Here is a 55885-nt window from a genome sequence, read left to right on the forward strand (position 1 = left end):
CGACGGCCGCCGCGCCCGGATGCGCATCGTTTCCGCAGGCGGTCAGGAGGGGGGCCGACGCGACGATCGCGGCGGACAGGAGGAGCGCGGTGCGACGGCGGCGGTGCAAGGAAACCTCCCGAGGAGATTGTGCGACGGTGCACAAAGTCTTGCGGTGATCGATGGTAGGCAGTGGTCCAGCTCTGGCCAACCCATTCGACCAACGATTCACCACGACTTCCGGCACCGCCGCGCCCGGCCCGCCCCAGCGCGGCGGTCAGCCGGTGATCGCCACCGGGCCGTCCCACGCGTCCCGGTCCACGGTGATCGTGTAGCCGCCCCGCGACTCCTTGCTGTTGACCAGGTACTGGTGGCCCCGGCTGTGATCGGTGAACTGGGTCGCCCCGAACGGCCAGTCCGCGGTGGTGGTGTTCTGCTTGTCCCACAGCGCGTACCAGAGGTTGCCCGGCAGGTCCGTCTTGTCGGTGGCGTTCGCGATCGCCTTCGCGCTGGAGCTGGTGAAGCCGTAGTAGCCGCTGCGGTACGTCTTGGCGCGCAGCCCCTTGTCGAACGCGCGCACGTACGTCAGGACGGCGTCGTTGCACGCCTTGTTCGTGATGTCGTACGACTCCATGTCGAGGTAGACCGGGCTGCCGGCCTTGATGCCGAGGGCCGCGGACTTGGCGACCGCGTCGGCGGCGTCGCTCGCGCCGAGGGAGGCGGCGGTGGAGGCGCTGATCTTCTCGGGGCTGGAGCCGGTCTGGCAGGGCGGCTGGGCGCCGACGTAGAGCGGGATGAGCTTCCAGCCGACGGTGCTGACCGACTTCACCCAGGAGGCGGTGAGGTTGGGCTGGGAGCAGCCGCGGTTCTTGCCGCCGACGTAGACGGCGGCGGCTCCGTAGAGGCCGCCGTGCCAGGCCTTCATCGCGGACAGGGAGGGCGCGGCGCAGGTGTCGAAGGCGCGACCGGTGTAGGTGCGCTGCGCGGGCCACGTGGTCGCCGCCATGGAGGTCTGCGCGGCGAGGCCCGCTCCGGCGACGACGGCCGCACCGGCGACGGCCCACGTGATGTATCTGCGCTTCTTCGACTGACGATGGCTGGACACGCCGAAACCCCACCCCTGGTTGTGCTGGCTGTTACGAAACGGATCGCAACCTAACCAGCACCTCCACCCGATTCGGCAAACTCTGTCCCCAGGGGCGCACAAGATTCCTTCATGGCACAGCAAAAACTCAGCCGCGCACCTGTCCCAGCCATTGCAGGGTGCGGCGAACCTCCGCCGCGAGCGGGTGTCCGGGGCCCTGCAGCCGCTCCACGTCGTGCAGCAGCCGGGCCAGCGTGTCGTGGGCGGCGGCACGGTCGCCGAGGGCGAGCAGCAGATGGCCGATGCGGCGGCGCACGTCGAGGGCGAGTTCGGGGTCGCCGGCGACGTACTGGTTCTCGTAGTACGGCAGCAGCGCGCGGTACTCGGCGAGCGCCGCCGCGGGTTCACCGAGCTGTTCGAGGCACTGGGCGGCGTCGAAGCGGAAGCGCAGGGACTGCGGGTCGGCCTGGCCGGCCTCGGCGGCGCGTTCGTCGGCGAGGCGGCGCAGTTCGGGCAGCGCGCGCCGGTACTGGCCGTCGTCCATGAGCGTGGCCGCGTACTGCTTGCGCAGGGTGCGTACGACCGGGGAGTGCTCGCCGTGCTGTTCGGCCGCGGCGGGCAGGATCGCGCCGAGGATGTCGACGGCCTGGGTGATGCGGCCCTCACCGAGCAGGCGCTTGACCTCGTCGACGGCGGCGGCGACGTCCGGTTTGTCGGCCGCGGGCGGCGCGGGGGCGGCCTGCGGCTGAGGCGCGGGCGTGCGGGCGCGGTCCGGCCAGGGGGCGTGCGGGCGGAGGAAGGGGCGCGTCGGGTCGAGGGGCGCCCCGGTGGGGGTCCCGCGCGCGGGCAGGAGCAGTTCCAGGTGCTCGTACACCTCCTGCGCCGAGGCGGGCCGGTGCTGCGGGTCCTTGGCGAGCAGGCGCAGCACCAGCGCTTCGAGCGCCTCGGGGACCTCGGGACGGGTCCGGCGCACCGGCAGCGGCGGCTCGTACAGGTGCCGATGCAGCACACCGAGCGCCGTGGAGCCGGAGAACGGCACGTCTCCACTGAGCAGTTCGTGCAGCAGCACACCGAGCGCGTAGAGGTCGGTGTACGGGCCGACCGCCCCGCCCATGGCCTGTTCGGGCGCCATGTAGGCGGGCGAGCCGATGGGCGAACCGGTGTGCGTGAGGCGGGTGGTGTCGGTGTCCATGACGGAGGCGACACCGAGGTCGAGGACGGTGACCGTGCCGTCCTGCTTCACCATCACGTTGCGCGGCTTGAGGTCGCGGTGGACGATCGGCACGGCGTGCACGGCGCTCAGCACGGCGCACAGTTGCGCGGCGACCGCGACCGCCCACTGCCAGGGGTACGGGTCGTGCTCGGCAAGGTGGTCGGAGAGGTCGGCGCCGTCGACGTACTGCATGACGAGGAACAGTTCCTCGCCCTCACTGCCGGCGTCGTGGACGGTCACCAGGCCGGGGTGGTCGACCTGGGCGGTCACCCGGCACTCGCGCACGAAGCGGCGGCGCAGCTCGTCGGCCTCCTGGCCGGCCACCTTGTCGGGGCGCAGCAGTTTCACCGCCACGCGCCGGTCGAGGCGCCGGTCGTAGGCCGTCCAGACCTGGCCCATGCCGCCCTGCCCGATGAGCGTGGCCAGTTCGTACCGGCCGGCGACGACGCGTCCTGTCGCCACGGTCACCTTCCGCCCTCGCTGTGGCCGCCCTGCCGTCCGTCCTGCTGGCGCAGATAGTCACTGAGCTCGTCGAGCTCCGCGCGCACCTGGTCGATCCGCGCGGGCGCGGGACGCTGGGGCGGGGCGGGGGCGGGTATCGGCGTCTGCTGCACCGGGGTGTGCTGCGGCGGTCGGGGTACCGGAGTGTGGTGCGGCTGCTGGGGCGCGGGCGTGCGGGGCGCCGGGGGCGGGGTGTGCGGGCTCGGCGCGGTGTACGGCGTCGTGGCCTGCGGGTAGCCGTACGCCGGCGGGCTCGGGGCGGCGTAGGGGCCGTAGCGGAGCTGGTGGAAGTGGCGGATCTCCGCGGCGAGGTAGTACGCGATCGCGGCCACGAGCGTGCCCAGGAGCAGCGCGATGCCCGTCCAGCCGCCCGCGGTGTGGACCTCCTCGCCGGGCTCCGTGCCCAGCAGCACCATGCTCAGCACGTCGATCGCCAGCACGGCCACGAACAGGCCCCAGTCGAGGGACTTGCGGGTCACGATGGCCAGCCGCAGCAGCATCGTCCAGGCCAGGAAACCGATGCTGAACACCGAGACCACCACGAACAGCACGCGCACGAAGACCAGCCACCCCGTGTGGGGCGGCTGCTTCACCGGCTGCGTGTAGCCGTGGCCATGCATGACAGCTCCTGATGCCTGAGAGGGACGTACGAGGCCGGCCGGCGTCCGACAACGCCGGTCCCATGATTGCCGCTTCGAGCGTATAGGCCGACACGGACAAGTGGTCCCGGGTTGTACCGAACCGTTGTCGTGCTGATCACTTCACGCGATGCGGCGGACCTGGCACCGAGGCGCGAGGGACCGGTGGGACGGCCCGGAGGGGGCTCAGTCCGGGGTGACCGTGCCGTCCGTCAGGCCGTCGTACATTCCGCGAACGAGCTGCTCGCCGAGGCGGCCCGCGTGGCGCAGCGCCCGCTCGAACTCGTCGAGGGCGCGGAAGCGGGCGCCGTAGCGGCGCTGTTCGTCCAGAGGGAGCCGGGGCAGTTGCAGGCGCCGCACGTCGAGACGGGTGGCGGTGGACGCGTAGCTGCTGGCCTGGCGGTTGTTGGCGGTGCCGCGCAGGAAACCGGCGAGGAACCACGGGTCGAGCGCCGCCGGATCGGGGCGTAGGAGCACGAGGTTGCGGCCGAGGGCGGCGCCCCCGGTCGCGTCGTCGATCACGCGCGCGACCGCGCCCCCGCCGAGCACCGGGAGGACGACGTCACCCGGCCCGGTGAGCACGGCCTCCTCGTCGCTCTCGGGCAGCGCCCCCGAGGGGGCCGTCCCGGCCAGGACGTCGTGGTCCGTCAGCACGGGCACGCGCGCGTGGCCGCCGTTTCCGCCGGTGCGCAGTACGAGGGCGCCTCCGCGCGCCAGTTCACCGACGGTGGTGAGCGGCCAGCGCGCGGCCTGGGCGGCCTCGGCGGGCGGCGGGGTGAGGTCGGCGGTCAGACGCAGCGTCTCACCGAGGCGCTCGCGCACCGCCGTGAGCGCCTCGGCGCCTTCGGCCGCCGCGGGAGGCGGCAGGTGACGGGCCGGTGCGAGGTCCACGTCGTCGTCGAGGAGCTCGATGACGGGCACGGAACGAGCCAGCCCCGGGCGCTCGTCGAGGGTCCCGGCCCGGTCGAAACCGCGCCAGGCGTCGAGTACGGCCTCCCGCACGGCCCGCCAGTCCGGCCCGCCGCGCCCTTCCGTCGCGAACTGCCCCACGTCCGCGAGCAGCACCTCCGGCTGCGCGGGCGCCCTGCCCGGCCTGCGCAGCACCCACAAGTGCAGCGGGATGTTGTACGGCGGCGCCGCCCCGACCGGCAACGCGACGACCGCGCGCAGCGCTCCCCGGCGCAGCAGGTCGGCGCGGATACGGCGGCCCGAGCGGCGGGAGGCGGAGGCGGGCGGCATGAGCAGGACGGCGGTGCCGCCGTCCTGGAGACGGGCGAGCGCGTGCTGCACCCAGGCCAGCTCGGACTCGTTGCGCGCCGGGAACCCGTACTCCCAGCGGGGGTCGTACGCGAGTTCGTCGTGGCCCCAGTTGCGTTCGTTGAACGGCGGATGGCACAGGACGGCCTCGGCGCGCAGCTCCGGGTAGGCGTCGGCGCGCAGGGTGTCACCGGCGGCGCCGTGCACGGTCGCCCGGGTGTGCAGGGCGAGCCGGAGCGCGGTGAGCGCGGCGAGGTCGGGCGCGCTGTCCTGCGCGTACAGCCTTTGGTCGGGACGGGTGGCGGCCGCCCGCAACAGGGCGCCGGTGCCGCATGCCGGGTCGAGGACGCTGTCGGCGGGTCCGGCGAGGTCTGCCATGAGGCGGGCCAGCTCGGTGGGCGTGAGTGTGTACTGGCGCGGGTTGGCGTCGAGGTGCCGGCCGATGAGGAATTCGAAGGTCTGCCGCGCGCCCATCTCCGCGGCCAGTTCCGCCACGCCACGCAAGAGGGGGGCGGAGGGCAGGAGTTCGGGGCCGGAGGGGGCGTGAACGGCCGGAGCGTGAACCGCCGGAGTGTGAACAGCGGGGGCGGCGCCGTTCGGGGGGTGAACCGCGGGCTTGGTGTTCACAGATGGTGAGGAGTTCACGGGGCCCAGGCGCGGCGCGGTCACCTGCTCGAGTGCGCCGGTGAGCATCGCGGCGAGGCGCTCGTCGGAGCCGGCGCTGACCTCCAGCCAGACGGTGGGGCGGTCGTGGATGAGCAGCAGGACGCAGCCGGCGTGCGCCAGCGCGGTGACAGGGCCCTCGGGGTGACCGGCGAGTTGCTGCCAGACGCGTTCACGGAGCGGCACCTCGGCGAGTTTGCCCTGGTGGCGCAGCCATGCTTCGACCTCGGCGAGGGCGAAGGAGGGGCTGGTCTCGGTGCCGCCGACCGGTTTCGGGAAGTCGGCGTGACGGCGACGCCAGTTGCTGACGGCGGCGCGGCCGACGCCGGCGAGCCGTGCGATCCCGGCGGCGGTCACCTCTGTCGCGTTGTCCTGCACCCGCCCCGCTCCCCTCGTCCGGTGTGTGGCGCCGAGCATACCGGTGAACGTGAGATCCACCCATTCACGACCGTGTACACATCCCCGTCTGTGAATCATGTTGACTCGGTTCACAGCACATGCTCTTATTGACCCAGCGAACGGGCGACTGCCGGACGGAGGCAGTTGCCACGCCTTGGGGGAGGGAACAGCCATGGGCATGAAGGGGAAGGTCGCGCTGGGGGCCGTCGTGGGGATTGTCGTCATCGGTGTCGTGTCGGCGAACGCCGGCGACGACGAGAAGAAGGCCGACGCCACCGACAAGGGCTCTTCGGCCTCCGCGCAGAAGACGCCCCGCACCAAGAAGGATTCGGGCAAGGCGGGGGCGGGCGAGAAGGCGAAGGCGGCCGAGAATAAGGCCGCGTTCGAGGGGGACGGCGACTTCCAGGTCGGTACCGACATCAAGCCCGGCACCTACCGCACCACCGGCAACACCGACGACATGTGCTATTGGGAGCGCGCCAAGAACGCCTCGGGCGAGCTGGACTCGCTGCTGGCCAACGACAACGTCAGCGGCACCAGCTACGTCACCGTCAAGGCCTCCGACAAAGTCTTCAAGTCGAACGGCTGCAACGACTGGGAGGCCGTCGACACCAAGGCGAAGGGCTCCCCCACGACCAAGATGGCCGGCAACGGCGGCATGTTCCGCGTCGGCGCCGACGTCACCCCCGGCACCTACAAGTCCACCGGCAACACCGACGACTCCTGCTACTGGGAGCGCGCCAAGAACGCCGAGCACGGACTGGAGTCGATCATCGCGAACAACAACGTGACCGGCACGGCCATCGTCACGATCAGCGCCTCGGACGGCTACTTCAAGACGACCGGCTGCAAGGACTGGCAGAAGACCGGCTGACCGTCCGGCATCCGACGGTCACCTCACCTCCGCATCACCACATCCCGCAACACCACATTTGCGCATCACCACACCGCGCATCACCTCACCTCAGTCTCACGCGTCTCACCAAGGAACTCCCATGCGTCGCACCGCACTCGCCGCCCTCTGCCTGACCGCCGTCGCCGCCACGGGGCTCACCGGCTGCTTCCCGGGTCAGGACAAGGCGGAAGACAAGCCGACCAACTCCAGCCAGTCCGGCAAGTCCGGCCAGTCCGGCCGGACCAGTGCGGCCGGCAAGTCGAAGGAACCGTTCGCCGGACTGAGCGCCGAGGAGATCGCCGAACGGGCCATGGACGCCACCACCGGTGCCTCGTCGCTGCGCTTCAAGGGCGACGTCCCCGACGACGAGACCAAGGGCACGATCCAGATCGACCTGGCCCTGAACAAGAAGGGCGAGTGCGCCGGCACGATGAGCATGAACGGCCAGGGCACGGCCGATCTGGTCAAGTCCGGGGACATCCTCTACATGAAGTACGACGAGGCGTTCCTGCGCGCCCAGAGCGACGGCGAGTCGAAGTCGGACACCGACGCGGTCGTGGCCATGCTCGCCGGCAAGTGGACCAAGATGTCCGCCACCGGCCAGGACGCCAAGGACATCGCGGGATTCTGCGACCTGGACTCGGTGCTGGAGGGCCCCGTGGGCGTGGACTCCGACGCGTCCCACGACAGCGGTGCCGACGCCACGGTGTCCAGGGGCAGGACGACCACGCTCGACGGCACGCCCGCGCTCGTCCTGAACGCCGTCGACGGCAAGGACCGTTACACCCTTTACGTCGCCAGTGAGGGCAAGCCGTATCTGCTGCGCATGGACAGCACCTCCGCGGACGACCCGGGCACCATCACCTTCAGCGAATTCGACCAGCCGGTCTCCGCACAGAAGCCCACGGGCGAGATCGTGGACCTCGACGCGCTCTCCGGCTGAGCCCGCCGCGCCGGCTGCACGGACCGACGACGGGCGCGACCGGCCCGGTCAGAGCGGGTGTCGCATCCACACGTTGGGCTCGACGTACACGGCATACCCGCGCTGCGGCTCGCACCGCACCGGCACCAGCGCGCCAGGCACTTCGACGTCGCCCTCGGTGTCGAAGGGCAGCCCCGTCCAGCGGCGCCACTCCTCCAGGGAGGCGGCGACCGTCATCGAAGCCGGTGCCACGCCCGCGATGGCCGCCCCGGCCCGCGCGTGGACGCGCAGCCACGGATCGTACGGCAGCCCGTCCTCCCGTGTCCGGTAGGCGTACTCCTCGATGGGGGTACAGGGTTCCAGGTGCTTGGCGTTGGGGCGGACGGGGCCACGACCTCACGGAAACCGTGGGCCCGGGCGTGGTCACGCCGCGCCGCTCAGTGGAACCGTGCCGGCGCCTCGGTCGGGTTTCCGCCGGAGGGGAGTTTCTGGCCGGGGCAGCCGGAGAGGACCTTCTCCATCGCGGACTTCTCGGCGGCGGTGACCCACAGCCCGTACTTCTTCTTCACGGCGACCTGGGCGGCGACGTACGTGCACCGGTACCCCTTGTTGGGCGGGAGCCAGGTCGCCGTGTCGCCGTCGCCCTTGGAGCGGTTGGTGCTCGCGTCGACGGCGAGCAGGTTGAGCGGGTCGTTGGCGAGAGCTATCCGCTTGCCGGCGTCCCAGTACTTGGCGCCCTTCTGCCAGGCGTCGGAGAGGGCGACGACATGGTCGATGTCCACCTTGCTGCGGCCGCGCCGGTACGTCACGTCCTTGCCCGAGTAGGGATCGGACTCCAATATGCCGTAGGCGACCTTGCAGGTGCCGCCGGTGAACTTCACCTCCTCCAGGTCCCGTTTGAGGATGTCGTCGCGGGTGTCGCAGTCGTTGGAGTCCGTGTCCGCCCAGGGGGTGCCGAACCTGTCGCGGTCGTAGCCCGTCTTGGGCGCCCGCCCCTTCACCATCAGCGACTCGGCGGCCGCCAGGGCGGCACCCCCGCCACCGCCGCCGGCGCCGGCGGACTGACCGGGGTCGGCGGACCCCGTGGTCTGTTCCTTGCAGCCCGTCACACTGAGCACCAGCACAGCGGCGACCACGGCCCCGCCCCTCAGACGCATCACGGCGCGCCCCTCCCCTTGCCTGCCGGTCCGCCCGGCCCCCGCACGGGCGGGGCGGTTTCTTCCCTGGTGCCCTCGTAAGGCCTGGGCACACCGTAGCGGCCGGGCGCACGGGGGCGTTGGGGTGGTCGGGGGCGCACCGGTCCCCGAGGCGCATTCTTCACATCTCGGGCGTATCGTCGGGTGTGAGTCACCTCCGGAAGGAGCTCTGCATGGGCATCTTCGACAGGTTCAAGAACCAGGCGCGGGACAAGGCCAAGTCCAAGGACATGTCCGACGCCGCGGAACGACGGGTCAACGAGAGGACGGGCGGGAAGTACGAGGACCAGGTCGACGCCGCGCAGCAGCGAGCTGAGGGCGCGCTCGGCATGGACCGCGACCGCGACCGACCCGACCAGCCGTAGGCCCCGACCAGCCGTAGGCCCCGACCAACCATGGGCCCGAGAACCAGCCGCCCGAGGGCCACCTCCCGTGGGCGGCTTCCCTCACGTCGTGGGCGGCTTTCCTCACGTCGGTCGCCGAGGCCGGCCTCGGCGACCGCTCACCTCGTGTCGGCTCGGCTCACACCTTCCCTATCCCCAGCGTCGATTCCGAAGGCAGCAGGCCGGAGCCGAGCACCGCGACCCAGTAGTCGCCGAGCAGTTCGTTGAGGCGGTCCAGGGCCTTCGGGTCGAGCGACTGCCAGGGACCGGCGGCCAGCTGGTCGGTGTGCTCTTCGACGCGGCGGCGCAACTCGCGGCCCGCCTCCGTGGCCGTACCGTCCTGGTGGACCAGGCCGCGGGCGGCGAGGCGATCTCGCGCGGCCGCCCATTCGTCCGCGCTCCAGCCGCGGCTTTCGAAGCGTTCGACGGAAGCGGCGCCTATCGCGGCGAAGGAGACGAGCGACTCGACGGGGTCCAGGCCGGCCACGAGGAGAGCGGCGAGGTGGCCGTCACCGCGGTGTTCCCGCAGGACGGTCGCCGCCTGCCACAGTTGCAGATGCGGTTCCTCGGGCCAGTCCAGCGCGGCATTGCCCGCGGCCAGCGGACGCCCCGCCGTGTCGGCCGCCTCCGCCACGCTGCGGGCCAGGGCGGCGGCCTCCGCCAACTCGGAGCTGTCGACACGGTCGCCGAACAGGGTGCGGTACGCGCGGTCCATGCCGCGAAGTCGTGCCTTCAGTACAGTCTCGGGGCCTGCCACCGACCACGCCGACTCCATGTACGCGGCGACCATGGCGGGCGAGAAGCTGTAGAAGGCGGAGGCCACCACCTTGCTGCCCACGGGGCCCAACGGCGCGGCGCGGAACGGGAAGTAGCTCGACCAGCGGTCCCCCGTGCCGTACCCGACTGCCGCCGCCTCCTCGAGAACCTCCGGGGCGAAGTACAGCACCGCGTGCAGGGGCTCCAGCAGGTGCCAGAGCTGACGCACCCGACCGGGCTCCACGACACCCGCCTCACCCGCGCCACCCGTCTCATCCACGCGTTCCGACATGACGTCTCCCCCTCGTCGCCCATCCGCTCAGCGCTGCGCAACGCCGCCCAGCACATAACTTGACACTGACAAGATTGCCCGAGCCATCCGAACTTGTCAATGCCTAGATTGCGCGTACGCTGAAGCCATGAGCCGCGCGCAGCCACAAGCCGAAGACCAGCCCGAAGACCAGCCCGAAACACCACGGATCCCTCGAAGCCCTCGAAGCCCCCAAGCCCCCCAAGGCCCCCAGCGCCCGTACCACCACGGCGACCTACGGCGCGCCATCCTGACCGCCGCGCTCGACGTCATCGCCGCCGACGGACCGTCCGCGCTGAGCCTGCGGGATCTCGCACGCCGCGCCGGTGTCTCGCACGCCGCGCCCGCGCACCACTTCAAGGACCGCACAGGGCTGCTGACGGCGATCGCGGCGGAGGGGTTCGGGCTGCTCGCGGCCACGATCGGCGGGGCGACGGAACTGAAGGACGCGGGTGTGCGCTACGTCCGCTTCGCGCGCGAGCACCCCGCGCACTTCCAGGTGATGTTCACGCCGGAACTACTGCGCGCCAACGACCTGGAGCTGACCACCGCCCGCACTCTCGCCGGCGACGCCCTGCGCGGAGCCGTCTCCGCCGTCCCCGCCGAGCGCCGGGGTGCCGACGCGCGCCTCGCCGGCATGGCCGCCTGGTCCCTGGCCCACGGCTTCGCCACGCTGCTCCTCAGCCACAACCTCGACGACCGGGTGGGCAGTCAGGACCCCGAGGAGGTCTTCCGCCACCTGGCGAGCCTGCTCTTCCGCTCGCCATGACAGCTCCGGCAGTCACCCCACGCCCCCAGCACCGACGCCGGGGTCAGCTCCCTGCGACCCCGACACCGGCCCTAAGAACCCCGCTCTCTGCGACCCTGACACCGGCCCCAAGAATCCCGCTCCCTACGACCCCGGCACCGACCCCACGAACCCCGCTCCCTACGACCCCAGCACCGACGCCAGGAACTCCCCCACCCAGCCCAGCAACTCCCGCCCGACCAGCGGCTTCCCGCCCACCTTCGCGGTCTTCGGGCGAGGCACCAGCACCTGGTGCGCGGCCGGCTTGATGACGGTCCCCGGGTACAGGCGCTTGAGGCGCAGTTCCTGGGACTCCCGCAACTCCACCGGTGCGAAGCGGATGTTGGTGCCCTGGAGGACGATCTCGCCGACGCCGCACGCGCGGGCGAGCATCCGCAGGCCGGCCACCAGCAGCAGGTTCTCCACCGGTTCGGGCAACTTGCCGTAGCGGTCGACGAGTTCCTCACGGACGGCCTTGATCTCCTCCTCCGAGTTGGCGGAGGCGATGGCGCGGTAGGCCTGGAGGCGCAGCCGCTCGCCGGGCGCGTAGTCGTGCGGGACGTGCGCGTCGACGGGCAGTTCGATCTTGACCTCGAGCGGCGGCTCCTCCTCGATCTCGCCGGTCTCCAGCTGGCGCCGGTAGTCCGCGACCGCCTCGCCGACCATCCGGACGTACAGGTCGAAGCCGACGCCCGCGATGTGGCCGGACTGCTCGCCGCCGAGCAGGTTGCCCGCGCCGCGGATCTCGAGGTCCTTCATCGCCACGTACATGCCCGCGCCCATCTCGGTGTGCTGGGCGATGGTCGCGAGCCGCTCGTGGGCGGTCTCCGTCAGCGGCTTCTCCGGCGGGTACAGGAAGTAGGAGTAGCCGCGCTCGCGGCCACGGCCGACACGGCCGCGCAGCTGGTGCAGCTGGGAGAGGCCGAAGGTGTCGCCGCGCTCCACGATGAGGGTGTTGGCGTTGGAGATGTCGATGCCGGACTCGACGATCGTCGTCGACACCAGCACGTCGAACTTCTTCTCCCAGAAGTCGACGACGACCTGTTCCAGCGCCGACTCCGACATCTGGCCGTGGGCCGTCGCGATCCGCGCCTCGGGGACGATCTCGCGCAGCCGGGCCGCCGCGCGGTCGATCGACTCGACCCGGTTGTGGATGTAGAAGACCTGGCCCTCTCGCAGCAGTTCGCGGCGGATGGCCGCGCCGATCTGCTTCTCCTCGTACGGTCCGACGAAGGTCAGCACCGGGTGGCGTTCCTCCGGCGGGGTGGTGATCGTGGACATCTCTCGGATGCCGGTCACCGCCATCTCCAGCGTCCGGGGGATCGGGGTCGCGGACATCGTCAGCACGTCGACGTTCGCGCGCAGCTTCTTCAGCTGCTCCTTGTGCTCGACGCCGAAGCGCTGTTCCTCGTCGACGATGACCAGGCCGAGGTCCTTGAACTTGGTCTCGGAGGAGAACAGGCGGTGCGTGCCGATGACGACGTCGACCGAACCTTCGCGCAGCCCCTCCAGGACGGCCTTCGCCTCGGTGTCGGTCTGGAAGCGGGACAGCGCCCGTACGTTGACCGGGAACTGCGAGTAGCGCTCCGAGAAGGTGCCGAAGTGCTGCTGCACCAGCAGCGTCGTCGGGACGAGGACGGCGACCTGCTTGCCGTCCTGGACGGCCTTGAAGGCGGCCCGCACGGCGATCTCGGTCTTGCCGTAGCCGACGTCGCCGCAGATCAGGCGGTCCATGGGGACCGACTTCTCCATGTCGTCCTTGACCTCGGCGATCGTGGTCAGCTGGTCGGGGGTCTCCGCGTACGGGAAGGCGTCCTCCAGTTCGCGCTGCCACGGGGTGTCCGTGCCGAAGGCGTGGCCGGGGGCGGCCATGCGCGCGCTGTACAGCTTGATGAGGTCGGCGGCGATCTCCTTGACCGCCTTCTTCGCGCGGGCCTTCGTCTTCGTCCAGTCGGCGCCGCCGAGCCGGTGCAGGGTCGGGGCCTCACCGCCGACGTACTTGGTGATCTGCTCCAGCTGGTCGGTGGGGATGTACAGGCGGTCGCCGGGCTGGCCGCGCTTGGCGGGGGCGTACTCCACCACCAGGTACTCGCGGGTGGCGCCCTGCACGGTGCGCTGCACCATCTCGATGTAGCGGCCGACGCCGTGCTGCTCGTGGACGATGTAGTCCCCCGCCTCCAGGGTGAGCGGGTCGATGGTCTTGCGGCGGCGGGCGGGCATCCGGGCGCCGTCGCGGCCGGCGGCCTTCTGGCCGGTCAGGTCGGTCTCCGTGAGCACGGCGAGCTTCAGCGCCGGGTCGACGAAGCCGTAGTCGATCGAGCCGCACGCCACGTGCACCACGGACGGGCTGAGCCGCTCCAGGTCGATGTCGAGGCGGGCGGCGATGCCCTCCCCGCCGAGCACCTCGACGGTTCTGGTGGCCGGGCCGTGGCCCTCGGTGACGAAGACGGCGCGCCAGCCGTCGGCGAGCCAGCCCTTGGTGTCGGCCAGCGCCCTCGCGGTGTCGCCGCGGTACGTCTCCGGGGCGTGCATGCCGAGCTTGAGCGTGTCCGCGTCGAGCTCTTCGTCGGCCGCGAACGGCGACACCGACCACCACATCATGTCCAGCTCTCGCGCCCGGTCGCGGACGTCCGCGATGGACCACAGGGAGGCCGCGCCGACGTCGATGGGCGCCTCGCCGCCGCCGGCGGTGGCCGCCCAGGACGCCTGCAGGAATTCCTGGCTCGTCGCCACGAGGTCGGACGCGCGCGTGCGGACCCGCTCCGGGTCGCACACGATCGACATGGCGCCCTTCGGCAGTACGTCGATCAGCAGCTCCATGTCGTCGACCAGGACCGGCGCCAGCGACTCCATGCCCTCGACGGCGATCCCCTCGGCGATCTTGCCGAGCAGCTCGCCCAGCTCGGGGTGCTGCTCGGCGAGAGCACGCGCGCGTGCGCGGACGTCGTCGGTGAGCAGCAGTTCGCGGCACGGCGGGGCCCACAGGCCGTGCTCCGCCACCTCCAGGGAGCGCTGGTCGGCGACCTTGAAGTAGCGGATCTCCTCGACGTCGTCGCCCCAGAACTCGACGCGCAGGGGGTGTTCCTCGGTGGGCGGGAACACGTCGAGGATGCCGCCGCGTACGGCGAACTCGCCACGCTTCTCGACGAGCTCCACACGCGCGTACGCGGCGGCGGCGAGGGCGTCGACGATGGCGTTCAGGTCGGCGGTCTGGCCCGTCCTCAGGGCGACCGGTTCCAAGTCGCCGAGGCCCTTGACCTGCGGCTGGAGGACGGAGCGGACGGGGGCGACGACGACGGAGACGGGGCCGGTCTCGGGGTCGTCGGGGCGGGGGTGGGCCAGGCGGCGCAGAACGGCGAGGCGGCGGCCGACGGTGTCGCTGCGGGGGCTCAGGCGCTCGTGCGGGAGGGTCTCCCACGAGGGGTACTCCACGACGCCGTCGGCCGGGAGCAGGGAGCGCAGGGCGGCGGCGAGGTCCTCGGCCTCCCGGCCGGTGGCGGTGACCGCGAGGACGGGACGGGCGGACTCGCGGGCGAGGGCCGCGATCGCGAAGGGGCGGGCCGCGGGAGGGCCGACCAGGTCGACGTGCATGCGGTTGCCGTCTGCGGCCGCCTTGATCGCTTCCGCGAGGGCGGGGTCCTTGACTACGGCGTCGAGCAGACCGTGCAGGCTCATTCGGGGGCGGCTTTCGTCCGGGGGTGGGCATCGCGGACCGCCCGACACGCGCTGCGGGCCGGGGGTCCATCCAGCGTACGTCGCTGACGGCGTGACCGTTGGGGGCTGTGGACAACCCTGGGGAGCGGGTGCGTGGTGTGTGTGCGGGCGTCGCGGTGTTCTCGCCCCCGCCGCCCCTACCCGTCCCGTCCCTGGGGGCCGCGCCCCCAGACCCCCGCTTCGGCCCTGAACGGGCCTCGTCCTCAAAAGCCGGACAGGCTGAACACACGAACGCACCCGGCGCCGAGAACCACCCCCGTGGATTCTCGGCGCCGGGCTCCCCCGTGGCCCCCGTGGCCCCCGAGGCCCCCGAGGCCCCGATCGCTACTCCGTCGCGATCGCGTTCAGTACGTTCATCCGGCCCGCCCGGAACGCCGGGATCAGCGCGGCGAACAGGCCCACGAAGGCCGAGCCGATGAAGACGCCCGTGATCGTCGGCCAGGGGATCTCCAGGACCGTCAGGCCCTGGAGGGCGAGGAGCTTCTGGGCGGTGGCGCCCCAGCCCAGGCCCAGGCCCAGGCCGAGGAGGGCACCGAAGAGGGCGATGACCACGGACTCCATGCGGATCATCCGGCGCAGCTGGCGGCGGGAGAGGCCGATGGCACGCATCAGGCCGATCTCGCGGGTCCGCTCGACGACCGACAGCGCCAGGGTGTTCACGACACCGAGGATGGCCACGATGATCGCCAGCGCGAGCAGGCCGTAGATCATGTTGAGCAGCTGGCCGATCTGGTCCTTCAGCGCCTGCTTGTAGTCGGTCTGGTCACGGACCTGGTACTGCGGGTAGTCGTGCAGCGCGGACTTCAGCGCCTTGTACGCGGTGTCCTGCTGCCCCTCCTTCGCCGTGGCGAAGACGACCGAGTCGAGCGGCATCTTGTCGGCGGGGACGTACTTGGCCAGCGTGGCGATGGAGGTGTACATCGCGCCCTGGTCGATGACGACGTCGCTGCTGGTGATCGCGCGGACCGTCAGCTTGGCGGTGGAGCCGTCCTTGAAGGCCACGGAGATCTTGGAGCCGATCTTGATCTTGTGGTCCTTGGCGAAGTCCTCGTGGACGGACATCGAGTCGGGCCGGTAGGCGTCCGCGAGCTTGCCGGCGACCGTCTCGGTGCGCACGTCGGTCGTGTAGGTCGGGTCGGCCGCGGTGACCGCGGTCTTGTCGAGCGTCTTGCCGTCGGGAGTGGTGAAGTCGGCCTGGGACCACTTGTACTCCGTGACCCGCTCGAGTCCCGGCGTCTTCTTCACGGCCTGGACGGCCTGCGGGGTGACCAGCTGCCCGCGGTCGTTCTGGATGATGAAGTCCGTACCGACGGTCTTGTCGAGCTCCTCGGTGGCCGAGGCGACCATGGAGGAACCGACCACGGACAGGCAGGCGACCAGCGCCAGTCCGATCATCAGGGCGGCGCCCGTGGCCCCCGTACGGCGCGGGTTGCGCAGGGCGTTGCGCTCGGCCATGCGTCCGACGGGACCGAACATCCGCAGCACGACCGCGCCCAGCACCCGGACCACACCGCCCGCGAGGAGCGGGCCGATGACCACGAAGCCGATCAGTGTCAGCACCACGCCCAGGCCCAGCCAGAGCGAGCCGTCCTTGGCCCGGTCGGCGGTGCCGGCCAGGTAGAGGCCGTAGCCGCCGGCGCCGGTGAGGAGGGTGCCGAGCAGCGCCCGGATCCGGCCGGCCTTGGCGTCGGCCGGGGCGCCGGCGTCGCGCAGGGCGGCCATCGGGGAGACCTTGCCGGCGCGCCGGGCCGGGAGGTAGGCGGCGAGGACCGTGACGACGACGCCGAGGACCAGGCCGATGACGGGTGTCGTCCAGGCGACGGTCAGGTCGTCGGTGGACAGGTTCATGCCGGTCATGCCCATGAGCTTCATCAGCCCGACCGCGAGGCCGACGCCCGCGCCGACGCCGAGCACCGAACCGAACACGCCGAGCAGCAGCGCCTCGGCCAGCACGGAGCGGTTGACCTGCTTGCGGGACGAGCCGATGGCGCGCATCAGGCCGATCTCGCGGGTGCGCTGGGCGACCAGCATCGAGAAGGTGTTGATGATCAGGAAGATGCCGACGAGGAAGGCGATCCCGGCGAAGCCGAGCATCGCGTACTTCATGACGTTCAGGAACTCCCCGACGTCCTTCTGGTTGGCGTCGGCGGTCTCCTTGGCGGTCTGCACCTTGTAGGCGCCGCCGAGTTCGGCGACGACGTTCTTCTTCAGCTGCGCGTCGGTGACACCGGTCGCGGCGGTGACGTTGACGTTGGTGTAGACGCCGGTCTCGCCGACCAGCCACTGCTGCGCGGTCTTCGTGTCCAGGTAGAAGATCGCGGCACCGGGGTTGGTGACGGTGAAGGCGGCGATGCCGGAGATCTTCGCGGTGTGGTTGCCGACCGCGCTGATCACGCCGAGTTCGTCACCGATCTTCAGGTGGTGCTTGTCGGCGGTGTCCTCGTCGACCATGACCTGACCGGAGGTCTTCGGCGCCGCACCCGAGGTGATCTTCATGGTGCGGGCTTCGTTGGCGTTCCAGCCGCCGACGATGGTCGGCGCGCCGCTGGAGGGCGACAGGTTGTCCTTGTCGGCGTCGACGACGGTCACCGAGGTCGAGAAGACGCTCCCCTCCGCCGACTTCACACCCTGGGCCCCCCGCACCTTGCCGAGGACGGCGGCCGGCATGACCGGCGGCTTGCCGTTGTCGGAGGTGGTCTCACCGGTGTCGGAGGCACCCTTGGCGCTGACGGTCACGTCCGAGGAGGTCGCCGCGAAGAGCTTGTCGAAGGTGGTGTTCATCGTGTCGGTGAACACCAGGGTCCCGCACACGAAGGCGACCGACAGCAGCACCGCGACCGCCGACAGGGCCATACGGCCCTTGTGCGCGAAGAAGTTGCGCATCGAGGTCTTCATGACGGTCATGACGTGCGCCCCCGGGCGTCGAAGTCCTTCATGCGGTCGAGGACGGCGTCCGCGGTCGGCTTGAACATCTCGTCGACGATCCGGCCGTCGGCGAGGTACAGCACCCGGTCCGCGTACGAGGCCGCCACCGGGTCGTGCGTGACCATCACGATGGTCTGCCCGAGCTCGTCCACCGAGCGGCGCAGGAAGCCGAGGACCTCGGCGCCCGCGCGCGAGTCGAGGTTTCCGGTCGGCTCGTCACCGAAGATGATCTCGGGGCGGGCGGCCAGCGCGCGGGCCACGGCGACACGCTGCTGCTGGCCGCCGGAGAGCTGGGTGGGGCGGTGCTTGAGCCGCTCGGCGAGCCCGACGGTCTCCACGACCCGGTCCAGCCACCCCTTGTCGGGCTTGCGGCCGGCGATGTCCATGGGGAGCGTGATGTTCTCCAGCGCGTTCAGTGTCGGCAGCAGGTTGAACGCCTGGAAGATGAAGCCGATCCGGTCCCGGCGCAGCTGGGTGAGCTTCTTGTCCTTCAGACCGGTGATCTCGGTCTCGTCCAGATAGATCTGACCGCTCGTCACGGTGTCGAGCCCGGCGAGGCAGTGCATCAGCGTGGACTTGCCGGACCCCGAGGGCCCCATGATCGCGGTGAACTGTCCACGGGCGATGTCCACGTCGACGTGGTCGAGGGCGACGACCCGGGTCTCCCCGGACCCGTACGCCTTGACGACCTGCCGCGCCCGCGCGGCAACGGCCGTACGCCCTCCAGTGCCCCCGTGCCTGGGAATGGTCACAGCCGATGTCACGGTATGTCTCCTATATCGGTCAGCGGTTGGGTGCACCGGTCCGCAGTGCGTGCGCCCTGCTCGTCGCTGCGGCGGTGCCGCGGTGCGGTGCTGTGGCGGTGCGCCCGCCGGTCGGTACGTCGCTCAGTCTGTCGCCGCGGGAGTGCCGGGCGCGCTGGTGCTCGGCACCCTCTTCACGGGGGGTTAACCCCACCCCCCGGTGGTGACGGTGGCCGCCCCCCGACGGCGTAAAGCCAGGTTAAGGAGCGCCCCCGTGCCGTCTCGTCCTCCGGCGGTACGAACCCTCCCCCAGCCGTAGTACGGAGGTACCCCTAGGGGCCGTCCACCACCGGGTGGAGCGCTTCTCGGGGTCGGCTCCACCCTTCGGTGCACCCAGCCTGCACCCTCCCGCCGCGTGAGGGTCAATGGGAAGCTGTCCGACGGCAGATAGATGCAAGGGGCACGGGAGGGGACTGCGGGTGAGCGGTACGACACCGGCGACACGCGACACCGCACGGCGCACGGCCACCGGCAGACGGGGCGCCGTCGTCGCCGCGCTCATGCTGTCGATGGCGTTGGCGGCCCTGGACTCCACCGTCGTCTCCACCGCCGTACCGCAGATCGTCGGCGACCTCGGCGGCTTCTCCGTCTTCTCCTGGCTGTTCTCCGGCTACCTGCTGGCCGTCACCGTCACCCTCCCGGTCTACGGCAAGCTCTCCGACACCTTCGGCCGCAAACCCGTGCTGATCGTCGGCGCGACCGTGTTCCTGCTGGGCTCCCTGCTGTGCGCGCTCGCCTGGAACATGGCGGCGCTGATCGCGTTCCGTGTCGTCCAGGGCCTGGGCGGCGGGGCGTTGCAGGGCACGGTGCAGACGCTCGCCGCCGACCTGTACCCCCTGGAGGAGCGCCCGAAGATCCAGTCCAAGCTGTCCACCGTGTGGGCGGTGTCGGCGGTCGCGGGCCCGGGCATCGGCGGACTGCTGGCGGCGTACGCCGACTGGCGGTGGATCTTCCTCGTCAACCTGCCGATCGGCGCGGTGGCGTTGTGGCTGATCGCCCGCCATCTCCACGAACCGCAACGGCAGTCGCGGCGGGCATCCCAGCCGCACACGCAAGCACGCCCCCACGCGCGCGTGGACTGGCCGGGCGCGCTCGCGGTGTTCGCCTGCGGCGGCGTCCTGCTGACCGCACTGGTGCAGGGCGGCGTGGCCTGGCCCTGGCTGTCGCCGCCCTCACTCGCCCTGTTCGCCACGGGACTGGCACTGGCCGCGCTGGTCGTGACCGTCGAACGCCGGGCGGCCGAGCCGATCATCCCGGGGTGGGTGTGGCGCCGCCGTACGATCGCCGCGGTCAACCTCGCACTGGGCGCGCTGGGGCTGCTGATGGTGGCCCCCACGGTCTTCCTGCCGACGTACGCGCAGTCGGTGCTGGGCCTCGGCCCGGTCGCCGCCGGATTCGTGCTGTCCGTATGGACGTTGAGCTGGCCCGTGTCGGCCGCGCTGAGCCAGCACGTCTACCGCAGGATCGGCTTCCGGGACACGGCGCTGCTCGGCATCGGCGCGGCGGCGCTCGTGCTGTTCGCGTTCCCGTTCCTGCCGTACCCGGGCGAGGCCTGGCAGCCGGCACTGCTGATGCTGCTGCTGGGCGCGACCCTCGGCCTCTTCCAACTCCCCCTGATCGTCGGCGTCCAGTCGACGGTCGGCTGGGCGGAACGCGGCACGACGACCGCGTCCGTACTGTTCTGCCGTCAGACGGGCCAGACCGTCGGCGCGGCGGTCTTCGGCGCGATCGCCAACGGCGTGCTGGCCGCGCGCCTCGGCGGCGCCGGCGACCTCGAGTCGGTCACCGGGGCCCTCGACACGGGCGCCGCCCCCGAATCCACCCGGCACGCCATCGCGGACGCCGTGCACGCGGTCTACCAGGGCGCGGCCTGCGCGGCGGCCCTGGCGTTCCTGGTCCTGCTGTGCGTGGCCCCACGCCGCTTCCCGGTGCTGGCAGATCCCGGCGAACGGGAGGGGGCTGCAAGCTGACGGCCCGACGGCGCTCCTGACGGCTGCTGACGGCAATGACGACTCCTCGCGGCGTTCTTGGTGTCGTCGGTGTTCTCAGTGTTCTCGGTGCTCTCGGTGCTCTCGGTGCTCTGGATTACTCCGCCACCCGTCCCGTCAGCGCCGTCAGGCTGCTGGCCACGTGGTCCATGTGCGCCTGCACTTCGTCCCAGCGCTCCGCGTGCTCGCGCAGCACCCGCTCCGTCTCCCGCGCGATGCGCTCCTCGCACGCCCGCGCCTCGGCCAGCAGCTCCGTGGCCCGGGCCTGGGCCTCCTCCTGCCGCCGCCGGGCCGACTCCTCCACCTCGGCGAACGCCTGCTTCGCCTCGGACAGCGCCGCCTCCGCCCGGGTCACCGACCGGGCGTGCCGCGCGTCCAGCTCGGCAGCCCGCTCGGCAGCCTCCCGCTCCACCTCGGCGATCCGCTCGGCGAACTCATTGCCCTGCTCGGAGAGCATCGCGGTGGTGCGCCGGCGCATCTCCCGCAGCGCGGCCAACGCCTCACCCCGGCTCTCCTTCACCTCCCGCCGGGCACTCACCCGGAGCTCGTCCGCCTCGGCCCGCGCCGCGAGCAACCACTGACGGGCGCGCTCCTCGGCCTCCGCACACAGCGCATCGGACTCCTCCTGCGCCCCCTGGCGTACCTCCAGCGCGTCCGCCTCCGCCTCGGCACGGCACTCCCGCGCCTCACACCGCGCACGCTCCCGCTCGGCCGCCGCCTCCTCCTCAACCAGCTCGAAAAGGCGCCGGGCACGCTCCCCCAGCGCCTCGTACGACTGCGGAGCGAGGTGTGTCACGGCCTCCCGCAGCCACTCCGCCTCCTCGTCCATGTCCCGGGCGAGCACGGTGAGACGGGCGGCCCGCTCCCAGGCGGCGTCACGATCGTCGGAGAGCGCCGCGACATACGCGTCGACCTGTTCGGGCCGATAGCCCCGCCCCCGGACGATCACGAAACCGTGGGCCGACACCGATGCGCTGCTCATCCTGGAACCCTCTCCGCCGGATCCATTTCGCGCACATCTTGATGGATCAGACGGAAGTGTCCATAACGCGACACTCCGCTTATAAGCCACGAACGCCTCTGCGAAGCACCGCATGAACGAGACACCGCATGAACAAGGGGCCGGCCCCGGTCACACGACCCGGCCCGGCCCCTCACCCGACAGCTGCCGTCAGAGCAGCCCGTCCCACATCTGCTCCAGCAGCACCGACCACCAGCTCTCCGGCGAACCGAGCGCCGCCGGATCGAGCGAGGCCAACTGGGCCTGGAAGTCGACGGTCCACCGGCCCGCCTGCTCCTGGTTCAGCCCGAACCGCAGCCGCCACATCCGCCCGAGCAGCGCCAGACACCGCGCGAACTCCGGCAGCCCCGTGTTCACGAACTGCGGCGGTACGGGCGCCCCGCCGGGCCCCGCCTCCACGGGCACGGCGACGATGTTCGCCGTGCCGTACTGCACGCAGATCGCCTTGCCGAAGTCCGTGCCCATCACGAGGTACGAACCCGCGTCCGGGGCCGGCTGCACCCCGCGCTCCTGCGCCAGCTCGGCCAGCGTCGGCACGGGCCGGTTGGGCTGGGCCTGCGCCCAGAAGAACGGGCCCATGTCCCCAGGCAGCCCCGCGACCACCAGCGTGTGCGCCACGATCGGCGGCACCCCCTGACGGGACACCGCGGCCTGCTCGAACCGGAACACCCCCGGCCCGAACGCCGCCGCCAGCTCCTGCGCGACACCCTCCGGCGGAATGGGCGGCACCGGCTGCACCGGCGGCAACGGCGCACGCACCGGCGCGGGGCGCGCGGGACCGTCGGCCACCTGGTGCAGCTCACCCTGGTGGGCCAGCAACTGCTGCATGCCCTGCTGCCGACTCGCGTGATCCGTGCCGTACGGGGCGATGCTCGTGATCCGCGCCTGCGGCCACTGCTCCCGGATCATCCGCGCACAGTACGCGCCCGGCAGCTCGCACGACTCCAGCTCCGTGTGCAGCTCCAGCACCTGGTCCGGCGGCACGTTCATGCCCCGCAGCTCGTGGTAGATCTGCCACTCCGGATGCGGCGTCCCCGGCTGGGAACGCCGGATCAGCTGCTGCTCGGAACCGTCCTGCGCGCGGTAGCGCAGCACGGCCTGATAACCCGGCCCGACCGTCGGCAGACCGGTCTGCTGCGGATAGCCGTACGCGGGCGGCGGCCCCCCGGGCCCAGGCTGCCCGGGCGGCGGAACCGCACCGGGGGGCATGGGGGGCTGGGGGGCGCCTGGCGGCACACCGGGCCCGTGCGCTCCGTGCGCTCCGGGCGCTCCGGGCGCTCCGTGTGCGCCGTGTGCGCCGGGTGCGCCGGGAGGAGCGGGTGGCGCACCGGGAACACCGGGCGCGCCATGGGCACCGGGCGGCGGGCCGGGCGGAACACCAGGAGCACCCGGGGCTCCGGGCCTCCCGGGGGCCTGCGGGGGCGGGGGCGCGCCCGGGCCGCCCACCGGGGGCGCGGCCAGCATGGTCTCGGCGTGGTGAACAGCACCGTGCGCGCCACCCGCGGAGCCGTGAGCGCCGGGGGCACCGGGCGCACCCGGGGCGCCCGGAGGCTGCGGGGCGCCGGGCCTGCCCGGAGCACCAGGTGCCCCGGGGGCACCAGGCGGGTTGGGGGCACCGGGCGCCCCCGGTGCCTGCGGGGCATGCGGCACACCCGGAGCGGCCGGAGGCTGAGGGACACCCGGGGCGCCAGGCGTGCCCGGAGCACCGGGGGCACCAGGCGCGTGCGGCGCACCGGGAGCACCAGGCGCACCCGGCACATGCGGCGCGCCCGGAGGCTGCGGCGGCGCGCCCCCACCCATCTGACCCGGATCGGCAAACATCGTGGCGGCATGGTGGACACCACCCGGAGGCGTACCCCCGGGAGTGTTCGGCGCACCGGGGACGTGCGGCGGAGCGGGCGTGCCGGGGCCACCCGGCGTACCCGGCGCACCCGGGCCGCCCTGGCCCTCGGGGCCGTCGGGGCCGAGCGCCGACACGAACTGCGTAGGCACATACCCCCCGGCAGGAGCACCCGGCGCCCCCGGCGCGGAGGGCGGCGGAGGCGTACCGACCGGCCGCGCCCCGGGCGTTCCGGGAGCACCCGGCGGAGGCGGCGGCGCCCCCCGCCCACGACGCGGAGGCGCCGCCTTGCTGGTCGCGGCATCGGCGATGTCCCCGGCATTCGGCGCCAACGGCCGCCCCGGCGCCCCCGGACCACCCGGCCCCTGAGGCGCCCCCTGCGGATACCCGTACGAGGGCGCCCCCGGAGCCGGAGCACCGGGCCCCGCCGGAGCCCCGGGCCCCTGCGGATACCCGTACGACGAAGCACCCGGCCCGGACGGCGGCGCACCCCCGCCCGAAGCACCCGGACCACCCTGGCCGGCCGCACCAGGACCGCCCGGCCCTTGCGGATACCCGTACGACGAAGCACCCGGCCCGGACGACGGCGCACCCGGCCCGGACGACGGCGGGCCGCCCGCCCCCGGCGTGCCCTGCTCGTCCACCGCCGGTGACACGGCCGTCCGAGGCAGCTGGCTGCCGCCCGCCATCAGCGCCGTCTTGGCGTCCGCAGCGACAGGCGGAGGCGTGTCGTCGCCGAGGTCGGACAGGGGCGGCGCGAACACGGTCGCAGGCAGCGGTACGGAGCGGTCCTCCCCCGCGTCGGCGTTGGTGTCCGTCCCAGCCCAGGGCGTCGCCCCGGCAGGCGCACTCGGCGCACCCGGCCCGTCCACACGCGCCCCGGCCTCGCCCTCCCCCGTGCCCGCGGCGGCCGGCCACGAAGCACCACTCCCCGGCGCCGCGGAAGCCGCACCGGACGAAGAGCCCGAGGACGAAGACGGCGAGGGAGAGGGGGACGGGACCGACGGCGACGGCGAGCCGAAAGGCACCCCGGCCTGCGTCTCAGGCAACGCCCCCGCAGCACCCGAGGCCGCCCCGGAAGAAGAACCCCCCGAGGAGCCCTCCTCAGCGGCCCCCCGCCGATCCGGAATCCCCAGCTTGTCCGCCGCCTCCTGCAACCACTCCGGCGGAGACAACAAGAACGACGTCTGGTTCAGGTCCACCCGAGCCGCAGGCGCCGGCGCCGCGTCGGCCGGGCCGTCCGGACGGCCGTACTCCTCCTCGTACCGGCGGATCACCTCACCCACCGGCAGCGCGGGCCACAGCGTGGCCTCCCCACTGTCCCGGGCGATCACCAGCCGCTGCGCACCCCCGTCCGAACGCGGCCCGTCCGCACGGTCCTCACCCCACACCACGAACCCGAGTTCGAACTCCCGCACCCGCACCTCACGATGCTGATACGCCGGAACATCCCCGTTGATCCACTCTTCCGCGCGCTCCTGCGCCTGCGCGAACGTCACCATCGCTGAGCTCACTCCCCCACGGAAGAAACCGGAACGGCACGCGCGAACCCACCGTCCACCATCAGGTTCGCCACCGTCTCCAACTCCGGCGGATTGCCCGCGAGCCGGGACAGGAAGACATCGAAGTCGTCACCGCACGGCAGCAACAACCGCCCCGTACGCTCCGCCGGCGACATCGCCGGATCCACGTCCCGCACATCGTCGTACGCACAGAACCACACCGAACCGATCCGGTCACCCTTCACCTTCACGGCCAACAACCCACCCTGGACGAAACCGACACCCAGGTAATCCTTCGTCAAATGGTCACGCAGACACTTGTTCACATAAACCAGGTCATTGACCGCCGCCTCGTCCCGCACCGTGAAGAACGGCTGGTCCACCAGCAGCCCCAACTCCGCGTCCAACGCCGCCCCCACCGGCGCACAACCCCCCGCCGCCTTCAAGAACGACCGGTACGCCCCCGGCAACCGGTACCCGAGATCCTCCTCGACCCCCTGCACCTGCTGCTCCGTCACCGCCACACCCGACTTCGGCAACCCGACATGCACCGGCCGCGTCTCCTGCAACGGACGCGTCCCCCGCTTGCCCTGGTCGACCTGCGCCGTCGCCACACCACCGTGATGCCGCAACAACGCCTTCACCTCGACCGGAACCAACTCCAGCCGCCGCGAACCCACCACGTGATGCCACGTCCAACCATGCGGCGTCGCCACCGCCGGCACCGTGTCCCACAAGTCGTGCCCCGACGCCGCCAGCGCCGCATTCGCCGACACATAATCCGTCAGCCGCAACTCGTCGACCCCGAAACCCTCCGGCGGATCAGCGATCTCCGCCGCCGCACGCGCATAGGGCGAGAAATCGGGGTAACCGTACTCATCCACCCGCACCCCCCTCGGGTGACGAGTGGCCCGGACCGGATCCGGGAAGTGCACGACCTGCCCGGCATAGGCCGCGTTCGGCGGCGCGGCTTGCTGCCCGAGCCGACCTGTCGTCATGGCGGTTGCCCCCTGCGGCACTCTGTACGACCCCAGCCGCCGGCAACCGCTTCCGGTCCCGGCACACCACGGCCGTATTCGACTGTCTCCAACGGCACCGACGCGCGTTGACCGCGCCTGTCGCGGTGCCGACAGCCTATGCGGTACGACGACACCGGTCACCGGCACCGGTCCCACCCCCTCCGCTTCCGTGACCAGCCGTCACCCCGCCGTGACAGCCAGCCCAAACACGGGCGTGTCGCACCGCCCCAGCTACCGCACCAGCCCCACGATTTGGCACCCTGTGACGTCCGGGGGATGCTCGGGAGGGGAAGACGATCATGAACACGACGCAAACGGGACCGCACACCAGCCACTCCGGCGACCCCCGAATCGGCTGGAGCAGCAACGAAACCCCCACCATCCCCACGCTCCTCCACCGCCGCGATGGCATACTCCCCACCGTCGCCGCCGCCCTCTCCGTCCGCGGCGCCACCCTCACCGGCACCGCCGCCCGCGGCGACCAACCCCCCACACTCCACCCCCTCGTCCAGGACTTCCTGGACACCCTCACCAGCGCCCAACGCGACCGCTTCACCGGCCGCTGCGCCGAGGCCCTCCTCATCTCACGCCACATCGCCAACGCCGACGCCGCCCGCAGCAAACGCGCCATCCGCAGACCCATGACCAACGGCGAAGCCCGCAAAGCCCTCAAACAAGCCAAACTCACCGCCCGCCGCATCCGCGAGGACGGCGACCCCCTCCACGGCAGCTTCGCCACCCCATGCCGCGCCTGCACCGCCCTCAGCGCCCACTTCGGCGTCCGCATCGTCGACCCCGCCACCACCGACAACTGATCCCCGACAAACCCCGCACCGAGCCGCACAGCACCACATCACGAACAAAGGGCAGATGCACACCGACCGCACCTCCACCACCCGCTTCCCCGTCCCCGTGGACGCCGCCCTGCGGAACGCCGGCTGGCAACCCGGACGCTGGGACATCAAACAGGCCGAAATCTGGGCCGACACCCTCCGCGACCACACCTCACCCGCCGGCCACCGCCACGCCGTCTTCCCCGCCGCCGTAGAAGCCTGGGCCGAATTCGGCGGACTCCACATCACCCCCACCGGACCCGGCCGCCAAGTCGCCCCCGCCACCCTCCACCTCGACCCCCTCCACGGCCTCCACCTCGCCCGCACCCTCGGCGACCTCGGCCGCGCCCTCGACACCGAAGTCAGCCCCCTCGGCGCCGAAACCGACACCCACTCCCTCCTCGCCATCGACACCGAAGGCCGCGTCTACGCCCTCGACCACACCGGCGACTGGTACCTCGGCCCCGACATCGACCAGGCCCTCACCGGCCTCGTCACCGGCATAGAGCCGACCCGCCTCACCGCGGGCTGAACACACAGCGGGCCGGGGCCGGAAGCCCCCTCGGCACTACGACGCCGGAATCACCGCCGACACCCGAAAACCCCCCGCATCCGTCGGCCCCGACACGAACACACCCCCCAGCCCCAACACCCGCTCCTTCATCCCCACCAACCCGTTGCCCCCCGACGGCAACCGCGCCGACGACGCCAACTCCGGAGGCGGCTCGTTCTCCACCTGCATCGCGATCTCCGACACCCGATGCGCCAACCGCACATGCGTCTTCGCCCCCGCCGCATGCTTGTGCACATTCGTCAACGCCTCCTGCACCACCCGATACGCCGTCTGCTCCACCTCCCGCGCATACGACCGCACATCCCCCTCCACCGACAGATCCACCACCATCCCCGCAGCCGCCGACTGCCCCACCAACTCCTCCAACTCCGACAGACACGGCCCCTCCTCCCCACCCACCTGCGAAGAGACCACCGCCACCGCCACAGCCGCAGGCAGCACCGACGCCGGCTTCCGCGGCCCGTCCCCGCTCCGCAACACCCCCAGCATCTCCCGCAACTCCGTCAACGCCTGCCGCCCCATGTCCCCCACCAACGCGGCATTCCTCACCGCCTTCTCCGGATCCTTCCGCGCCACCGCCTGCAACGCCGCCGCATGCACCACCATCAGGCTCACCCGATGCGCGACCACGTCATGCATCTCCCGCGCGATCCGCGTCCGCTCCTCGTTACGCGCCCACTCCGCCCGCTCCTCGGCCCGCTCCGCCAGCAGCTGCAACTCCCGCTCAAGACTGTCCGCCCGCTCCCGCAAGCTCTCCATCAGCCTGCGCCGCGCCCCCACGTACAGCCCCAGCAACACCGGCGGCGCCGTGAGCCCCAGCGACGTCGTGATCGCCGCGAACGGCACGAACCAGTCGCCCAGCGTCAGACTCCCCGCGTCCATCCCCTGCCGCACCCGCACGAACGTCACGATCAACGTCCCCACCAGCGACATCCCCGCCAGCGACGCGATGATCCGCCTCGGCATCTCGGCGGCGGCGAGCGTGTACAGCCCGACGATGCCCATCAGGTACCCCATCTGGGCAGGCGTGATGGCGATGGCCACCAGCACCACGGCGATCGGCCACCGCCGCCGGACCAGCAGAACCGATCCGGCCGACAACCCGAACAGCACCCCCACGGCCAACGGAATCCCCGCGGCCCGCGCGAACGGGATCCCCTCCCCCGCACACTCCAGCGCGGACACCACCGCGAGACTCGAGTCGAACACCGCACTACGCCGTCTGTCCCACCACCACGGCCCCCTCAAGGCCGTCCCGTGGTCTTCCCCCGTCGTGGTCATGCCTCCCAGCCTACGGGCGCCGACCCCCTCTTTTCCGGCGAGTTTCCCCCACTGGCCTACACCACACTCCGTAACGGAATGCCTCTGAAACCCCCCGCTATCCCTCGAACTGCTGAACCAGGCCTGTTCGAGGGCGGAACCAGTCATTCCGGTCGCACGGTATGCACATGGCACATTCCAACGGCAAGTACGCGGACTTCGAGGGGTTGCGGGAGCGAGCGGTCGCCTTGCGGCGGGCGGGGCTCAGCCTTCGGCAGATCCAGGAGGAGCTTCAGGTCCACAACAAGGAGACCCTGCAGCGACTCGTAGAGGGCGAGCCTCCCCCGGAGTGGACAAAGCGCCCACGAGCCAAGGACGACCTGCGCGAGAGGGCCCGGGAGCTGCGACAGCAGGGCTGGACGTACCACCAGATCCAGGCCGAGTTGGGCTGCTCCAAGAGCTCCGTCTCCCTGTGGGTACGGGACCTGCCCCACCCGGAGCCGAAGTGCACACCGGAGGAGCAGCGGGCGCGCATGAACGCGGGGCTAGCGCGGCTGCGCGCTTCCCAGGACCGAGAGCGCGAGCAAACCAAGCGTGCGGCAGCCGCTTCGATCGGCACACTCTCCGTCCGCGAGTTGTTTCTCGTCGGCGTCGGCCTGTACTGGGCCGAGGGGACAAAGGACAAGGCGCACGCTCGCCGCGAGACTGTGGAGTTCGTCAACAGCGACTCCGGAATGATCACGGTCTTCCTCGCCTGGCTGGACCTCCTGGGAGTAACGCGCGACCGCCTGCACTGCCGCGTCATGATCCACGAGACCGCAGACATCGAGGCCGCCGAACGCTACTGGGCCGCCCATGTCGGCATCGAGCGGTCCACCCTCGGCAGGACGATCCTCAAGAAGCACAACCCAGCAACCGTGCATAAGAACACAGGAAAACAGCTATAGGGGATGCCTCGGCATCAAGGTGCGCCAAGGAGCCGATCTGTACCGTCGCATCGAGGGCACCTGGTACGGCATAGTAGGAGGCGCCACTCGGCGACCTGACTAAATGTCCGGTTTGGTCGAGTTTAATCCCCTGTGGTGTAATTGGTAGCACTGTGGCTTTTGGTGCCATCTGTCCGGGTTCGAGTCCTGGCGGGGGAGCCATATCGGTTCGGGTCCTGACCTAGCAAGGTCAGGACCCTTACGCATGTCCCCCACGAAACGCCCCGGTATCCTGCGGATGACAACCCCCACCCCTCCACAGCCGAAGGGCAACCCCGTGAGCGCCATCCGCCCGGCAGCCGTCGTCGTACTCGCAGCGGGTGAGGGCACCCGTATGAAGTCGGCCACACCGAAGGTCCTGCACGAGCTCTGCGGCCGCAGCCTCGTGGGCCACGTGCTGGCCGCCGCCCGAGAGTTGGACCCCCAGAACCTCGTCGTCGTGGTCGGGCACGCGCGCGAGAAGGTCACCGGGCACCTCACCACCATCGACCCCGACGTCCGCACCGCTGTCCAGGCGGAGCAGAACGGCACCGGTCACGCCGTCCGCATGGGCCTCGAAGAGCTCGGCGGCACCCTCGACGGCACTGTGGTGGTCGTCTGCGGCGACACCCCCCTCCTCACCGGCGGGACGCTGAAGCAGCTCGCCGGCACGCACGAGGCCGACGGCAACGCGGTGACCGTGCTGACGGCGGAGGTCCCGGACGCGACCGGCTACGGCCGTATCGTGCGCGACGAGGCCTCCGGCGCCGTCACCGAGATCGTCGAGCACAAGGACGCCACGGAGTCGCAGCGGGCGATTCGGGAGATCAACTCGGGTGTCTTCGCGTTCGACGGGCAGCTGCTCGCCGACGCCCTGAAGAAGGTCCGTACGGACAACAGCCAGGGCGAGGAGTACCTCACCGACGTCCTCGGCATCCTCCGTGAGGCGGGTCACCGCGTCGGCGCCTCCGTGGCCGCCGATCACCGCGAGATCGCCGGGATCAACAACCGGGTGCAGCTCTCCGAGGCCCGCCGGATCCTGAACGACCGGCTACTCACCGACGCGATGCTCGCGGGCGTGACGGTCATCGACCCCGCGACCACCTGGGTCGACGTGACCGTCACCTTCGAGCAGGACGCCGTCGTCCACCCGGGCACGCAGCTCCTCGGCGCGACCCACCTGGGCGAGGGCGCCGAGGTGGGCCCGAACAGCCGGCTGAAGGACACGGAGGTCGGCGCGGGCGCGCGGGTGGTCAACACGGTCGCCGACACCGCGCACATCGGTCCTCAGGCGACTGTCGGGCCGTACGCCTACCTCCGGCCCGGTAGCCGCCTCGGGCTGAAGTCAAAGATCGGGACGTATGTGGAGACCAAGAATGCCTCCATCGGGGAGGGCACGAAGATTCCCCACCTGTCCTACGTGGGTGACGCGACCATCGGTGAGTACACGAACATCGGTGCCGCGAGCGTCTTCGTGAACTACGACGGGCAGGACAAGCACCACACGACCGTCGGCTCTCACTGCCGTACCGGTTCGGACAACATGTTTGTGGCGCCTGTCACGGTCGGGGACGGTGCCTACACCGCCGCCGGCTCGGTGATCACGAAGGACGTACCGCCCGGTTCGTTGGCTGTGGCCCGTGGTCAGCAGCGGAATATCGAGGGTTGGGTGGCTCGTAAGCGTCCGGGCAGCGCGGCTGCGAAGGCGGCCGAGACGGCCTCCCGCCAGGAGGAAAGCGGGAGCTGACCGGAAAGCGGTGCTTCAAACACGGCGTACCGTGATAAGTGCACACCCGCACCCCCCAGCTGAGACGACCTCTCATGCCCAGCCGTGGTCGCTCGCCAGCCAGCTGAGAAACCTCTGAGGAGACAGTGCTGTGACCGGGATCAAGACGACCGGCGAGAAGAAGTTGATGTTCTTCTCCGGCCGCGCCCACCCCGAGCTTGCCGAGGAGGTCGCCCACCAGCTGGGTGTCGGGGTCGTCCCGACGAAGGCCTTCGACTTCGCGAACGGTGAGATCTATGTGCGGTATCAGGAGTCGGCGCGTGGTGCGGACTGTTTCCTGATCCAGAGCCACACGGCTCCGATCAACAAGTGGATCATGGAGCAGTTGATCATGATCGACGCGCTGAAGCGTGCGTCGGCCCGCTCCATCACCGTCATCGTGCCGTTCTACGGTTACGCGCGGCAGGACAAGAAGCACCGTGGACGTGAACCGATCTCGGCGCGTCTGATCGCGGATCTGATGAAGACGGCGGGTGCGGACCGCATCCTGACCGTGGATCTGCACACGGACCAGATCCAGGGCTTCTTCGACGGTCCGGTGGACCATCTGTTCGCGCTGCCGTTGCTGGCGGACTACGTGGGTGGGAAGGTCGACCGGAACAAGCTGACGGTGGTCTCCCCGGACGCGGGTCGTGTGCGGGTGGCGGACCGTTGGTGCGACCGGCTCGGTGCGCCGCTGGCGATCGTGCACAAGCGTCGTGACAAGGACGTGGCGAACCAGGTGACCGTCCACGAGGTCGTGGGTGAGGTCGAGGGTCGGGTCTGTGTCCTCGTCGACGACATGATCGACACGGGTGGCACGATCTGTGCTGCGGCGGACGCGCTGTTCGCGCATGGTGCGGAGGATGTCATCGTGACGGCGACGCACGGTGTGCTGTCGGGGCCCGCCGCCGATCGTCTGAAGAACTCGCAGGTGAGTGAGTTCGTCTTCACGAACACGCTGCCGACTCCGGGTGAGCTGGAGCTGGACAAGATCAAGGTGCTGTCGATCGCGCCGACGATCGCGAGTGCGGTGCGTGAGGTGTTCGAGGACGGTTCGGTGACGAGCCTGTTCGACGAGCAGTAGGTTCCACGAGCTTCCGCTTGATCGATTTTTCTGCGGCCTCCCTGGCCGAGTAGACTGCTCCAGTTGCTCGGCGAGGGAGGCCGTACCCGTTCTTCGGGGTGGCTGTCCGTTATCGACGCGCTCTTCGTAGCAGGCCGTTCGTGGCCGGGTGACCACGTCCGTTCCTATGTTCTACGAGGAGTGATCCACATGTCCGAGGTGAAGCTCGCCGCCGAGACGCGCACCGAGTTCGGCAAGGGTGCCGCGCGTCGTGTCCGTCGTGACAACAAGGTTCCGGGTGTCCTTTACGGTCACGGCGAGGCCCCGCTGCACCTGACCCTGCCGGGTCACGAGCTGCTGCTGGCGCTGCGTACGCCGAACGTCCTGATCGCGCTGGACATCGACGGCAAGAACCACCTGGCGATCCCGAAGTCGGTTCAGCGTGACCCGATCAAGGGCTTCCTGGAGCACGTGGACCTGCTGCTGGTCAAGCGTGGCGAGAAGGTCAACGTCGAGATCTACGTCCACACCGAGGGCGAGCTGGCGCCGGGTGGCAACCTGCTGGAGCACGTGCTGAACGCGCTGCCGGTCGAGGCCGAGGCCACGCACATCCCCGAGTCGGTGACCGTGTCCATCGAGGGTCTCGCCGCCGGTGACTCGATCCTCGCCAAGGACATCGCCCTGCCGTCCGGCGTCAAGCTGGGCGTCGAGGACGACACTGTGGTCCTGCAGGTGCTGGCCGCGCAGGCCGAGGAGGCCGTCGAGGGCGAAGAGGGTGCCGAGGGCGAAGAGGTCGCCGAGGCCTGATCCTCGCTCCTTCCTCCCTTTCTTTCGTTTGCCGGCCGCCGCTCCCTCCCCGGGGGCGGCGGTCGGCGCGTATCAAGGAGACATGCAGGTGACGACCGATGCCAATGCCCCCTGGTTGATCGTGGGGCTGGGCAATCCGGGGCCCGAGTACGCGGGTAACCGGCACAACGTGGGCTTCATGGTGGCCGATCTGCTGGCGGAGCGGGTGGGGGGCCGGTTCAAGCGGGCGGGGAAGGCGCAGGCGCAGGTCGTGGAGGGGCGGATCGGTCCGCCGGGGCCGGCGAACCGTCGGGTGATCCTGGCGAAGCCGATGTCGTTCATGAACCTGTCGGGTGGTCCGGTGAACGCGCTGCGGGAGTTCTACAAGGTGCCTGTGGCGCACATTGTGGCGGTGCATGACGAGTTGGACATCGACTTCGGGATGTTGCGGTTGAAGTTGGGTGGCGGTGACAACGGGCACAACGGGCTGAAGTCGATGTCGAAGGCGATGGGTGCGGACTATCACCGGGTGCGGTTCGGGATCGGGCGTCCGCCGGGTCGTATGCAGGTCGCGGATTTCGTGTTGAAGGATTTCGCGTCGGCGGAGCGCAAGGAGTTGGACTATTTCGTGGACCGGGCGGCGGATGCTGTGGAGTGCCTGGTGATTGAGGGGTTGGAGCGGGCGCAGGGTACGTACAACTCCTGATTTGTCGGGTGCTGGGCGGAGTTGACTGGCCGTCTGGGTATGGCCAATGATCCCGGCCATGCCTGCCACAGCTCTCTCCTCCCGTCAGGCCTCTGTTGTCGTGTTGCGGTTCGGGCGGTTCGCGGCGATGGGGACGGTCGCCGTGTTGATCCTGATCGCGGGGGTCTGGGCTTCGTGGGGTTCCGCTCAGCATGTGATGCTGACGAAGGGGCGGGAGAGCGGCACGGTCGAGGTGACGCGGTGTGGTGAGGACACGTGTTCGGGGCCGTTCACGCCGATGTCGCAGGGGGCGTCGGCGCGGAAGCGGGTCGTCATGGAGAAGTCGGTGGCGGTGCGCGAGGGGCGGACGTACACGGTGGTGGTGAAGCCGGGGTCGGACGACGTGGTGCGTTCGGGGCCGGCGGGGGTGTTGTTCGCGTGGATTCCGCTGGGTGGTGCGCTGCTGTTGGCGTCGGTGGTGGTCGCGGGTGGGCTGGGGCGGGTGCGGGCCGGATGGGTGCTGGCGGGGGTGGGTGTCGCGTTGTTGACGGCTTCGTTCGTGACGATCTGAGGGGTTTGGCCGTTTTCCTTGGCGGTGGAGGGGCCGAGCGTTGTCCGTTCGTGATTGACCTCGTCAGGGCTGGGGCTGGATGCTGAGCCGCCCCCTCCACATCTTCTGTTGGTTCACTCGAAGATGGACTGCCCATGCGTACCCTCCCTCGCGCCGGCGCCGTGTGCGCCGTTGCCGGGGCCGCCTTGTTCGCGGCCCCTTCCGCTCATGCCACCCCTCCGGGTGACAACGGCACTGTGAAGATTCATGACGCGTCGACCGGTGAGGAACTGCGTCGCAACGATCCGCATGTGTGCGCGTTCTATCTGGACGCCTTCGGGTTCGACGGTGGTCAGCAGGTCGTCTGGCACATCGAGGCCTGGGCGCCGACCGCCGTCGTGCAGGGTGAGACGGTGAAGGCCGGTGCGATCACGCTGGACGGCGGGGGTCATGGCCGTACGGCGGATCTGTCGTTGCCGGACGGGCACTACAAGCTGTTCTGGAACTTCGACGGTGAGAAGGGTGCCGCGAAGCACAAGGTGTTCTGGTCGGACTGCGGGGACTCCGAGGGGGGCGGTGGTTCCACTCCGTCGGCGTCGGTGTCGCCGAGTGCGTCGCCGAGTGGGAAGGGCGATCCGTCGGCGTCTGCGAGCCCGGGTTCGTCGGTGTCCGCGTCCGTGTCGGCGTCGGCCTCGTCCGCGTCCTCGTCCGCGGCTCCTGCTCCGTCGCCGCAGAGTGGTGGCGGTGACGGTGGTGACTTGGCCGAGACGGGCAACGGTGCCCCGGTCGGGCTGTTGTCGGGGGTCGCGGCCGCGCTGGTCTCCGCGGGTGGGTTCCTGGTGCTGCGCCGCCGGAAGGCGCGGCGGGGCTGACGTTCGTACGACAACGGTGCCCCCGAGGACGTTCGGTCCTCGGGGGCACCTTTGTTCGGGCGGACGGTGTCAGCCGGTGTTGCGCAGGCCCGCTGCCACGCCGTTGACGGTGAGGAGCAGGGCGCGGGAGAGGAGCGGGTCGGGTTCTTCGCCTGCGGCCGCGGCGTCGCGCTGGCGCTTTAGGAGGGTGACCTGGAGGTAGGAGATGGGGTCGAGGTAGGCGTCGCGGATGGCGAAGGTCTGCTTGAGGACGGGGTGGGCCTCCAGGAGTTCCTTCTCTCCGGTGACGCGCAGTACCTCGCGCACGGTGAGTTCGTGTTCGGCCTTGATGGTGTCGAAGACGTGGCGGAGCTCGTCGGGGACGAGGGTGTCTACGTAGTGCTGGGCGATGCGCAGGTCGGTCTTGGCGAGGGTCATCTCGACGTTGGAGATGAAGTTGCGGAAGAAGTGCCACTGTTCGTGCATCTCGTCGAGCACGGTGTCGAGGCCGGTCTCGCGCAGTGCCTTGAGGCCGGAGCCGACGCCGAACCAGCCGGGGACGATCTGCCGTGACTGGGTCCAGCCGAAGACCCAGGGGATGGCGCGCAGGCCGTCGAGTGAGACGCCGGAGCCGGGGCGGCGGGAGGGCCGGGAGCCCAGGTGCAGGTCGGCGAGCTGGTCCACCGGCGTCGAGGCGAGGAAGTAGGTCGGCAGGTCCGGGTCCTCGACGAGCCTGCGGTAGGCGTGGTGGGCGGCGTCGCTGACGACGTCCATGGCGGCGTCCCAGCGGGCGAGGGCCTCGTCGGACTGGCGGGGTGCGGTGTGCAGGGCGGAGGCCTGGAGGGTCGCGGCCACCGTCAGTTCCAGGTTCTCCCTGGCCAGGGAGGGGATGAGGTACTTGTCAGAGATGACCTCGCCCTGTTCGGTGACCTTGATCTCGCCTTCGAGGGTGCCCCAGGGCTGGGCGAGGATGGCGTCGTGGGAGGGGCCGCCGCCGCGGCCGACGGTGCCGCCGCGGCCGTGGAACAGCCGGAGCCTGACGCCGTACCGGTGGGCGACGTCGCGCAGGCGGCGCTGGGCGCGGTGGATCTCCCACTGGCTGGTGGTGATGCCGCCGAACTTGGAGGAGTCGCTGTAGCCGAGCATGACTTCCTGGACGTCTCCGCGCAGGGCGACGAGCCTGCGGTAGGAGGGGTCGGAGAGCATGTCCTCGAGGATGGTGTCGGCGGCCTTGAGTTCGTCGGTGGTCTCCAGGAGGGGCACGATGCCGATCTTGGCCCAGCCGGCGTGGAGGTCGAGGAGGCCGGCCTCGCGGGCGAGGACGGCGGCGGCGAAGACGTCGTCGGCGCCCTGGCACATGGAGATGATGTACGACTCGATGACCTCGGGTCCGAAGACTTCCAGGGCGCGCTTGACGGTCTGGAAGACGCCGAGGGTCTTGGCGCCGGCGGCGTCGACGGGGGCCGGGGTGGGGGCGAGGGGCCTTCTGGAGCGGAGTTCCTTGGCGAGGAGCTTGCTGCGGTACTCGCGGGGCATGTCGGTGTAGCGCCAGGATTCCTCGCCGAGGCGGTCGAACAGCTGGCCGAGGGCGTGGTGGTGGGCGTCGGCGTGTTCGCGGACGTCCATGGTGGCGAGCTGGAGGCCGAAGGCGGCGAGGGTGCGGATGGTGCGGTTCATGCGGCCGTCGGCAAAGAGGCCGCCGCGGTGTTCGCGCAGCGAGGTCTGGATGAGGGTGAGGTCGGCGAGGAGTTCGCTGGTGCCGAGGTAGTCGCGGCCGTCCGCATGGGGGGTGCCCTTGGCGAGGCGCTGCTTGGTGTTCTCGAGCTTCTGGCGGATGCAGGTGGCCTTGAGCCGGTAGGGCTCCTCGGCGTTGAGGCGCTTGTAGCGGGGGCTGATCTCGGGCAGGCGTTCGAGGTCGGCCTGGAGGGACTGCAGGAGCTCCTCGGTGGCGCCGGTGTAGCGGATGCTGTTCGACAGGAAGCCGCGCAGCTCGTCGATCATCTCCAGGGCGTCGTTGATGCCGTGTTCGTGCTGGAGGATGAGGACGTCCCAGGTCACCTGGGGGGTGACGTTGGGGTTGCCGTCGCGGTCGCCGCCGATCCAGGTGCCGAAGGTGAGCGGGCGGGTGTCGTCCGGGAGGGTGACGCCCACGCGTTCGAGTTCGGCGGTGAGGTCCTCGAGGACGTCGCCGACGGCGCCGGCGTGGAGTTCGTCGAGGTAGTAGACGGCGTTGCGGGCCTCGTCGGCGGGTTCGGGGCGGACGACGCGCAGTTCGTCGGTCTGCCAGACGAGGTCGATGTTCTCGGCGAGGCGGATGTCGTAGCGGCGGCGGTCGGCCTCGATGACGGGGGTTTCGAGGAGCGCGGCGATGCGCCGGAGCTTGTTGAGTACCGACCGGCGCGCGGCTTCGGTGGGGTGTGCGGTGAACACCGGGCGAACGTTGAGGTGGCGGACCGTCTGGCGGATGTGCTCGGGGTCGGCGTCCTTGAGGCGGTCCGCGGTGCGGGCGAGGAGGCCGCCCTCGGCGGCGCGGCGGGCGCGCAGTTCGCGGCCGCGGTGGACCTGCTCGGTGACGTTGGCCAGGTGGAAGTAGGTGGAGAAGGCACGGACGAGCTTGGCGGCGGTCTCCAGTTCGGTGCCGCGCAGCAGTTCGGCGGCGGCTTCGCCGTCCTCGCGGGTGAGGCGGCGGACCTTTTCGACCAGGTCGAGGAGTTCGGGGCCCTCCTGCCTGACGAGGGTCTCCCCGAGGAGGTCACCCAGTCGGCGGATGTCGGCGCGCAGCTCGCTGCTGGTCGTCGTCTGGTCGTCGGCACTGCTCACAGGTGCGGCTCCTTGCAGTGTTGAAGCTCGTCCGGGAGGGGAACCCGGAGGGCGTCCCAGCGCGGCTGGCGCCGCTTAGGGGCGGAAACATCCGGGAAGGATTCAGAGCGGACCGCGCTGTCCGACCGACTCCCAGGATAGGTGTCGGTGCGGACGCGCAGACTCTCGGGCTCTTGCCGCGGGGCGACACGCTGCCATACTTACGACGCCGTAGGTTACGGAACCGTAGGTGAGTCCCGCTCGACTCCCGCTCGGTTCATGTACCCGGCATCTCTCACAACCCTCGACCCCACAGGGGACGCCCATGACCACAAGTTCCGACGTGATCCAAGACGCCCAGAGGGCGAGCGACGACCAGGCCGTGCCCTCCGCCACGCTGGGTGGGGAGCAGAAACGCTCGATCGAGCAGATCACCCTTCTGCTCTTCATCACCGTCCCGTTCCTCGCGCTGCTCGCGGCGGTGCCGCTGGCGTGGGGCTGGGGGGTGAGCTGGCTGGATCTCGGTCTGCTGGTCTTCTTCTATTTCCTGGGGTGCCACGGCATCACGATCGGTTTCCACCGCTACTTCACGCACGGCTCCTTCAAGGCCAAGCGGCCTCTGCGGATCGCGTTGGCGATCATGGGGTCGATGGCGGTGGAGGGTCCGCTGGTCCGCTGGGTGGCGGATCACCGCAAGCACCACAAGTTCTCGGACGCGGAGGGTGACCCGCACTCTCCGTGGCGGTTCGGTGAGACGGTTCCGGCTCTGATGAAGGGCCTGTGGTGGGCACACATCGGATGGATGTTCGATGAGGAGCAGACACCGCAGGAGAAGTACGCGCCGGACCTGATCAAGGACGGGGCGATCCGGGCGATCTCCCGCCAGTTCGTGCTGTGGACGATCGTGTCGCTGGCGCTGCCCGCGCTGATCGGCGGTCTGGTGACGATGTCCTGGTGGGGCGCCTTCACCGGCTTCTTCTGGGGTTCCCTCGTCCGCGTGGCCCTGCTGCACCACGTCACCTGGTCGATCAACTCGATCTGTCACGCGGTCGGCAAGCGGCCCTTCAAGTCGAGGGACCGTTCGGGCAACGTGTGGTGGCTTGCGGTCCTGTCGTGCGGCGAGTCCTGGCACAACCTGCACCACGCGGACCCGACGTCGGCGCGGCACGGTGTGGAGCGCGGTCAGGTGGATTCCTCGGCGCGCTTCATCCGCATCTTCGAGATGTTCGGCTGGGCGTACGACGTGCGCTGGCCGTCACGCTCGCGTATCGATTCGCGCCGGAACACCGGGGAAGGCGGCTCCCGGCGCCGGAAGGAGACGGCCGAGGCGGCATGATTGACGCCGTGGCGACCGACTCCAGCAGCACCCCGAGCAATGAGAAGCCGCGGCGTGTGCGTCGCACCCGGATGACCGGTGCGGAGCGGCGCCAGCAGCTGCTGGAGATCGGGCGCACGCTGTTCGCGGCGAAGGGTTTCGAGGGCACGTCGGTGGAGGAGATCGCGGCGAAGGCAGGGGTGTCCAAGCCGGTGGTCTACGAGCACTTCGGCGGCAAGGAGGGCCTGTACGCGGTCGTCGTGGACCGTGAGATGCGGCGCCTGCTGGACATGGTCACGAGTTCGCTCACGGCCGGTCACCCCCGCGAGCTGTGCGAGCAGGCCGCGTTCGCCCTGCTGGACTACATCGAGGAGTACACGGACGGTTTCCGCATCCTGGTCCGTGACTCCCCCATCCCCCAGTCGACGGGTACCTTCGCGTCGCTGATCTCGGACATCGCCACCCAGGTGGAGGACATCCTGGGCCGCGAGTTCAAGTCCCGCGGCTTCGACCCCAAGCTGGCCCCCCTCTACGCCCAGGCCCTGGTCGGCATGGTCGCCCTGACCGGCCAGTGGTGGCTGGACGTGCGCCGCCCGAAGAAGGCGGAGGTGGCGGCGCATCTGGTGAACCTGGCGTGGCACGGGCTGGACGGGCTGGAGGCGAAGCCGCACCTGATCGGGCGGCGGAAGGCCTGAGAGACATGAGTGGGCCCCCACCCGTCAGGGTGGGGGCCCACTCATGTGTCGTCGTCAGTGCCGGAAGACGTCCTTGGCCTTCTCCTTGGACTGACGTGCGTCGCCCTTGGCCTGGTCGGCCCGGCCCTCGGCTTCCAGCCTCTCGTTGCCCACCGCGCGGCCGGCGGCCTCCTTGGCCTTGCCCTTGGCCTGCTCCGCCTTCGCCTTGGACTTCTCCTCGTGTGCCACCGTCGATCACTCCCACTCGATTGACTCCGGTGTCGTCACATCGGGTAACCCGGCGGGTGCCGCTCAAACGCCTGGGGCGGGCTCCAGGAACTCCAGCCGGTTGCCCACCGGGTCCTCGGCGTAGAAGCGCCGGTGGCCCGGGAGGCCGGTGTCCCAGGTGACCGTCACCCCGTGTGTGCGCAGGCGGGCGGCGTACGCCTCGATGTCCGTGACTCGGAGCCCCGGGTGGGCCTTCTGCGCGGGGCGGAAGCCGTCCTCGACGCCGAGGTGCAGCTGCACGCTCCCCGCCCGGAACCAGCAGCCTCCGCGCGCGGCGAGCACCGGCGGCTTGGGGATCTCCGTCATGCCGAGGGCGTCGACGTAGAAGGGCCGCAGTACGGCCTCGGAGCCGGGTGGGGCGGCGAGCTGGACGTGGTCGACGGCGGTGAGCATCTCAGGCCGCCTTCCTGGCCACCGCGAAGAGCCGGCGGAACGGCAGGACCGTGCCGTACTCGGTGCGCGGGTAGGCCTCGCGGAGCAGGTCGCGGTATTCGGCGACGAAGGTGTCGCGGGCCTCGGGGTCGTCGGCGAGGGCGGTGAGGACGGGGCGCAGGCCGGTGCCCTTGACCCAGTCGAGGACGGGGTCGTCGCCCTTCAGGACGTGGTGGTACGTCGTCTCCCACACGTCGGTCTCGCAGCCGAGCCGGGCGAACCGGTCGAGGTAGACCCCGGGCGCGTGGACGGAGTCCGTGCGGCGCAGGACGTCTGCGAGCCGGTCCTTCCAGCGCGGGGTGTGGGCGAGCTCGCGCATGCGGGTGTGCAGGGGCGCGTCGATGTTGTGGGGGACCTGGAAGGCGAGGGTGCCGCCCGGGGCCAGGCCGTCGAGCCACGCCGGGAAGGCGTCGAGGTGCCCCTCGACCCACTGGAGCGCGGCGTTCGACACGATCAGGTCGTACGTCCGCGGCGGCACCCATGTCGTGGCGTCGGCGTGGGCGAAGTCGAGGTGTCCGCCGCCGGGGGTGGGTCCGGCGTACTCCTGTGCCTGCTGGAGCATCTGGGCGGAGTTGTCGTAGCCGGTGATGCGGGCGGTGGGCCAGCGGTCGGCGAGGTGGGCGGTGACGTTGCCGGGGCCGCAGCCGAGGTCGGCGATGCGGGGCGGGTCACCGGGGAGGTCGGGGACGCGGGCGAGGAGGTCGGTGAAGGGGCGGGCGCGGTGGCCGGCGTGGCGCAGGTACTGGGCGGGGTCCCAGACGGGGGCGGGCATGGCGGGGCCTCCCTCGGAGATCGCGGGGTGCGAGGTGGGGTCCTGTCAAGCCTCCCCCCTGAAGTCTCTTGACGTCAAGAGACTTCATGTCGACACAACCACTACACTGATCGTCATGGAGGACGAGGTCGATCGGCTGGTCTCTGCGTGGCGCCGGGAGCGCCCGGACCTCGACGTGGAACCGCTCGAGGTGCTCAGCCGGGTCAGCAGACTGGCCCGGCATCTGGACCGCGCACGCCGTCTGGCGTTCTCCGAGCACCAGCTGGAGCCGTGGGAGTTCGACGTCCTGACCGCGCTCAGGCGCGCGGGATCGCCGTACCAGCTCTCCCCCGGTCAACTGCTCACCCAGACACTCGTCACTTCGGGCACGATGACGAACCGCATCGACCGCCTGGCCAAGAAGGGCCTGGTGGAGCGTCTGCCGGACCCGAGCGACCGGCGCGGTGTGCTGGTCCGCCTCACCGCCGAGGGCCGCGACCGGGCGGACCAGGCCCTCGCCGGGCTCCTCGACCAGGAGCGCGCGATCCTCGCCGAGCTCTCCCGGGCCCAGCGCGGCGAGCTGGCGGGGCTGCTACGCCAGCTGACCGCCCCGTTCGACAACATCCCCGGCTAGGTCGACGGGCCCCACCCCGGCGCGCCGGGCGAGAGCGACGGCGGCGAGGGTGGAGTGGACGCCGAGCTTGCCGAGGACGTTCTGCATATGGGTACGGACGGTGTGCGGGGAGAGGAACAGCCGCTCGGCAACCGCCTTGCGCCCTAGTCCGGCGACCATGCACCGCAGCACCTCACGCTCGCGGGGCGTGAGGGACTCCACCAGCCGCTCGCTCTCGGTGCGGTGCTTGCGGGCGGCGGTCAGCTCGCGCAGCACGCCGGTGAGCAGGGCGGGCGGCAGGTGCGTCTCGTCCCGCAGTACTCCCCGGATGACGTTGAGCAGCCGCGACAGCGAGCAGTCCTTCGCCACCCAGCCGGAGGCCCCGGCCTGCAGGGCGAGGGCGGCACGGCGTGGATCGTCCTTCTCGGCGAGCACGACGATCCGTACGGCGGGCTGCGCCGTACGGACCCCGGCGACGAGGGAGATCCCGTCGACCAGCCCGTCCTCACCCACCTCCTGCACGGGCACCGCGGGCCGCACGCCCGGCAGGCTCCCGCCCAGATCGGCGTCGACGAGCAGCACGTCGAACCGGCGCCCCTCCGCCGCCGCGCGCTCCAGACTGCGCAGCGCGGCCGGGCCGCTGCCGGCGGCGGACACGTCGACGTCGGGCTCGGCGGCCAGGGCCGCGGCGAGCGACTCGGCGAAGATACGGTGGTCGTCGACGACCAGGACTCGGATGCGAACCACGAAACCCCCTTCCCCAAGCTCCTGAAAGAGCAGGGGATACCCAGGCCCGGAGAACGACGACCGGCGCGGGTACGACGCCCCGAGGGGTCGCCACCGCACGGCCGCCGCCGTGCAGAAACTGCTACCCCACCGCGGGCGTCGTACCCGACTTGTCTCGCCCCCTGATCAGCACCGGCCCCCACCGGTGCTGTAAATCAGGGTACGGGCGGGAGGCAGGAGCGGAAGTCGATTTGCAGAACTGGCTGTCCTGGGCGTTTATGGTGTGCCGCATGTTTCGTATCGAGACAGAAGTCGACAAATCCCGGCGCGATCTTCTCCGCTCCCGGCTCCTCGACACCAACACAGCTGCCTCCCCCGTCCTACGAGCCCTCCGCGGCACCCCGGCCGAACGCGAACGCCCCCTCCACGTCTGGGCGTTGACCGACACCGGCGCCCTCGCCGGCGGCCTGGTCGGCCACACCTGGACCACCTGGCTCCACGTCACCTACCTCTGGGTCGACACCCCCCATCACGGCACCGGCCTCGGCACCCGCCTCCTCACCGAGGCGGAACACCTCGCCTCCGAACGCGGCTGCACCCACTCCCGCCTGGAGACCTGGGACTTCCAGGCCCCGGAGTTCTACAAACGGCGGGGGTACGCGGTGGTGTGCGTGATCGAGGACTACCCGCCGGGGCACACGGAGTTCACGCTGACGAAGAGATTGGGGTGAGCGGGGCAGCACCTTCCCGTACTCACGCGGAAGGCGGTGGTGGGGGCGGGGGTGGATACGGCGGCCGCGGCGGGACCCGATGTCCGGGCGGGGCCGCGGGTGGCGGCGGCTGGGGCTCCAGCGAACGCCGGGGGCGGGGGGCGGGCTCTCGCGGTGTGACGGGCGGGGCAGGAGCCGGTGGCGGGGGCGGAGGCGGCTCCATCGCCGGGAGCACCGGACCGCCCGCCCGTAGCCGTTCGATGGTCAGCTCCGCCCTGCGGCGGGCCTGCGGGAAGTCGTCGCGTTCGAAGCGGAGCAGCAGCCCCGAGCGGCCCAGCGTCTCGGTGGCGAGCAGCCGGTAGCCGAGCGCATGGGCGATCTCCTCGACGCGGCCCGCCTTCGGGACGTCGCGAGCACTGAGCTGGACCTCGACTCGGCCGCGGCCGTCGAAGTGTCTGACGGTCTCCTCGTCCTTCATCAGGCCCCGCACTCCCCGAAAAGCAGTCAGCCCCGCACAGTTGTACGGGGCTGACGAGAGTAGCGGAACTGCTCAGCTCACCCGCCGAGCCCCCGCCGAAGGCACCGCCTCGAAGACGCGCGGTGCCGTGAAGCCGGCCGTGGCGAAGGCTTCCTCCACCGCCTTGGTGATGGTGTCGACATCGGCGGCCTCGGCGAGGACGATCGCCGATCCGCCGAAGCCGCCGCCGGTCATGCGGGCGCCGAGGGCGCCGGTGGTGAGGGCGGTGTCGACGACGAGGTCGAGTTCGGGGCAGGAGATGCGGAAGTCGTCGCGGAGGGAGGCGTGGCCCTCGGTGAGGACCGGGCCGATGGCGCGGGTCTCGCCCGACCTCAGCAGGGACACCACCCGCTCGACCCGCTCGTCCTCGGTGACGACGTGGCGGACCAGGCGGCGGACCTCCTCCTCGTCGCCGAGGCGGGCCAGGGCCGCGTCCAGGTCGGCGTACGGGACGTCCCGCAGGGCGTTGACGCCCAGGAGGGCCGCGCCCTTCTCGCAGCCGGCGCGGCGCTTGCCGTACTCGCCGCCGCTGTGGGCGTGCTTGACCTGGGTGTCGACGACGAGCAGGCGCATGCCCTCGGCGGCCAGGTCGAAGGGGATCTGCTGCTGGGACAGGTCGCGGGTGTCGAGGAACAGGGCGTGGCCGGCCTCGCAGCAGGCGGACGCGGTCTGGTCCATGATGCCGGTGGGGGCACCGACGTAGACGTTCTCGGCGCGCTGGCACAGGCGGGCCAGCTGCCAGCGCTGGAGGCCGAGGTCGTAGAGGTCGTTCAGCGCGAGCGCGATGACGACCTCCAGGGCCGCCGACGACGACAGGCCCGCGCCCGACGGGACCGTCGAGGCGAGGTGGACGTCCGCGCCGGTGACCGGGTGGCCGGCCTCGCGCAGGGCCCAGACGACGCCCGCGGGGTACGCCGTCCAGTTCTTGTCCGCCTCGGGTGCCAGGTCGTCCAGCCGCAGCTCGACCACGCCGCCCTGGACGTCGGAGGAGTGCAGCCGCAGGACGCCGTCCTCGCGGCGGGAGACGGCCGCGATCGCGGTGTGCGGCAGCGCGAAGGGCATCACGAAGCCGTCGTTGTAGTCGGTGTGCTCGCCGATCAGGTTGACCCGGCCCGGCGCCGACCACACACCCTCGGGCTCGGCTCCGTACAGCTCGACGAAGCCGTCCCGTACCTGCTCTGCGCCCACTACTGCTCCCTAGCGATGTTCTGCGCGAACTCCCACGCGTCCGCGACGATACCCGCGAGGTCCGCGCGGGACGGGTTCCAGCCCAGCTTCTCGCGGGCGGAGGCGGCGGAGGCGACCAGGACCGCGGGGTCGCCGCCGCGGCGCGGGGCCACGACCTCGGGGATCGGGTGGCCGGTGACCTGGCGGACGGTCTCGATGACCTCGCGGACCGAGAAGCCGTTGCCGTTGCCGAGGTTGCAGATCAGGTGCTCGCCGGGCTGCGCGGCCTCGACTGCGAGCAGGTGGGCCTCGGCCAGGTCGGCGACGTGGATGTAGTCGCGTACGCAGGTGCCGTCGGGCGTCGGGTAGTCGTCGCCGTAGACCGAGATCGCCTCGCGGCGGCCCTGGGCGACCTGGAGGACGAGGGGGATGAGGTGCGACTCGGGGTCGTGGCGCTCGCCCTGCGCGCCGTAGGCTCCGGCCACGTTGAAGTAGCGCAGGGAGACGGCGCCCAGGCCGTGGGCCTTGGCCTCGCCGGTGATCATGTGGTCGACGGCGAGCTTGGACGCGCCGTAGGGGTTCGTCGGCTTGGTGGGGGCGGTCTCGACGATCGGGACCTGCTCCGGCTCGCCGTACGTGGCGGCCGTGGAGGAGAAGACGAGCTTGCGCACGCCCGCCTCGCGCATGGCGCCGAGGAGCGCCATCGTGCCGGCGACGTTGTTGTCCCAGTACTTCTCGGGCTTCACGACCGATTCGCCGACCTGCGAGAACGCGGCGAAGTGCAGGACGGCGTCGAAGGAGGAGTCGAGCCACTTGGCGGCGTCGCGGATGTCGCCCTCGATGAAGGAGGCACCGGCCGGGACGCCCTCGCGGAAGCCGGTGGACAGGTTGTCGAGGACGACGACCTCGTGCCCCGCCTCCAGCAGGTGCTGGGCGACCACGCTGCCGACGTACCCCGCACCACCCGTGACCAGATACTTCCCGCTCATGAACTCGCTACCTCTCGCAGTCGCTCGGCCGCGCGCTCCGGCGGCACGTCGTTGATGAACACGTTCATGCCGGATTCGGAACCCGCGAGGAACTTCAGCTTGCCGGAAGTGCGGCGGATGGTGAAAAGCTCGAGGTGGAGCGCGAAGTCGTCGCGGTTGACGCCGTCGAACTCCTCCAGCTGGCCGAACGGCGCCTGGTGCCAGGCGGCGATGTACGGCGTCGGAGGCTCACCCGCCCCGTCCTTCCCTCCACCCGGCCCATCGAAGATACGGTCGAAGCGCCTCAAGAGTTCCAGGTAGACCTTGGGGAACTCTGTGCGCGCCTCCTCGTCGAGGCCGAGCAGGTCGGGCACGCGGCGCTTGGGGTACAGGTGGACCTCGTACGGCCAGTGCGCGGCGTATGGCACGAATGCCACCCAGTGTTCACCCTCCAGGATGACCCGCTCGTCGGCGAGTTCACGCTCCAGGACGGCGTCGAAGAGGTTCTCCCCGCCGGTCGCGTCCTTGTGGGCGGCGAGCTGGCGCAGCATCAGGGCGGTGCGGGGCGTGGTGAAGGGGTAGGCGTAGATCTGCCCGTGCGGGTGCCCCAGGGTCACACCGATCTCGGCGCCGCGGTTCTCGAAGCAGAACACCTGTTCCACGGAGGGCAGATGCGACAGCTCGGACGTCCGGTCGGTCCACGCGTCGAGCACCAGTCGCGCCTGCTCCTCGGTGAGGTCTCCGAAGGACGCGTTGTGGTCGGAGGTGAAGCAGACGACCTCGCAGCGGCCGGAGTCACCGGCGAGCGAGGGGAAACGATTCTCGAAGACGACGACGTCGTACGAGGAGTCCGGGATCTCGCTCAGCCGGTCGCCCTGCGAGGGGCACAGGGGGCACTCGTCGGCCGGCGGGTGGTAGGTGCGCCCCTGCCGGTGCGAGGCGATGGCGACCGAGTCGCCGAGCAGCGGGTCGCGGCGCACCTCCGAGGTGGTGACGGTCCGCTCCAGGGGGCGCCGGTCCACCGCGTCGCGCAGCGAGTCGTCCTTCAGGTCGTAGTAGATCAGCTCACGACCGTCGGCCAGCCGGGTCGAAGTCTTCTTCACTCCGGACTCCCCATCCCTACACCGCTTTAGACACTCAAGGCGCTCAAAGCACTCAACAGAAGCAAACACATCAAACCACAAACCCCCACGCTCGTCACCATCACAATCAAACAAAGAACACCAAAAGAAGCGGGCAGTGCATGCGAACCCCCACACATCTCGCGACAGACCTGGCAACAGACCTCGCGGCGGAACTGCGCCTCCCCACGAACTGGCTCGACTACACGATCCTCGGCATCTACTTCGTCGTGGTTCTGGGCATCGGCTTCGCCGCCCGCCGCTCGGTGAAGACCAGCCTGGACTTCTTCCTCTCCGGCCGCTCCCTGCCCGCGTGGATCACCGGCCTGGCCTTCATCTCGGCCAACCTGGCCGCCACCGAGATCCTGGGCATGGCCGCCAACAGCGCTCAGTACGGCGCGTACACCGTCCACTGGTACTGGATCGGCGCCATCCCGGCGATGGTCTTCCTCGGCCTGGTGATGATGCCGTTCTACTACGGCAGCAAGGTCCGCTCGGTCCCCGAGTTCCTGCTGCTGCGCTTCGACAAGGCGGCCCACCTGCTGAGCTCGCTGCTGTTCGCCTTCGCGGCGATCCTGATCGCCGGGGTGAACCTGTACGCGCTGGCGATCGTCGTCGAGGCGCTGCTGGGCTGGCCCCAGTGGGTCGCGATCGTCGTCGCCGGCTTCTTCGTCCTCGCGTACATCACGCTGGGCGGCCTGTCCTCGGCGATCTACAACGAGGTGCTGCAGTTCTTCGTGATCCTGGCGGCGCTGATCCCGCTCTCGGTGCTCGGTCTGAAGCGGGTGAACGGCTGGGACGGCCTCACGGACTCGCTGACGAAGACGCACGGGGGCGACTTCGTCACGGCGTGGGGCGGCACGGGCATCGGCAGCGACAACCCGCTGGGGGCGAACTGGCTGACGATCGTGCTGGGGCTCGGGTTCGTGCTGTCCTTCGGCTACTGGACGACGAACTTCGCGGAGGTGCAGCGGGCGCTGTCCGCGAAGAACCTGTCGGCGGCGCAGCGGACGCCGCTGATCGCGGCGTACCCGAAGATCTTCATCGTGTTCCTGGTGATGATCCCGGGGCTGGTGGCGGCGGTGCTGGTGCCGAAGATCGGGACGTCGGGCTCGGATCTGCAGTACAACGACGCGATCCCGTACCTGATGTCGCAGTTGCTGCCGAACGGTGTGCTCGGGATCGCCGTCACCGGTCTGCTGGCGGCGTTCATGGCGGGCATGGCGGCGAACGTGTCGTCCTTCAACACGGTGTTCACGAACGACGTGTGGGCGCGGTACGTGGTGCGGGGCCGGGAGGACGCGTACTACGTCCGTTTCGGCCGCCTGATCACAGCGATCGGCGTCGCTGCGTCGGTGGGCACGGCGTTCCTGGCGTCCTCGTTCTCGAACATCATGAGCTACCTCCAGACGCTGTTCAGCTTCTTCAACGTGCCGATGTTCGTCGTCTTCATCGTCGGCATGTTCTGGAAGCGGGCGTCGATGAAGTCGGGCTTCTGGGGGCTGCTGGCGGGCACCACGGCCGCGATGGTCAACTACTTCGTCCTCTACAAGCAGGACGTCATCTCGATCCCCTCCGACCAGGGCGCGAACTTCGTGTCTGCGATCGCGGGCTTCGTGGCGGGGGCGGTGGTGATGGTGGCGGTGTCGCTCTTCACCGCGCCGAAGCCGGAGGAGGAGCTCCAGGGGCTGGTCTACGGCACCCGCTCCCCCGGTATGGCCGAGCCGCCGGCCGCGGGCGACGACGCGTGGTACCGGAAGCCGGCGCTGCTGGGGTGGGGCGCGGTGATCCTGGCTGCCGCCTGCTACATCCCGTTCTCGTTCTGAGTCGGCTGACGCTTACCGCGGGAGGATGGAAAGAACATGTCTGAGCAATTCGAACCCGACGAGCGCGCCGAGGCGGCGGAGCGGCTGCGGCGGGCGGGGTACTCCGAGGCGGACGTCCAGCGCGAGGTCACCGAGCTGGAGGAGAAGTCCGCGACAGCGGCCCGCATCTTCGACCTGCGCCGCATCATCGGCGGCCTGTTCGTCCTGTACGGCGTCATCCTGATCATTACTGGACTCACCGACAGCGACGCCGACATCGACAAGGCCCAGGGGATCAACATCAACCTGTGGACGGGGCTGGGGATGCTGGCGCTGGGGGTGTTTTTCCTGGTGTGGCTGCGGCTGAGGCCGACCGCTCCGCCTGCGCCGCCGTTGCCGGTGTCGGAAGAGAAGGTTCCGGAGTAGTCCGGGCAACAGGGGTGGGGCTGGAGCCGTAGGCGGGTCCAGCCCTGTCAGGTACCGACTACTCGGCGGCGAACAAGTCCTCTGGGGCGGTGACGTGATACGCACGTTCACGCCAGGCCTGGAGCTGGGCGAGGTCTTCGGTTTCCAGCAGTCTCTGCATGACTGAGGGCGGCACGTCGATACGCCGCCAGTAGAAGAGCCGGAGAATCACCGAGCGCTCGAGACTCACGCGGACACTTTCCTCGTAGCCTTCCCTGAAGGCGCGTTCCGCCGCTTCGAGCCATGCCCGGCGGATGTTCTCGTGCCAGATGTACGAAGGAAGCCTCCACGGGACCCGCGTACCACCCCCCGCGTCGTCAGTCGTGTCAGGCACCGTCGCCATCGAACAACTCTTCCGCGTTCTCCACGTTCATGGCCCGACGCGCCCAGAGATCGAGCAACTCCTCATCGGCACACGTCTCGACCCGGGAACGAACAGAATCAGGCACCGGGATCCCCCGCCACTCGAGGATCTTCAGCGTCATCTCGACGCCCTTCTCGACTCTGCCTTCCTCCCGTACCTCCTCGGCGAGCGGGTGTCGCCAGAAGTACTGCGTCGCCGTCATCAAGTCCCTCCACAATTGCTGAACCTGGGGGTCTGCCAGGCACGAATCGACGAACTGCACGAATACCGCGGCACTGTCCGCGTCGATGGTCTTCAGGGCGGCTACCAGCGATTCCAGTATGCCCGCAGCCTGCGGCCCACGGCCGTGTGTCATGGCCGAGAGCACCGCAAGGGCCGGATCTCGTTTGGCCTCGCGCTCAGTCGCGATGACGGGAACGTTGTCAGGGCCAAGAACAAAGGGCCGCACCGTCAGCGAAGGCGCACCGGGCATACCAAGGTGGATGGGCTGGGCAGCCCAGCGGGCCGTCGGGGTGTTCTGGGTGACGACGATGAGAACCGGTTCGCAGCGGTGCTTCTCGTACAGGTAGCTGAGGTAGTAGGGCCAACTACCGCGCTTCCTCTCGTCCGGCTTGCCCTGCGACTCCACGACCAGGAGATACGGCCCCTCGTCGGTCTCGGCCCGCAGCAGCGTGTCCACGCGGCGCTCGATGGGCTCGATCTCGGTGAGGTCGACGTTCAGGGCGGCGAAGTCGTGCGGCTCGGGAAAGGGGATGTGTAACACCTGCTGGAGCGCGTGGGTGAGCAGCGCGGGATCCTTCTGGAAGATCCGGTGCAGTGCCTCGTGCGACGAGCCGACCATCGGCTCTCCTTTCTGTCCGATGTGATCAACGAGCTACGCCGCAAGCAGGTCACACCAGACGAGCTTGCCCCGGCTCCCCTGGTCCGACAGCGGCTGCCAGCCCCACACGTCGGCGCACGCGCGCGTGAGGGCCAGGCCCCGGCCGCTCTCCGCTTCGGCGTGTTCGTCCCACCGGCTCGGCGGCTCCGGCGGTTCTGGGTCCGCGTCCCACGCGCCGATCCGGAGGACCCCGCCCGCCCAGTGCACCCGTAGCGCCGCGGGGCCCTTCGTGTGCAGTACGGCCGTTGGAGATCAGCTCCGAAGCGATCAGCTCCGCGGTGTCGGCGAGGCTGAACAGGCCGTGCAGGGTCAGGATCAGGCGGAGGGTGCGGCGGCAGACGGTGACGGCTCTGGGGTCGTTGGGGATGGAGAGGGAGTACTCCCAGGGTTCGGACATGGCTCAGCTCCAGGGCAGTTGGGGGCGGTGGCAGTGCCGCAGCCGTCGTGGCAGGACGGAGTGGTGCGCTTCCGCAGCGTGAAGGACGCGTCACTGACGGTAGGGTAGAAATTCCTACCCTTGCAAGCGCCTCCCGTAATCTGTCCCCCGAACGAGGAGTCCCAGAGAGGCAGTTACAGGGATGACCATGCGGAACCAGCCCACGGCGCGACAGGTTCGCCTGGGGGCCGAGCTGCGCAAACTTCGGGACGCCGCCGGCAAGCCCGCCAAGGAGGTGGCCGGGCTACTTGGAACGACCTCGGCACACATGAGCCAGATCGAAGCGGGCAGTTCGGGGATCAGCGAAGAGCGACTACGCAGGCTGGCGGCTCATTGCGCCTGTACGGACGAGGAGTTGGTCGAGGCCCTCGTGGCCATCTCGAGCGACCGCACACGCGGCTGGTGGGATGAGTACCGAGGGGTACTGCCCCAGGTGAACCTGGATGTAGCCGAAGCCGAGCACCACGCGACGTTCCTGCACGAGGTCGTCATCACTCACGTTCCCGGGCTGCTCCAGACCCCCGACTACGCCCGGGCGGTCTTCAGCTACATGCGGCCGGAACTGCCCGAGAGCGAGCTTGCACCCCGGGTGGAACACCGAATGCGACGACGCTCGGTCATCGAGGGCGACCACCCCACCCCGTACGTCACGATCGTCCACGAGTTCGCCCTGCGCGTCCGTGTGGCCGACCGCCGGACGTCCCTCGCCCAACTCCGCTGGATCCTCGACCGGATCGAGCAGGGTCACGCCGCCGTACGCGTCATTCCCACAGATCAGGACGGCTTCGCCGGTGCCGATGCGTCGATGATGTACATGGGCGGACCCCTGCCCCAGCTCGACACCGTGTTGCGTGACGCCCCCACCGGCACCCTGTTCATCGACGCGGAAGCACAGCTGAAACGGCTCCGAACACTGTTCCGTAAGGTGGAGAAGGCGTCGCTGGACCCCACAACGTCACGGGATTTCATCCACCGCATGACCAAGGAGCTGTGAGCGTCCATGAAGCATGCCCCGCGCTGGCAGAAGTCCACGTTCTCGGGGGGCGGCGAGGGCAACACCTGCATCGAACTCGCCGCCACCCCCACCACCCTCCACCTCCGCGAAAGCGACACCCCCGCCACGGTCCTCACGACCACGCCCGCCGTCCTGGCGCACCTCCTGGCGGGCATACGCGGCAAAATAACGAAAGTCGACTCCCATTTGAGAGAGCACTAAATATTGACAGTCCACTCCCATTTAGGAGTAGCCTCTCACTACAGGCTGCTTCCTAGTGGGAGGTCCCCATGACCGCACTCGCTCCGCGCCCTTCCCCCCGCCGCTGGCTCGCCCTCGCCGCGCTCACCTTGAGCGTGCTGATCGTCGGCCTCGACGGAACCGTCATCAACGTGGCTCTGCCGACGATGGCGGACCAACTCCACGCCGACAGCTCCCAGTTGCAGTGGATCGGCGGCGGCTATCTGCTCGCCCTGTCCGTGGCGATGCTCCCGGTCGGCCTGCTCGGCGACCGATACGGCCACAAGCGCCTGCTGCTGTCCGGCATCACCCTCTTCGGGCTCGCCTCGCTCGGCGGCGCATTCGCCGGCTCGCCCGGCCAGGTCATAGCGGCCCGGGCCGTGCTCGGCCTCGGCGCCGCCGCGATCATGCCGCTGTCGATGGCGATCCTGCCGCGCGTCTTCGCCAAGGACGAGTTGCCGAAGGCCATCGCCGTCTGGACCGCCGCCACCGCGCTGGGCATGCCCGTCGGGCCGGTCGTCGGCGGCTGGCTCCTGGACCACTTCTGGTGGGGCTCGGTGTTCCTGTTCAACCTGCCCGTCGCCGTCCTGGCGCTGCTCGCCGGCCTGTGGCTGCTGCCGCGTGACGACCGGCGCACCACCACCGCCCCGTTCGACACCCTCGGCACCGTCCTCGGCGGCCTCGGCATCACCGCGCTCGTCTACGGCACGATCCTGATCCCCCGCGACGGCTGGACGTCCGCCTCCGTCCTCGCCCCGCTCACGGCGGCGGCCGGACTGCTGACCGGTTTCGTCCTGCGCGAGCGCCGCACCGAGCACCCCATCGTCGACCTGCGTCTTTTCACCGACCGCCGCTTCCTGTGGGGCACGCTGATCGCCGTCTTCGTCAACTTCGCGGTCATGGGCATCCTGTTCGTCGTCCCGCAGTACCTCGAGGCCGTTCTGGGCAACGACTCCTTCGGCACCGGCATCCGCGTCCTGCCCCTGATCGGCGGCCTGATGGCGGCGGCCACCGCGAGCGAGGCCGTCGTGCCACGCCTGGGTGCCCGAACGGTCGTACCGCTCGGCCTGCTCCTGCTGGCCGCCGGGTCCCTGCTCGGCGCGACCACGAACACCTCCGACGGCTACGGCTTCACCGCGTTGTGGCTGTCCCTGACCGGCCTCGGCTTCGGTCTCGCGGTCGTCCCGGCGACCAGCCTGGTCATGGGCGCGCTCCCCGAGGGGAACACCGGCTCGGGCACCAGCCTCCTGGAGACCGTCCAGCAGCTCGGCTCGGTCCTCGGAGTCGCCGGCCTGGGCAGCCTGCTCGGCTACGGTTACCTGGCCCGCCTGCACACCGACGGCCTGCCCGGCACGGCGGCGCACGCGGCCCGCGACTCGGTCTCCGGCGCCGACGCCGTGGCCGCCCAGCTGCACGACACCGGCCTCGCGACCTCGGCCCACGAGGCCTTCGTCCACGGCATGGACCTGGTCCTGACGGCCTGCGGGACGATCGCCCTGCTGGCCGCCGTCCTGGCCGCGGTGTTCATGCCGGGCCGCTCGACCTGCTCCCGGACGGTGGCCCGGTCCACCGCCCAGCACGCAGAATCGGTGGCATGACGATGCACGAGACCTCCGCCGCGCCCCTCGGCCTGCGGGAGCGCAAGAAGCAGCAGACCCGTGAGCGCATCCGGCGCGAGGCCTACCGCCTCTTCGCCGAGCACGGCTACGAGGCGACCACGGTCGACCAGATCGCGGAGGCGGCGGAGGTCTCGTCGAGCACGTTCTTCCGGTACTTCCCGACCAAGGAGGACGTGGTCATCCAGGACGAGTACGACCCCGCCCTCGCCGAGGCCCTGCGTAGCCGCCCGGCCGACGAGCCCGTCGTCGACGCGATCGTCAACTCCCTGAAGGGCCCGATGGGCCAGATGCTCCAACAGGACCGTGAGGACCTCCTGCTGCGCAGCAGGCTCACCTTCAACGATCCCGCGATCCGCGCCCGCAACGTCGTGGAACAGCAGCGCAGCGAGGACGCCATCGCCGCCATCATCGCCGAACGCACCGGCCGCGAGGCGACCGACCTGGAGATCAGGTGCGCGGCAGCGGCCATCATCGCTGTGTTCACCACGCTCGTACGGCACTGGGTGGAGGGCGACGGGAAGGAGGACCTGGCGGCGCTGTACGAGCGCCATCTGCCTTTGCTGTCACGTGGGTTGGACTTCTAGTCCGTGCCCAGGTGCAGGCCCGCGCGGTCCAGCAGGCCCGCCTCGCCTGCCTGGCGGCCCCTGTCCTGCCTCCGTCTTACGGAGAGGACCAGCTCAAATTCTGCTGACACTCCTTGAGCGCGAGCTCCCCGAAGTTGTCCGCGATCTTCTCCATGAGGCCGCCGTCGAGGACTCCCGGGTTCCATGCGAAGACGGGGTACTCGCCGTCCTGGTCCGGCTGGGAGGTGTCGAGAACGACAACGGCCCAGACATCGTCGTGCATGACGACCATGAAGTGGTGAGGAAGGCCGAGCACGACGCGATCCTCTCTGGTGTGGGCAGGGGTGCCCAGCAGCTCATCCCCCTTGGCCGGTGTCTGGTACACGCCGAGAAACTCGGTGGGCGGGACGTCCCAAGTGCCGAACTCCTCAATGAGCCGCCTGTAGGAGGGCGGAAAGGAGAGAGACATCTCCGCTTCCGCTCTGGCGATCACCTCGTGAGAGCAGCCGACGCCGTGATGCGCCAGGTCCTCGTTGCCACGCACGAGGCTGATCACCTGATCAGCCGCCTGTAGACCGTTCGTCATATGAAGTCCTTCGCCCTCCTCTGCACCCCTTCCTGTATGCCGCCGAAGGGGCGTGTCAGGAATCCGATGGGCGCGGTTCGTGCGGGAGAGGTCCCGCACGGTCCAGCAGCCCTGTGCGCGCCGCCAAAGCCGCCGCCTCAAGTCGCGACCCCACCCCCAGCTTCATGAGGACGCGTTGGACGTGGGTGCGGGCCGTGGAGGGGGCGATGTTCATGCCGGCGGCGATGAGGCGGGTGTCCTCGCCGTCGGCGACGCGGACCAGGACCTCGATCTCGCGTGGGGTGAGCATGTCGAGGAGGCGTTGGCCTTCGTCGTCCGGTTGGGCCGCGGGGTTGAGCAGCTCGCTGAAAGCGCCTTGGAGCAACTGCGGGGCCACGGCCGCCTCGCCCGCCCTGGCCTTCATGATGGCTCGTTCCACGGCCTCGATGCGTTCGTCGTGGCGTACGTAGCCGGACGCGCCCGCGGCGAAGGCGGCCGCGATGCCTCGGGGGCTCGGTACGGGGCCCAGGACCAGGACCGCCACCTGGGGGCGCTCCCGTTTGATGCGGATCACCGGGTCGAACATGCCCGGCTCGGCCGGTGTCGCCGTGCCCAGCAGGCACACCTCCGGCGCTCGGGTGATCACCAGTTCCGCCGCACCGGCGGCCGGTGCCGCCGCGGCCAGCACGCGGTGTCCCCGCAGTTTCAGCGCCGAGGCCAGTGCCTCGGCCAGCAGTCGGTGG

Annotated in this window: 50 protein-coding genes, 1 tRNA gene and 3 pseudogenes (2 of these 54 cut by a window edge); 25 read left to right on the top strand and 29 right to left on the bottom strand. The window is 70.4% G+C overall.

The window, feature by feature from the left end:
* The 5 genes from ACGFNV_RS12115 to ACGFNV_RS12135 form a co-directional block, all read right to left on the bottom strand.
* Window positions 1–109 carry the start of a SurA N-terminal domain-containing protein gene (locus ACGFNV_RS12115; RefSeq protein WP_393621658.1) on the bottom strand. 539 nt of this gene lie to the left of the window's left edge, so the window shows 109 of its 648 coding nt (coding positions 1–109); the start codon lies at window positions 107–109; the stop codon falls past the left edge of the window.
* Between the two features lie 147 nt (window positions 110–256).
* Window positions 257–1084, bottom strand: a complete 828-nt coding sequence (locus ACGFNV_RS12120; protein ID WP_393621659.1) for a glycoside hydrolase domain-containing protein — start codon at window positions 1082–1084, stop codon at window positions 257–259.
* A gap of 127 nt (window positions 1085–1211) precedes the next feature.
* Window positions 1212–2702: a protein kinase gene (locus ACGFNV_RS12125; RefSeq protein WP_393622488.1), complete on the bottom strand. Its 1491-nt coding sequence runs from the start codon at window positions 2700–2702 to the stop codon at window positions 1212–1214.
* A 38-nt stretch (window positions 2703–2740) separates the two neighbouring features.
* Window positions 2741–3397, bottom strand: coding sequence for a hypothetical protein (locus tag ACGFNV_RS12130; protein ID WP_393621661.1), 657 nt, complete (start codon window positions 3395–3397; stop codon window positions 2741–2743).
* Window positions 3398–3601: 204 nt separating this feature from the next.
* Complete coding sequence (locus ACGFNV_RS12135; RefSeq protein ID WP_393621663.1) at window positions 3602–5713, bottom strand: N-6 DNA methylase; 2112 nt, start codon at window positions 5711–5713, stop codon at window positions 3602–3604.
* 193 nt (window positions 5714–5906) lie between these two features.
* Here ACGFNV_RS12135 and ACGFNV_RS12140 point away from each other — a divergent pair, with 193 nt between their 5' ends.
* Window positions 5907–6608: a hypothetical protein gene (locus ACGFNV_RS12140; protein ID WP_393621665.1), complete on the top strand. Its 702-nt coding sequence runs from the start codon at window positions 5907–5909 to the stop codon at window positions 6606–6608.
* Window positions 6609–6729: 121 nt separating this feature from the next.
* Complete coding sequence (locus ACGFNV_RS12145; RefSeq protein ID WP_393621666.1) at window positions 6730–7572, top strand: hypothetical protein; 843 nt, start codon at window positions 6730–6732, stop codon at window positions 7570–7572.
* 48 nt (window positions 7573–7620) lie between these two features.
* Here ACGFNV_RS12145 and ACGFNV_RS12150 read toward each other — a convergent pair.
* Together ACGFNV_RS12150 and ACGFNV_RS12155 are read right to left on the bottom strand one after the other, a co-directional pair.
* Window positions 7621–7988 (bottom strand): annotated as a pseudogene (locus tag ACGFNV_RS12150) (N-acetyltransferase); the annotation flags it as partial.
* Window positions 7989–8708 (bottom strand): HNH endonuclease family protein, encoded by a 720-nt coding sequence (locus tag ACGFNV_RS12155; RefSeq protein WP_393622490.1) that lies wholly within the window; start codon window positions 8706–8708, stop codon window positions 7989–7991. It abuts the pseudogene before it with no gap.
* Window positions 8709–8920: 212 nt separating this feature from the next.
* On the opposite strand from ACGFNV_RS12155, the gene ACGFNV_RS12160 reads away from it, so the two are divergent.
* Window positions 8921–9112, top strand: coding sequence for an antitoxin (locus tag ACGFNV_RS12160; protein ID WP_393621667.1), 192 nt, complete (start codon window positions 8921–8923; stop codon window positions 9110–9112).
* A gap of 157 nt (window positions 9113–9269) precedes the next feature.
* On the opposite strand, the gene ACGFNV_RS12165 is transcribed toward ACGFNV_RS12160, so the two are convergent.
* A complete protein-coding gene (locus ACGFNV_RS12165) occupies window positions 9270–10178 on the bottom strand; it encodes a hypothetical protein (protein WP_393621668.1) in 909 nt (302 codons plus the stop codon).
* Window positions 10179–10305: 127 nt separating this feature from the next.
* On the opposite strand from ACGFNV_RS12165, the gene ACGFNV_RS12170 reads away from it, so the two are divergent.
* Entirely contained in the window at window positions 10306–10965 is a 660-nt protein-coding gene (locus ACGFNV_RS12170; protein ID WP_393621669.1) for a WHG domain-containing protein, read from the top strand.
* 159 nt (window positions 10966–11124) lie between these two features.
* Here ACGFNV_RS12170 and mfd read toward each other — a convergent pair whose 3' ends face one another.
* The 3 genes from mfd to ACGFNV_RS12185 form a co-directional block, all read right to left on the bottom strand.
* Window positions 11125–14658, bottom strand: coding sequence for a transcription-repair coupling factor (gene mfd, locus ACGFNV_RS12175; protein WP_393621670.1), 3534 nt, complete (start codon window positions 14656–14658; stop codon window positions 11125–11127).
* Window positions 14659–15021: 363 nt separating this feature from the next.
* Window positions 15022–17601, bottom strand: coding sequence for an ABC transporter permease (locus ACGFNV_RS12180; protein ID WP_393621671.1), 2580 nt, complete (start codon window positions 17599–17601; stop codon window positions 15022–15024).
* A complete protein-coding gene (locus ACGFNV_RS12185) occupies window positions 17598–18386 on the bottom strand; it encodes an ABC transporter ATP-binding protein (RefSeq protein ID WP_393621673.1) in 789 nt (262 codons plus the stop codon). Before ACGFNV_RS12185 ends, ACGFNV_RS12180 begins: the two co-directional genes overlap by 4 nt.
* Window positions 18387–18844: 458 nt before the next feature.
* Between ACGFNV_RS12185 and ACGFNV_RS12190 the strand changes: the two genes are divergently transcribed.
* Window positions 18845–20395, top strand: coding sequence for an MFS transporter (locus tag ACGFNV_RS12190; protein ID WP_393621675.1), 1551 nt, complete (start codon window positions 18845–18847; stop codon window positions 20393–20395).
* Between the two features lie 115 nt (window positions 20396–20510).
* On the opposite strand, the gene ACGFNV_RS12195 is transcribed toward ACGFNV_RS12190, so the two are convergent.
* The 3 genes from ACGFNV_RS12195 to ACGFNV_RS12205 form a co-directional block, all read right to left on the bottom strand.
* Complete coding sequence (locus ACGFNV_RS12195; RefSeq protein ID WP_393621677.1) at window positions 20511–21395, bottom strand: cellulose-binding protein; 885 nt, start codon at window positions 21393–21395, stop codon at window positions 20511–20513.
* 189 nt (window positions 21396–21584) lie between these two features.
* Window positions 21585–24776 carry an SUKH-4 family immunity protein gene (locus tag ACGFNV_RS12200; RefSeq protein ID WP_393621679.1) on the bottom strand — a complete coding sequence of 1064 codons (3192 nt, stop codon included), beginning with the start codon at window positions 24774–24776 and terminating at the stop codon, window positions 21585–21587.
* Window positions 24777–24784: 8 nt separating this feature from the next.
* The gene (locus ACGFNV_RS12205) at window positions 24785–25774 is read right to left on the bottom strand and encodes an SMI1/KNR4 family protein (RefSeq protein ID WP_393621681.1); all 990 of its coding nucleotides are present in this window, start codon (window positions 25772–25774) and stop codon (window positions 24785–24787) included.
* A gap of 320 nt (window positions 25775–26094) precedes the next feature.
* Between ACGFNV_RS12205 and ACGFNV_RS12210 the strand changes: the two genes are divergently transcribed.
* Entirely contained in the window at window positions 26095–26610 is a 516-nt protein-coding gene (locus ACGFNV_RS12210; RefSeq protein ID WP_393621683.1) for a YwqJ-related putative deaminase, read from the top strand.
* Between the two features lie 55 nt (window positions 26611–26665).
* Window positions 26666–27160, top strand: a complete 495-nt coding sequence (locus ACGFNV_RS12215) for an SUKH-3 domain-containing protein (RefSeq protein ID WP_393621685.1) — start codon at window positions 26666–26668, stop codon at window positions 27158–27160.
* A gap of 36 nt (window positions 27161–27196) precedes the next feature.
* Here ACGFNV_RS12215 and ACGFNV_RS12220 read toward each other — a convergent pair whose 3' ends face one another.
* Complete coding sequence (locus ACGFNV_RS12220) at window positions 27197–28483, bottom strand: histidine kinase (protein ID WP_393621687.1); 1287 nt, start codon at window positions 28481–28483, stop codon at window positions 27197–27199.
* 167 nt (window positions 28484–28650) lie between these two features.
* Between ACGFNV_RS12220 and ACGFNV_RS12225 the strand changes: the two are divergent.
* The 8 genes and pseudogenes from ACGFNV_RS12225 to ACGFNV_RS12260 all read left to right on the top strand — a co-directional run bounded on the left by ACGFNV_RS12225 (window position 28651) and on the right by ACGFNV_RS12260 (window position 35151).
* Window positions 28651–29512: pseudogene (locus ACGFNV_RS12225) on the top strand (helix-turn-helix domain-containing protein).
* Between the two features lie 23 nt (window positions 29513–29535).
* Window positions 29536–29610, top strand: a tRNA-Gln gene (locus ACGFNV_RS12230).
* Between the two features lie 115 nt (window positions 29611–29725).
* Window positions 29726–31174 carry a bifunctional UDP-N-acetylglucosamine diphosphorylase/glucosamine-1-phosphate N-acetyltransferase GlmU gene (gene glmU / locus ACGFNV_RS12235; RefSeq protein ID WP_393621688.1) on the top strand — a complete coding sequence of 483 codons (1449 nt, stop codon included), beginning with the start codon at window positions 29726–29728 and terminating at the stop codon, window positions 31172–31174.
* Between the two features lie 130 nt (window positions 31175–31304).
* Window positions 31305–32279, top strand: coding sequence for a ribose-phosphate diphosphokinase (locus ACGFNV_RS12240; RefSeq protein ID WP_133928713.1), 975 nt, complete (start codon window positions 31305–31307; stop codon window positions 32277–32279).
* Window positions 32280–32468: 189 nt separating this feature from the next.
* Window positions 32469–33065 (top strand): 50S ribosomal protein L25/general stress protein Ctc, encoded by a 597-nt coding sequence (locus ACGFNV_RS12245; RefSeq protein WP_393621690.1) that lies wholly within the window; start codon window positions 32469–32471, stop codon window positions 33063–33065.
* An 82-nt stretch (window positions 33066–33147) separates the two neighbouring features.
* Window positions 33148–33750: an aminoacyl-tRNA hydrolase gene (gene pth / locus ACGFNV_RS12250; protein WP_393621692.1), complete on the top strand. Its 603-nt coding sequence runs from the start codon at window positions 33148–33150 to the stop codon at window positions 33748–33750.
* Window positions 33751–33808: 58 nt separating this feature from the next.
* Entirely contained in the window at window positions 33809–34300 is a 492-nt protein-coding gene (locus tag ACGFNV_RS12255; RefSeq protein WP_393621694.1) for a hypothetical protein, read from the top strand.
* Between the two features lie 134 nt (window positions 34301–34434).
* The gene (locus ACGFNV_RS12260; protein WP_393621695.1) at window positions 34435–35151 is read left to right on the top strand and encodes an LPXTG cell wall anchor domain-containing protein; all 717 of its coding nucleotides are present in this window, start codon (window positions 34435–34437) and stop codon (window positions 35149–35151) included.
* 69 nt (window positions 35152–35220) lie between these two features.
* On the opposite strand, the gene ppc is transcribed toward ACGFNV_RS12260, so the two are convergent.
* Complete coding sequence (gene ppc / locus ACGFNV_RS12265) at window positions 35221–37950, bottom strand: phosphoenolpyruvate carboxylase (protein ID WP_393621696.1); 2730 nt, start codon at window positions 37948–37950, stop codon at window positions 35221–35223.
* A gap of 304 nt (window positions 37951–38254) precedes the next feature.
* Here ppc and ACGFNV_RS12270 point away from each other — a divergent pair, with 304 nt between their 5' ends.
* Window positions 38255–39265, top strand: coding sequence for an acyl-CoA desaturase (locus tag ACGFNV_RS12270; protein ID WP_393621698.1), 1011 nt, complete (start codon window positions 38255–38257; stop codon window positions 39263–39265).
* On the top strand, window positions 39262–39939 hold the full coding sequence (locus ACGFNV_RS12275; RefSeq protein ID WP_393621700.1) for a TetR family transcriptional regulator: 678 nt from the start codon (window positions 39262–39264) through the stop codon (window positions 39937–39939). Before ACGFNV_RS12270 ends, ACGFNV_RS12275 begins: the two co-directional genes overlap by 4 nt.
* Before the next feature lie 54 nt (window positions 39940–39993).
* Here the strand turns inward: ACGFNV_RS12275 and ACGFNV_RS12280 are convergent, their stop codons facing one another.
* The 3 genes from ACGFNV_RS12280 to ACGFNV_RS12290 form a co-directional block, all read right to left on the bottom strand.
* Window positions 39994–40167: a CsbD family protein gene (locus ACGFNV_RS12280; protein WP_393621702.1), complete on the bottom strand. Its 174-nt coding sequence runs from the start codon at window positions 40165–40167 to the stop codon at window positions 39994–39996.
* Window positions 40168–40230: 63 nt separating this feature from the next.
* On the bottom strand, window positions 40231–40599 hold the full coding sequence (locus tag ACGFNV_RS12285; RefSeq protein ID WP_393621704.1) for a VOC family protein: 369 nt from the start codon (window positions 40597–40599) through the stop codon (window positions 40231–40233).
* A gap of 1 nt (window position 40600) precedes the next feature.
* A complete protein-coding gene (locus tag ACGFNV_RS12290) occupies window positions 40601–41410 on the bottom strand; it encodes a trans-aconitate 2-methyltransferase (protein ID WP_393621706.1) in 810 nt (269 codons plus the stop codon).
* 115 nt (window positions 41411–41525) lie between these two features.
* Between ACGFNV_RS12290 and tamR the strand changes: the two genes are divergently transcribed.
* On the top strand, window positions 41526–42023 hold the full coding sequence (tamR, locus tag ACGFNV_RS12295; protein ID WP_393621707.1) for a MarR family transcriptional regulator TamR: 498 nt from the start codon (window positions 41526–41528) through the stop codon (window positions 42021–42023).
* Here the strand turns inward: tamR and ACGFNV_RS12300 are convergent.
* The gene (locus ACGFNV_RS12300) at window positions 41982–42749 is read right to left on the bottom strand and encodes a LuxR C-terminal-related transcriptional regulator (protein ID WP_393621709.1); all 768 of its coding nucleotides are present in this window, start codon (window positions 42747–42749) and stop codon (window positions 41982–41984) included. The genes tamR and ACGFNV_RS12300 overlap by 42 nt on opposite strands.
* 269 nt (window positions 42750–43018) lie before the next feature.
* On the opposite strand from ACGFNV_RS12300, the gene ACGFNV_RS12305 reads away from it, so the two are divergent.
* Window positions 43019–43459, top strand: a complete 441-nt coding sequence (locus tag ACGFNV_RS12305) for a GNAT family N-acetyltransferase (RefSeq protein WP_393621711.1) — start codon at window positions 43019–43021, stop codon at window positions 43457–43459.
* Window positions 43460–43481: 22 nt separating this feature from the next.
* Here the strand turns inward: ACGFNV_RS12305 and ACGFNV_RS12310 are convergent, their stop codons facing one another.
* The 4 genes from ACGFNV_RS12310 to galT all read right to left on the bottom strand — a co-directional run bounded on the left by ACGFNV_RS12310 (window position 43482) and on the right by galT (window position 47193).
* A complete protein-coding gene (locus ACGFNV_RS12310; RefSeq protein WP_393621712.1) occupies window positions 43482–43916 on the bottom strand; it encodes a hypothetical protein in 435 nt (144 codons plus the stop codon).
* Window positions 43917–43988: 72 nt separating this feature from the next.
* A complete protein-coding gene (gene galK / locus ACGFNV_RS12315; protein ID WP_393621714.1) occupies window positions 43989–45143 on the bottom strand; it encodes a galactokinase in 1155 nt (384 codons plus the stop codon).
* Window positions 45143–46111: a UDP-glucose 4-epimerase GalE gene (galE, locus tag ACGFNV_RS12320; RefSeq protein ID WP_393621716.1), complete on the bottom strand. Its 969-nt coding sequence runs from the start codon at window positions 46109–46111 to the stop codon at window positions 45143–45145. Before galE ends, galK begins: the two co-directional genes overlap by 1 nt.
* Window positions 46108–47193, bottom strand: coding sequence for a galactose-1-phosphate uridylyltransferase (gene galT / locus ACGFNV_RS12325; protein ID WP_393621718.1), 1086 nt, complete (start codon window positions 47191–47193; stop codon window positions 46108–46110). Before galT ends, galE begins: the two co-directional genes overlap by 4 nt.
* A gap of 140 nt (window positions 47194–47333) precedes the next feature.
* Here galT and ACGFNV_RS12330 point away from each other — a divergent pair, with 140 nt between their 5' ends.
* Window positions 47334–49037, top strand: a complete 1704-nt coding sequence (locus ACGFNV_RS12330) for a sodium:solute symporter family protein (protein ID WP_393621719.1) — start codon at window positions 47334–47336, stop codon at window positions 49035–49037.
* Between the two features lie 36 nt (window positions 49038–49073).
* Entirely contained in the window at window positions 49074–49442 is a 369-nt protein-coding gene (locus tag ACGFNV_RS12335; protein ID WP_393621721.1) for a hypothetical protein, read from the top strand.
* Window positions 49443–49500: 58 nt separating this feature from the next.
* Here the strand turns inward: ACGFNV_RS12335 and ACGFNV_RS12340 are convergent, their stop codons facing one another.
* The 3 genes and pseudogenes from ACGFNV_RS12340 to ACGFNV_RS12350 form a co-directional block, all read right to left on the bottom strand.
* On the bottom strand, window positions 49501–49824 hold the full coding sequence (locus ACGFNV_RS12340; RefSeq protein ID WP_393621723.1) for a hypothetical protein: 324 nt from the start codon (window positions 49822–49824) through the stop codon (window positions 49501–49503).
* The gene (locus tag ACGFNV_RS12345) at window positions 49808–50686 is read right to left on the bottom strand and encodes a hypothetical protein (RefSeq protein ID WP_393621725.1); all 879 of its coding nucleotides are present in this window, start codon (window positions 50684–50686) and stop codon (window positions 49808–49810) included. Before ACGFNV_RS12345 ends, ACGFNV_RS12340 begins: the two co-directional genes overlap by 17 nt.
* 33 nt (window positions 50687–50719) lie before the next feature.
* Window positions 50720–51122 (bottom strand): annotated as a pseudogene (locus tag ACGFNV_RS12350) (ATP-binding protein).
* A gap of 181 nt (window positions 51123–51303) precedes the next feature.
* Here ACGFNV_RS12350 and ACGFNV_RS12355 point away from each other — a divergent pair.
* The 4 genes from ACGFNV_RS12355 (at window position 51304) to ACGFNV_RS12370 (ending at window position 54598) form a co-directional block, all read left to right on the top strand.
* Window positions 51304–52155, top strand: a complete 852-nt coding sequence (locus ACGFNV_RS12355; RefSeq protein ID WP_393621727.1) for a helix-turn-helix domain-containing protein — start codon at window positions 51304–51306, stop codon at window positions 52153–52155.
* Between the two features lie 6 nt (window positions 52156–52161).
* The gene (locus tag ACGFNV_RS12360) at window positions 52162–52377 is read left to right on the top strand and encodes a DUF397 domain-containing protein (RefSeq protein ID WP_393621729.1); all 216 of its coding nucleotides are present in this window, start codon (window positions 52162–52164) and stop codon (window positions 52375–52377) included.
* A 68-nt stretch (window positions 52378–52445) separates the two neighbouring features.
* A complete protein-coding gene (locus tag ACGFNV_RS12365; protein WP_393621731.1) occupies window positions 52446–53993 on the top strand; it encodes an MFS transporter in 1548 nt (515 codons plus the stop codon).
* Window positions 53990–54598, top strand: a complete 609-nt coding sequence (locus ACGFNV_RS12370; protein ID WP_393621732.1) for a TetR family transcriptional regulator — start codon at window positions 53990–53992, stop codon at window positions 54596–54598. The genes ACGFNV_RS12365 and ACGFNV_RS12370 overlap by 4 nt, the downstream gene beginning before the upstream one ends.
* 76 nt (window positions 54599–54674) lie before the next feature.
* On the opposite strand, the gene ACGFNV_RS12375 is transcribed toward ACGFNV_RS12370, so the two are convergent.
* Together ACGFNV_RS12375 and ACGFNV_RS12380 are read right to left on the bottom strand one after the other, a co-directional pair.
* Window positions 54675–55163 (bottom strand): SMI1/KNR4 family protein, encoded by a 489-nt coding sequence (locus tag ACGFNV_RS12375; protein ID WP_393621734.1) that lies wholly within the window; start codon window positions 55161–55163, stop codon window positions 54675–54677.
* 55 nt (window positions 55164–55218) lie between these two features.
* Window positions 55219–55885 carry the 3' portion of a LuxR C-terminal-related transcriptional regulator gene (locus ACGFNV_RS12380; RefSeq protein WP_393621736.1) on the bottom strand. The gene runs 29 nt beyond the window's last position, so the window shows 667 of its 696 coding nt (coding positions 30–696); the start codon falls outside the window, past its right edge; it ends in the stop codon at window positions 55219–55221.

It is taken from the genome of Streptomyces sp. NPDC048751 (assembly GCF_043198595.1).
Taxonomy (GTDB): Bacteria; Actinomycetota; Actinomycetes; order Streptomycetales; family Streptomycetaceae; genus Streptomyces.

Bases quoted from the DNA above. Each gene is read 5' to 3' on its own strand.
- galE (WP_393621716.1), bottom strand. From the start codon at position 46,111: ATGAGCGGGAAGTATCTGGTCACGGGTGGTGCGGGGTACGTCGGCAGC.
- ACGFNV_RS12375 (WP_393621734.1), bottom strand. From the start codon at position 55,163: ATGACGAACGGTCTACAGGCGGCTGATCAGGTGATCAGCCTCGTGCGT.
- ACGFNV_RS12200 (WP_393621679.1), bottom strand. From the start codon at position 24,776: ATGGTGACGTTCGCGCAGGCGCAGGAGCGCGCGGAAGAGTGGATCAAC.
- ACGFNV_RS12180 (WP_393621671.1), bottom strand. From the start codon at position 17,601: ATGACCGTCATGAAGACCTCGATGCGCAACTTCTTCGCGCACAAGGGC.
- ACGFNV_RS12365 (WP_393621731.1), top strand. From the start codon at position 52,446: ATGACCGCACTCGCTCCGCGCCCTTCCCCCCGCCGCTGGCTCGCCCTC.
- ACGFNV_RS12210 (WP_393621683.1), top strand. From the start codon at position 26,095: ATGAACACGACGCAAACGGGACCGCACACCAGCCACTCCGGCGACCCC.
- ACGFNV_RS12305 (WP_393621711.1), top strand. From the start codon at position 43,019: ATGTTTCGTATCGAGACAGAAGTCGACAAATCCCGGCGCGATCTTCTC.
- ACGFNV_RS12370 (WP_393621732.1), top strand. From the start codon at position 53,990: ATGACGATGCACGAGACCTCCGCCGCGCCCCTCGGCCTGCGGGAGCGC.
- ACGFNV_RS12360 (WP_393621729.1), top strand. From the start codon at position 52,162: ATGAAGCATGCCCCGCGCTGGCAGAAGTCCACGTTCTCGGGGGGCGGC.
- ACGFNV_RS12290 (WP_393621706.1), bottom strand. From the start codon at position 41,410: ATGCCCGCCCCCGTCTGGGACCCCGCCCAGTACCTGCGCCACGCCGGC.
- ACGFNV_RS12205 (WP_393621681.1), bottom strand. From the start codon at position 25,774: ATGACGACAGGTCGGCTCGGGCAGCAAGCCGCGCCGCCGAACGCGGCC.
- ACGFNV_RS12255 (WP_393621694.1), top strand. From the start codon at position 33,809: ATGCCTGCCACAGCTCTCTCCTCCCGTCAGGCCTCTGTTGTCGTGTTG.
- ACGFNV_RS12140 (WP_393621665.1), top strand. From the start codon at position 5,907: ATGGGCATGAAGGGGAAGGTCGCGCTGGGGGCCGTCGTGGGGATTGTC.
- ACGFNV_RS12160 (WP_393621667.1), top strand. From the start codon at position 8,921: ATGGGCATCTTCGACAGGTTCAAGAACCAGGCGCGGGACAAGGCCAAG.
- ACGFNV_RS12165 (WP_393621668.1), bottom strand. From the start codon at position 10,178: ATGTCGGAACGCGTGGATGAGACGGGTGGCGCGGGTGAGGCGGGTGTC.
- tamR (WP_393621707.1), top strand. From the start codon at position 41,526: ATGGAGGACGAGGTCGATCGGCTGGTCTCTGCGTGGCGCCGGGAGCGC.
- pth (WP_393621692.1), top strand. From the start codon at position 33,148: ATGCAGGTGACGACCGATGCCAATGCCCCCTGGTTGATCGTGGGGCTG.
- ACGFNV_RS12145 (WP_393621666.1), top strand. From the start codon at position 6,730: ATGCGTCGCACCGCACTCGCCGCCCTCTGCCTGACCGCCGTCGCCGCC.
- ACGFNV_RS12355 (WP_393621727.1), top strand. From the start codon at position 51,304: ATGACCATGCGGAACCAGCCCACGGCGCGACAGGTTCGCCTGGGGGCC.
- ACGFNV_RS12270 (WP_393621698.1), top strand. From the start codon at position 38,255: ATGACCACAAGTTCCGACGTGATCCAAGACGCCCAGAGGGCGAGCGAC.
- ACGFNV_RS12155 (WP_393622490.1), bottom strand. From the start codon at position 8,708: ATGCGTCTGAGGGGCGGGGCCGTGGTCGCCGCTGTGCTGGTGCTCAGT.
- ACGFNV_RS12335 (WP_393621721.1), top strand. From the start codon at position 49,074: ATGTCTGAGCAATTCGAACCCGACGAGCGCGCCGAGGCGGCGGAGCGG.
- ACGFNV_RS12330 (WP_393621719.1), top strand. From the start codon at position 47,334: ATGCGAACCCCCACACATCTCGCGACAGACCTGGCAACAGACCTCGCG.
- ACGFNV_RS12215 (WP_393621685.1), top strand. From the start codon at position 26,666: ATGCACACCGACCGCACCTCCACCACCCGCTTCCCCGTCCCCGTGGAC.
- mfd (WP_393621670.1), bottom strand. From the start codon at position 14,658: ATGAGCCTGCACGGTCTGCTCGACGCCGTAGTCAAGGACCCCGCCCTC.
- ACGFNV_RS12345 (WP_393621725.1), bottom strand. From the start codon at position 50,686: ATGGTCGGCTCGTCGCACGAGGCACTGCACCGGATCTTCCAGAAGGAT.
- ACGFNV_RS12260 (WP_393621695.1), top strand. From the start codon at position 34,435: ATGCGTACCCTCCCTCGCGCCGGCGCCGTGTGCGCCGTTGCCGGGGCC.
- ACGFNV_RS12275 (WP_393621700.1), top strand. From the start codon at position 39,262: ATGATTGACGCCGTGGCGACCGACTCCAGCAGCACCCCGAGCAATGAG.
- ACGFNV_RS12340 (WP_393621723.1), bottom strand. From the start codon at position 49,824: ATGGCGACGGTGCCTGACACGACTGACGACGCGGGGGGTGGTACGCGG.
- ACGFNV_RS12245 (WP_393621690.1), top strand. From the start codon at position 32,469: ATGTCCGAGGTGAAGCTCGCCGCCGAGACGCGCACCGAGTTCGGCAAG.
- ACGFNV_RS12195 (WP_393621677.1), bottom strand. From the start codon at position 21,395: ATGAGCAGCGCATCGGTGTCGGCCCACGGTTTCGTGATCGTCCGGGGG.
- ACGFNV_RS12310 (WP_393621712.1), bottom strand. From the start codon at position 43,916: ATGAAGGACGAGGAGACCGTCAGACACTTCGACGGCCGCGGCCGAGTC.
- ACGFNV_RS12285 (WP_393621704.1), bottom strand. From the start codon at position 40,599: ATGCTCACCGCCGTCGACCACGTCCAGCTCGCCGCCCCACCCGGCTCC.
- ACGFNV_RS12220 (WP_393621687.1), bottom strand. From the start codon at position 28,483: ATGACCACGACGGGGGAAGACCACGGGACGGCCTTGAGGGGGCCGTGG.
- ACGFNV_RS12130 (WP_393621661.1), bottom strand. From the start codon at position 3,397: ATGCATGGCCACGGCTACACGCAGCCGGTGAAGCAGCCGCCCCACACG.
- ACGFNV_RS12170 (WP_393621669.1), top strand. From the start codon at position 10,306: ATGAGCCGCGCGCAGCCACAAGCCGAAGACCAGCCCGAAGACCAGCCC.